The 57671-nt window shown below is 73.9% G+C and carries 54 protein-coding genes and 1 pseudogene (1 of these 55 running past the window's edge); 11 read left to right on the top strand and 44 right to left on the bottom strand.

Annotated elements, in window-relative coordinates; genetic code table 11:
• The 22 genes and pseudogenes from AB7F12_RS20620 to AB7F12_RS20515 form a co-directional block, all read right to left on the bottom strand.
• On the bottom strand, positions 1-494 hold the 5' portion of the coding sequence (locus AB7F12_RS20620; RefSeq protein ID WP_428501286.1) for a ribonuclease HII. 223 nt of this gene lie to the left of the window's left edge; the window shows 494 of its 717 coding nt (coding positions 1-494); the start codon lies at positions 492-494; its stop codon lies off the left edge, out of view.
• 79 nt (positions 495-573) lie between these two features.
• Positions 574-2229: a signal peptidase I gene (lepB, locus tag AB7F12_RS20615; protein ID WP_428501268.1), complete on the bottom strand. Its 1656-nt coding sequence runs from the start codon at positions 2227-2229 to the stop codon at positions 574-576.
• A gap of 64 nt (positions 2230-2293) precedes the next feature.
• Positions 2294-2653 (bottom strand): 50S ribosomal protein L19, encoded by a 360-nt coding sequence (rplS, locus tag AB7F12_RS20610; protein WP_147115115.1) that lies wholly within the window; start codon positions 2651-2653, stop codon positions 2294-2296.
• A gap of 151 nt (positions 2654-2804) precedes the next feature.
• A complete protein-coding gene (gene trmD / locus AB7F12_RS20605; RefSeq protein WP_428501267.1) occupies positions 2805-3578 on the bottom strand; it encodes a tRNA (guanosine(37)-N1)-methyltransferase TrmD in 774 nt (257 codons plus the stop codon).
• Between the two features lie 360 nt (positions 3579-3938).
• Entirely contained in the window at positions 3939-4124 is a 186-nt protein-coding gene (locus AB7F12_RS20600) for a Clp protease N-terminal domain-containing protein (RefSeq protein ID WP_428501285.1), read from the bottom strand.
• A gap of 255 nt (positions 4125-4379) precedes the next feature.
• Positions 4380-4508: pseudogene (locus AB7F12_RS20595) on the bottom strand (Clp protease N-terminal domain-containing protein); the annotation flags it as partial.
• A 10-nt stretch (positions 4509-4518) separates the two neighbouring features.
• Complete coding sequence (locus AB7F12_RS20590) at positions 4519-4734, bottom strand: helix-turn-helix domain-containing protein (RefSeq protein WP_147115104.1); 216 nt, start codon at positions 4732-4734, stop codon at positions 4519-4521.
• Between the two features lie 390 nt (positions 4735-5124).
• On the bottom strand, positions 5125-5694 hold the full coding sequence (gene rimM, locus AB7F12_RS20585; protein WP_428501266.1) for a ribosome maturation factor RimM: 570 nt from the start codon (positions 5692-5694) through the stop codon (positions 5125-5127).
• A complete protein-coding gene (locus AB7F12_RS20580) occupies positions 5672-5911 on the bottom strand; it encodes an RNA-binding protein (RefSeq protein WP_428501265.1) in 240 nt (79 codons plus the stop codon). Before AB7F12_RS20580 ends, rimM begins: the two co-directional genes overlap by 23 nt.
• The gene (gene rpsP / locus AB7F12_RS20575; RefSeq protein WP_428500242.1) at positions 5908-6351 is read right to left on the bottom strand and encodes a 30S ribosomal protein S16; all 444 of its coding nucleotides are present in this window, start codon (positions 6349-6351) and stop codon (positions 5908-5910) included. The genes AB7F12_RS20580 and rpsP overlap by 4 nt, the downstream gene beginning before the upstream one ends.
• Before the next feature lie 171 nt (positions 6352-6522).
• Complete coding sequence (locus AB7F12_RS20570) at positions 6523-7308, bottom strand: lysostaphin resistance A-like protein (RefSeq protein WP_428500241.1); 786 nt, start codon at positions 7306-7308, stop codon at positions 6523-6525.
• A gap of 701 nt (positions 7309-8009) precedes the next feature.
• Positions 8010-9101, bottom strand: a complete 1092-nt coding sequence (locus AB7F12_RS20565; protein WP_428500240.1) for an amidohydrolase family protein — start codon at positions 9099-9101, stop codon at positions 8010-8012.
• Positions 9098-10633 (bottom strand): signal recognition particle protein, encoded by a 1536-nt coding sequence (gene ffh / locus AB7F12_RS20560; RefSeq protein ID WP_428500239.1) that lies wholly within the window; start codon positions 10631-10633, stop codon positions 9098-9100. Before ffh ends, AB7F12_RS20565 begins: the two co-directional genes overlap by 4 nt.
• 10 nt (positions 10634-10643) lie before the next feature.
• Positions 10644-11213 (bottom strand): AAA family ATPase, encoded by a 570-nt coding sequence (locus AB7F12_RS20555; RefSeq protein WP_428500238.1) that lies wholly within the window; start codon positions 11211-11213, stop codon positions 10644-10646.
• Between the two features lie 121 nt (positions 11214-11334).
• Positions 11335-11673, bottom strand: a complete 339-nt coding sequence (locus AB7F12_RS20550) for a P-II family nitrogen regulator (protein WP_428500237.1) — start codon at positions 11671-11673, stop codon at positions 11335-11337.
• A 31-nt stretch (positions 11674-11704) separates the two neighbouring features.
• Positions 11705-14155: a [protein-PII] uridylyltransferase gene (locus AB7F12_RS20545; RefSeq protein WP_428516772.1), complete on the bottom strand. Its 2451-nt coding sequence runs from the start codon at positions 14153-14155 to the stop codon at positions 11705-11707.
• Positions 14077-14427, bottom strand: a complete 351-nt coding sequence (locus tag AB7F12_RS20540) for a P-II family nitrogen regulator (RefSeq protein WP_428500235.1) — start codon at positions 14425-14427, stop codon at positions 14077-14079. Before AB7F12_RS20540 ends, AB7F12_RS20545 begins: the two co-directional genes overlap by 79 nt.
• 68 nt (positions 14428-14495) lie before the next feature.
• The gene (locus AB7F12_RS20535) at positions 14496-14834 is read right to left on the bottom strand and encodes a P-II family nitrogen regulator (RefSeq protein WP_428500234.1); all 339 of its coding nucleotides are present in this window, start codon (positions 14832-14834) and stop codon (positions 14496-14498) included.
• A 5-nt stretch (positions 14835-14839) separates the two neighbouring features.
• Complete coding sequence (locus AB7F12_RS20530; protein WP_428500245.1) at positions 14840-16195, bottom strand: ammonium transporter; 1356 nt, start codon at positions 16193-16195, stop codon at positions 14840-14842.
• 341 nt (positions 16196-16536) lie between these two features.
• On the bottom strand, positions 16537-18297 hold the full coding sequence (ftsY, locus tag AB7F12_RS20525; RefSeq protein WP_428500233.1) for a signal recognition particle-docking protein FtsY: 1761 nt from the start codon (positions 18295-18297) through the stop codon (positions 16537-16539).
• Positions 18298-18326: 29 nt separating this feature from the next.
• Positions 18327-21887: a chromosome segregation protein SMC gene (smc, locus tag AB7F12_RS20520; protein WP_428500232.1), complete on the bottom strand. Its 3561-nt coding sequence runs from the start codon at positions 21885-21887 to the stop codon at positions 18327-18329.
• Between the two features lie 53 nt (positions 21888-21940).
• Positions 21941-22231: an acylphosphatase gene (locus AB7F12_RS20515; RefSeq protein ID WP_428500231.1), complete on the bottom strand. Its 291-nt coding sequence runs from the start codon at positions 22229-22231 to the stop codon at positions 21941-21943.
• Between the two features lie 22 nt (positions 22232-22253).
• Here AB7F12_RS20515 and AB7F12_RS20510 point away from each other — a divergent pair, with 22 nt between their 5' ends.
• On the top strand, positions 22254-22997 hold the full coding sequence (locus AB7F12_RS20510) for a CAP domain-containing protein (RefSeq protein ID WP_428500230.1): 744 nt from the start codon (positions 22254-22256) through the stop codon (positions 22995-22997).
• Positions 22998-23099: 102 nt separating this feature from the next.
• Here AB7F12_RS20510 and AB7F12_RS20505 read toward each other — a convergent pair whose 3' ends face one another.
• Positions 23100-23792, bottom strand: coding sequence for a response regulator (locus AB7F12_RS20505; protein ID WP_428500229.1), 693 nt, complete (start codon positions 23790-23792; stop codon positions 23100-23102).
• A gap of 69 nt (positions 23793-23861) precedes the next feature.
• Between AB7F12_RS20505 and corA the strand changes: the two genes are divergently transcribed.
• A complete protein-coding gene (corA, locus tag AB7F12_RS20500) occupies positions 23862-24893 on the top strand; it encodes a magnesium/cobalt transporter CorA (protein WP_428500228.1) in 1032 nt (343 codons plus the stop codon).
• On the opposite strand, the gene mutM is transcribed toward corA, so the two are convergent.
• The 8 genes from mutM to AB7F12_RS20460 form a co-directional block, all read right to left on the bottom strand.
• The gene (mutM, locus tag AB7F12_RS20495) at positions 24894-25790 is read right to left on the bottom strand and encodes a bifunctional DNA-formamidopyrimidine glycosylase/DNA-(apurinic or apyrimidinic site) lyase (protein ID WP_428500227.1); all 897 of its coding nucleotides are present in this window, start codon (positions 25788-25790) and stop codon (positions 24894-24896) included.
• A gap of 13 nt (positions 25791-25803) precedes the next feature.
• Positions 25804-26529: a ribonuclease III gene (gene rnc / locus AB7F12_RS20490; RefSeq protein WP_428500226.1), complete on the bottom strand. Its 726-nt coding sequence runs from the start codon at positions 26527-26529 to the stop codon at positions 25804-25806.
• A gap of 37 nt (positions 26530-26566) precedes the next feature.
• A complete protein-coding gene (rpmF, locus tag AB7F12_RS20485; protein ID WP_428500225.1) occupies positions 26567-26749 on the bottom strand; it encodes a 50S ribosomal protein L32 in 183 nt (60 codons plus the stop codon).
• A gap of 56 nt (positions 26750-26805) precedes the next feature.
• Positions 26806-27384, bottom strand: coding sequence for a YceD family protein (locus AB7F12_RS20480; RefSeq protein WP_428500224.1), 579 nt, complete (start codon positions 27382-27384; stop codon positions 26806-26808).
• A gap of 42 nt (positions 27385-27426) precedes the next feature.
• Entirely contained in the window at positions 27427-28185 is a 759-nt protein-coding gene (locus tag AB7F12_RS20475; RefSeq protein WP_428500223.1) for a DivIVA domain-containing protein, read from the bottom strand.
• Between the two features lie 125 nt (positions 28186-28310).
• Complete coding sequence (gene coaD / locus AB7F12_RS20470) at positions 28311-28793, bottom strand: pantetheine-phosphate adenylyltransferase (RefSeq protein WP_428500222.1); 483 nt, start codon at positions 28791-28793, stop codon at positions 28311-28313.
• 22 nt (positions 28794-28815) lie between these two features.
• Positions 28816-29379, bottom strand: coding sequence for a 16S rRNA (guanine(966)-N(2))-methyltransferase RsmD (gene rsmD, locus AB7F12_RS20465; protein ID WP_428500221.1), 564 nt, complete (start codon positions 29377-29379; stop codon positions 28816-28818).
• Positions 29380-29385: 6 nt separating this feature from the next.
• The gene (locus tag AB7F12_RS20460; protein ID WP_428500220.1) at positions 29386-32763 is read right to left on the bottom strand and encodes a pyruvate carboxylase; all 3378 of its coding nucleotides are present in this window, start codon (positions 32761-32763) and stop codon (positions 29386-29388) included.
• Positions 32764-33288: 525 nt separating this feature from the next.
• Here AB7F12_RS20460 and AB7F12_RS20455 point away from each other — a divergent pair.
• Positions 33289-34029 (top strand): DUF2786 domain-containing protein, encoded by a 741-nt coding sequence (locus AB7F12_RS20455; RefSeq protein ID WP_428500219.1) that lies wholly within the window; start codon positions 33289-33291, stop codon positions 34027-34029.
• Positions 34030-34032: 3 nt separating this feature from the next.
• On the opposite strand, the gene recG is transcribed toward AB7F12_RS20455, so the two are convergent.
• Positions 34033-36219, bottom strand: coding sequence for an ATP-dependent DNA helicase RecG (recG, locus tag AB7F12_RS20450; protein ID WP_428500243.1), 2187 nt, complete (start codon positions 36217-36219; stop codon positions 34033-34035).
• A 47-nt stretch (positions 36220-36266) separates the two neighbouring features.
• A complete protein-coding gene (locus AB7F12_RS20445) occupies positions 36267-37931 on the bottom strand; it encodes a DAK2 domain-containing protein (RefSeq protein ID WP_428516774.1) in 1665 nt (554 codons plus the stop codon).
• Between the two features lie 140 nt (positions 37932-38071).
• Here AB7F12_RS20445 and rpmB point away from each other — a divergent pair, with 140 nt between their 5' ends.
• A complete protein-coding gene (rpmB, locus tag AB7F12_RS20440; RefSeq protein ID WP_098956454.1) occupies positions 38072-38263 on the top strand; it encodes a 50S ribosomal protein L28 in 192 nt (63 codons plus the stop codon).
• 233 nt (positions 38264-38496) lie between these two features.
• On the opposite strand, the gene AB7F12_RS20435 is transcribed toward rpmB, so the two are convergent.
• The 10 genes from AB7F12_RS20435 to AB7F12_RS20390 all read right to left on the bottom strand — a co-directional run bounded on the left by AB7F12_RS20435 (position 38497) and on the right by AB7F12_RS20390 (position 48332).
• The gene (locus AB7F12_RS20435) at positions 38497-39177 is read right to left on the bottom strand and encodes a uracil-DNA glycosylase (RefSeq protein WP_428501432.1); all 681 of its coding nucleotides are present in this window, start codon (positions 39175-39177) and stop codon (positions 38497-38499) included.
• On the bottom strand, positions 39177-39701 hold the full coding sequence (locus tag AB7F12_RS20430; RefSeq protein ID WP_428501431.1) for a gamma carbonic anhydrase family protein: 525 nt from the start codon (positions 39699-39701) through the stop codon (positions 39177-39179). Before AB7F12_RS20430 ends, AB7F12_RS20435 begins: the two co-directional genes overlap by 1 nt.
• 9 nt (positions 39702-39710) lie before the next feature.
• Positions 39711-40085: a monovalent cation/H(+) antiporter subunit G gene (gene mnhG / locus AB7F12_RS20425; RefSeq protein WP_428501430.1), complete on the bottom strand. Its 375-nt coding sequence runs from the start codon at positions 40083-40085 to the stop codon at positions 39711-39713.
• Positions 40082-40348 carry a monovalent cation/H+ antiporter complex subunit F gene (locus AB7F12_RS20420; RefSeq protein WP_428501429.1) on the bottom strand — a complete coding sequence of 89 codons (267 nt, stop codon included), beginning with the start codon at positions 40346-40348 and terminating at the stop codon, positions 40082-40084. Before AB7F12_RS20420 ends, mnhG begins: the two co-directional genes overlap by 4 nt.
• Positions 40345-40896, bottom strand: a complete 552-nt coding sequence (locus AB7F12_RS20415; protein ID WP_428501428.1) for a Na+/H+ antiporter subunit E — start codon at positions 40894-40896, stop codon at positions 40345-40347. Before AB7F12_RS20415 ends, AB7F12_RS20420 begins: the two co-directional genes overlap by 4 nt.
• Positions 40893-42431 carry a Na+/H+ antiporter subunit D gene (locus tag AB7F12_RS20410; RefSeq protein WP_428501427.1) on the bottom strand — a complete coding sequence of 513 codons (1539 nt, stop codon included), beginning with the start codon at positions 42429-42431 and terminating at the stop codon, positions 40893-40895. The genes AB7F12_RS20415 and AB7F12_RS20410 overlap by 4 nt, the downstream gene beginning before the upstream one ends.
• Positions 42428-42895: a sodium:proton antiporter gene (locus AB7F12_RS20405; RefSeq protein ID WP_428501435.1), complete on the bottom strand. Its 468-nt coding sequence runs from the start codon at positions 42893-42895 to the stop codon at positions 42428-42430. The genes AB7F12_RS20410 and AB7F12_RS20405 overlap by 4 nt, the downstream gene beginning before the upstream one ends.
• A 17-nt stretch (positions 42896-42912) precedes the next feature.
• Positions 42913-43485 (bottom strand): MnhB domain-containing protein, encoded by a 573-nt coding sequence (locus AB7F12_RS20400; protein ID WP_428501426.1) that lies wholly within the window; start codon positions 43483-43485, stop codon positions 42913-42915.
• Positions 43482-45848 carry a hydrogen gas-evolving membrane-bound hydrogenase subunit E gene (gene mbhE / locus AB7F12_RS20395; protein WP_428501425.1) on the bottom strand — a complete coding sequence of 789 codons (2367 nt, stop codon included), beginning with the start codon at positions 45846-45848 and terminating at the stop codon, positions 43482-43484. The genes AB7F12_RS20400 and mbhE overlap by 4 nt, the downstream gene beginning before the upstream one ends.
• 291 nt (positions 45849-46139) lie before the next feature.
• Entirely contained in the window at positions 46140-48332 is a 2193-nt protein-coding gene (locus AB7F12_RS20390) for a malate synthase G (RefSeq protein ID WP_428501424.1), read from the bottom strand.
• A gap of 277 nt (positions 48333-48609) precedes the next feature.
• On the opposite strand from AB7F12_RS20390, the gene AB7F12_RS20385 reads away from it, so the two are divergent.
• The 7 genes from AB7F12_RS20385 (at position 48610) to AB7F12_RS20355 (ending at position 57549) form a co-directional block, all read left to right on the top strand.
• The gene (locus tag AB7F12_RS20385; RefSeq protein WP_428501423.1) at positions 48610-50064 is read left to right on the top strand and encodes an FAD-linked oxidase C-terminal domain-containing protein; all 1455 of its coding nucleotides are present in this window, start codon (positions 48610-48612) and stop codon (positions 50062-50064) included.
• 19 nt (positions 50065-50083) lie between these two features.
• Complete coding sequence (locus AB7F12_RS20380) at positions 50084-51211, top strand: FAD-binding oxidoreductase (protein WP_428501422.1); 1128 nt, start codon at positions 50084-50086, stop codon at positions 51209-51211.
• The gene (locus AB7F12_RS20375; protein WP_428501421.1) at positions 51208-52590 is read left to right on the top strand and encodes a (Fe-S)-binding protein; all 1383 of its coding nucleotides are present in this window, start codon (positions 51208-51210) and stop codon (positions 52588-52590) included. Before AB7F12_RS20380 ends, AB7F12_RS20375 begins: the two co-directional genes overlap by 4 nt.
• Positions 52591-52815: 225 nt before the next feature.
• Entirely contained in the window at positions 52816-53526 is a 711-nt protein-coding gene (locus tag AB7F12_RS20370) for a GntR family transcriptional regulator (protein ID WP_428501420.1), read from the top strand.
• A gap of 94 nt (positions 53527-53620) precedes the next feature.
• Positions 53621-55072, top strand: a complete 1452-nt coding sequence (locus AB7F12_RS20365; protein ID WP_428501419.1) for an FAD-binding oxidoreductase — start codon at positions 53621-53623, stop codon at positions 55070-55072.
• Positions 55073-55075: 3 nt separating this feature from the next.
• A complete protein-coding gene (locus tag AB7F12_RS20360) occupies positions 55076-56260 on the top strand; it encodes an FAD-binding oxidoreductase (RefSeq protein WP_428501418.1) in 1185 nt (394 codons plus the stop codon).
• Entirely contained in the window at positions 56257-57549 is a 1293-nt protein-coding gene (locus AB7F12_RS20355) for a (Fe-S)-binding protein (protein WP_428501417.1), read from the top strand. The genes AB7F12_RS20360 and AB7F12_RS20355 overlap by 4 nt, the downstream gene beginning before the upstream one ends.
• A 13-nt stretch (positions 57550-57562) precedes the next feature.
• Here the strand turns inward: AB7F12_RS20355 and AB7F12_RS20350 are convergent.
• A partial coding sequence (locus tag AB7F12_RS20350; protein ID WP_428501434.1) for an integrase core domain-containing protein occupies positions 57563-57671 on the bottom strand: 109 nt, incomplete at its 5' end.

Here is a 57671-nt window from a genome sequence, read left to right as displayed (position 1 = left end):
CTGTCGAGCTCGACCATGATCCGGTCCCTGGTCACCTTCGCGAGCACCGACGACGCCGCGACGCACGCCGCGACGAGATCGCCCTTGGGCACGGCGAGGGCGGGGACGCCGAACCCGCGGACCGCGAAGCCGTCGGTGAGGACGTAGCCGGGACGCTGCGACAGCCCGGCCACGGCCCGGCGCATCCCCTCGATGTTGGCGACGTGCACTCCCCGGCGGTCGACCTCCGCCGGCGGGATGACGACGATGCAGTGGTCGGCGGCGCGCCGGGTGATGAGTGTGAAGAACTCCTCGCGCGCCGCGGCCGTGAGCAGCTTCGAGTCGGTGAGGCCCTCGAACCGGGTGGCGTCGGCGGGGCGCAGCACGCAGGCGGCGACGACGAGCGGTCCCGCACACGCGCCGCGACCCGCTTCGTCGACACCCGCGACGGGTCCGAGGCCGTGCCGGTGCAGGGTGCTCTGCAGCGTCCAGGTGCCCGCGGAGCGCCGCACGATTGCACGCTCGGGACGCCAACCGTCGGCCGTCAGCGACTGCGGAACGTATCGGCGGCGTCGGCGGAGGGGGGCCGCCACGTCAGCGACGCCACGGCCGCGGCAGGCGGCGCGGGGTCGAGGGCAGGAAGTCGTCGGTGTCGTCCCCGCAGCGCCGGGAGCGCCGGCGGCGGTCGATCGCGAGCGGCAACGTGCCGAGCAGGCCCAGCGCCAGCGGCGCACCGTCGGGGCCGCCCATGCCGACGGGTTCGGGCGACTGCGGATCGGGGGCGTGGATGATGCCGAACCGGTCGAACGGCAGGACCTTGAGCCGCGCCTTGCCGATGACGTTCTCCACCGGGACGGGGCCGTGGCCCGCGGCGCGGGAGTCCGACGAGTTGTTGCGGCTGTCACCCATCATCCACAGCTCGCCCTGCGGGACCGTGACCGGCCCGAACGGCACCTGACGGGCGGGGCCCGCCTCGGGCAGGTAGTAGATGTAGGGCTCGTCGAGCGGCTTGCCGTTGACCATGACGCGGTTGCGGGAGTCGCAACACGCCACGGTCTGTCCGCCGACGGCGATGACCCGCTTGACGAAGTCCTTCTCGTCGGGCGGCGCGAGCCCGATCAGCGACCCGACCTGCTGCAGCCCACGGGCGAGTGCGCTGCTGGGCACGCTGACCTGTTCGGTGCCCCAGCTGTCGGGGCCGCGGAACACCACGACGTCGCCCGGGCTCGGGTCGGAGAACCGGTAGGTGATCTTGTCGACGAGGACGCGGTCGTTGTTGCAGCCGGTGCAGCCGTGGAGCGTCTGCTCCATCGAGCCGGACGGGATGACGTAGACCTTGGCCAGGAACGTCTGGATCAGGAACGTCAGCAGCAGTGCGACGACGATGAGGAGCGGCAGCTCCTTCCAGAACGACGTCTTGCGGCGCCGCCCCGACTTCTGCTTGCCGCCGCCCGGGGTGGTCCCTGCTGCGTAGGACGAGGCGGGGCGTCCCTCCGGGGACTCGCCCGCGCGTCGACGATGGCGTCCGGGGACGGCGCCGGTCTCGACGCTGTCGGAGACGCCGGGCTCGCTGTCGGCCGCCGGGTCGCGGCGCTCACGGGCCGGTCGCTGCTCACGGGCCCCTCGGGGCGGCCGGTCCGCACGGGCCGGCTCGTCGCGGCGCGGAGCGTGTGTGGGTCGTCCGAGGTCGGCGGTCTCGTCGAGGGCGGGATCGCCGGTCCCGGCCGGGCCGCCGTCGTGGCCGACGCGGTCGCGGGCGGGGGGCCGTGGGCCGGCATGCCCCTCCCCCTGACCGTTGCGGCGCGGGTCGCCGGGAGGCTGTCTGCGCGGGCCTGCGGGCGGCGGGCCAGTGGGAGGCTGCGGCATCGTGCGGCCCAGGTCGTCGCCGCCGGAGGAGTCGACGCCGGCGGGATCGCGGGGGTCGGGGCCGCCGCCGCGGCGTGCCTGGGCGCGGCCGTCGTACCCCTGGGGCGGCCGGCCCGGGGACTCCGGGCGGCCGTTGCCGTACCCGTGGTTGCGCCCGTGCCGGGGCGCGCTCTCGGGGGCCCACTCGTCGTGGGCGCGACCGTGCGCCTGCCGCGGGGCGTGGCGACCTGACCCACCCGCACCACCGGCGACGGGACCACCGTCCGGCGCCCACCGCTCGCCGGCGGGCACACGGCCCTCACCGGGAGGAGGAGGCGGCGGGTTCGCCGGTCCGTACCGACGGGGTTGGGCCCGCCGGTCGTCGGGGAGCTCGGGAAGCGCCACGCTCACGAGGCTACGTCACCGCCTGATCACCTGAGGGTGAGGTCGTGTCCACCGGCGGGTGAGCTCACGACGCGGTCGGGGTCTCCCGCTTCTCCTTGATCTTGGCGGCCTTGCCGCGAAGGTCACGGAGGTAGTAGAGCTTCGCCCGGCGGACATCCCCTCGGGTGAAGACCTCGATGCGGTCGATGTTCGGCGAGTGCACCGGGAACGTGCGCTCGACACCGACGCCGAAGGAGACCTTGCGGACGGTGAAGGTCTCGCGGGCGCCCTCGCCGTGGCGGCGGATGACAACGCCCTGGAAGAGCTGCACACGCGAGCGCGAGCCCTCGATGACCTTCACGTGAACCTTGAGCGTGTCGCCCGGCCGGAAGGCGGGGATGTCGGAACGCAGGTTCTGTGCGTCCAGTTCGTCAAGGGTGTTCATCGCGCAGGTCCGTCCTCGTCTGATTGCGGTCATGCAGGGGCGCCGCTCCACGCGACTGGGCTGACGCCGGGGCTGTCCCGACGCACCTGCCGGGAGCTGGCAACTCATCCATAGTGCCAGACGCCCTCCACGGGGGTGACACCGGTGGCCGTCAGCCGCCTTCGGGGCCGTCGGACGGCTTGGGCGCCAACGCCTCCAGCAGGGCACGGTCCGCCTTGTCGAGGGCGTCGCCGGGGAGCGCCGCGAGCAGGTCGGGGCGGCGGGCCGCGGTCCGTTCCAGCGCGCGATCGCGCCGCCAGCGCGCGATGGCGCCGTGGTTGCCGCTGCGCAGGACGTCCGGAACCGGGCGGTCGCGCCACACCTCGGGCCGCGTGTAGGACGGACCTTCGAGCAGCCCGTCGGAGAACGAGTCCTCCGCCGCCGACCGCGGGTTGCCCAGCACGCCGGGCAGCAGGCGCGCCACGGCCTCGACGACCACCAGCACCGCGACCTCGCCCCCGACCAGCACGTAGTCGCCGATGCTGACCTCGTCGACGGGCATCGACCCGGCGTAGTGGTCGACGACGCGCTGGTCGATCCCCTCGTAGCGGCCGCACGCGAACACCAGCCGCTCCTCGGCGGCATAGGCGTGTGCGTCGACCTGCGTGAAGGGTCGCCCCGCCGGGGTCGGGACGACGAGCCGCGCAGGCCGCTCGTCGGCGGCGAGGACCGCGTCGAGCGCGTCCCCCCACACCTGCGGGCGCATCACCATGCCGGGACCACCGCCGTAAGGCGAGTCGTCGACGGCCTGATGGACGTCGTGGGTCCAGTCGCGCAGGTCGTGGACGGCGAGGTCGAGCAGGCCTGCCCCGATCGCCCGACCCAGCAACGCCTCCCGCAAAGGGGCGAGGTAGCCGGGAAAGATGGTGACGACGTCGATCCGCACCGGCGGGATCCTCGCATCCGTCCCGGCGGACGAACCGAGGAGGAGCCCGGTAGGCGTTCGGGTCGCGCGGCGACCAGCGGCGAACGGTCCTCCCCCGGCGCCCTCGCGATGTGGTGCCGTCGGCGATCGGCCCGGCGCGAACGGGGCCGGCCCGCGTCCGCGCTCCGCGGCCGACAACGGTGCCCCGGGCGCGGTACCGACCGTCGGCACGGCGCACGGGCCCACCGCGCCGGAGGGCGGCGACCGACCGCGGGACGATCGCCGCCGCCCCCTCGACCGGCCCGGGACCCACGACGCGACCGCACCCGCCGCCGAGGTCGCCGGCGACGAGACGCACGACGAGCGGCCCCCGGGACCACCTCAGCCACTCGCCTCCCCGGCCCCCGCGGCCGCGACCGCCGCCCTCATGTCGTCGAGGGTGATGCCGCGGCGGGCGAGGACGTCGTGCCCCGCACCCATGCCCGGGTGCAGCAACGCGAGCAGCACGTGTTCCGTGCCGATGTGCCGGTGCTTGAGCCGCAGGGCCTCGCGCAGCGACAGCTCCATCGCCTTCTTCGCCGTGGCGTGGAACGCCATGTGCCCGCCGCGGCGCTCACGCCGTCTCCGACCGGCCCTCGTCCGCTCCAGCGCCCCCGGCCCGAAGGCCTGCTCGACCTGCCTGCGGACCTCGTCGAGGTCGATTCCCAGCGTCGCCAGCGCGTCGGCGTCCGGCTCGCTCGTCAGGTCGACACCCAGCTCGCCCACGTCGGCCAGGACCTCGGCCCGGTCGACGCCCCGCTCGGCGAGCAGTCGCAGGGCCAGCGAGTCGGGGACGGCGTAGAGGCCGAGCAGCAGGTGCTCGGTGCGGATGGCACCGGCCCGCCGGTCCCGGGCCTCCTCCTGCGCGGTGACCACGACTCGTCGCGCACCGGTGGTGAACCGTTCGAACATGGCCGTCCCCTCAGTACCCGTACCGGCGGTACTTCTTGTGCACCGCCTGCTTGCTGACCTGCAACACCTCGGCGATCTGCTGCCACGACCAGCCCTGGTCGCGCGCGTTGCGAACCTGCAGCTCCTCCAGGGAGTCCAGCAGCCCGCGCAGCGAGGCCACCGCCACCAACCCCACGGCCGGGTCCCGACTGGACGCCGCCGCCGCGACACTCGTCGCATCAGTCATTCCGTCAACTTACGTTGACGACAAGGGCGACGTCAACCAAAGTTGACGACGGATGGGGCCGCCCGCACGGCGGCCGACGGACACCGACCGCGCGCAACCCCACGGCTGCCGTGGCGCTCGACATCAGCAGTGAGGTTGCGACCGGTTCGGACCTCGGCCTGCATGGCCCGGACCCGGCCGCGACCCGACAGCGAGCGACCCGACAGGGCGACCCTCAGCACGGACCCCTCAGCACGGGACCCCTCAGCACGGGACCCCTCAGCGCAGGCCCGTCAGCACAGGACCGTCAGCACAGGACCGTCGGCACGGTCCGACACGGCGAAGGGCCCGCCGGAGTCCGGCGGGCCCTTCGTGGTGCGCGGGTCGGTCGTGCGCGGGTCTGTGTGGGGATCAGGGATCGAGCAGGCCCTCAGGTGGGTCGAGCACGACCCTGCCGGCGTCGAGGTCGACGACGGGCACGATCGCGGTGACGAACGGTACCAGCGCCTCGGGCAGGTCGGCCCGGGTGAGTACCAGCAGCTCGCCGCCGGGTCCGTGGGCGATCTCCTTGACCGTCCCGACGACCGTCCCGTCCACCAGCTCGGCCCGCAGGCCCTCGAGCTGGTGGGCGTGGAACTCGTCCGGGTCGTCGGTGGGCGGGAGGTCGGCCGCGTCGACGAGCAGCCGGATCCCCCGCAGGGTCTCGGCGGCGTCGCGGTCGGGCGCCTCGGCGAACGTCACGAGCAGGCGCCCCGAGTGGGGGCGCGAGGACACGACCGTCAGCGTCGGCGGCACCGGCGCACCGGTCGGCCGGGTCCCGGAAAGCGCGACGAGCTCGGCGCCGGGGGCGAACCGCTCCTCGGGGGAGTCGGTCCGCACCTCGACGACGAGCTCGCCACGAAGTCCGTGCGGCCGCACGACGACACCGACCAGCAGACGGGTCGGCCCCGGCGCGGTGTTACCTGTCGGTGTCGACGACATCGACCCGCACGCCCCGGCCGCCGATCCCGCCCATGACGGTGCGCAACGCGGTCGCGGTGCGTCCGCCGCGGCCGATCACCTTCCCGAGGTCCTCGGGGTGCACGCGCACCTCGAGGGTCCGGCCACGGCGGTTGGTCACCAGGTCGACTCGCACGTCTTCCGGATGGTCGACGATGCCGCGGACCAGGTGCTCGAGAGCGTCGGCCAGGACGCTCACGACTCGGTCGACTCAGCCTCGGCCGCGTCGGCCTCCTCGGCCTTCGGGCGCTTGTCGGCCTTCTTCTTCGGCGTGGTGGCCTCGGTGGTCGGCTCCTCGCCCGCGGCCGCGAGGGCGGCCTGGAAGAGGGCCAGCTTGTCGGCCTTCTCCTTCTGCGGCTTGAGGGTGCCCTCGGCACCGGGAAGGCCCTTGAACTTCTGCCAGTCGCCGGTGATCTCGAGCAGGTGCTGCACCGACTCGGTCGGCTGCGCGCCGACACCCAGCCAGTACTGCGCGCGCTCCGAGTCGATCTCGATCAGGCTCGGGTCGTTCTTGGGGTGGTACTTGCCGATCGTCTCGATCGCCCGCCCGCTGCGCCGGGTACGGGCATCGGCGACGACGACGCGGTAGTAGGGCTGACGGATCTTGCCCAGCCTCATCAGCTTGATCTTGACGGCCACGCTTCCAACTGCTCCTCGCGGATCGGTGCTGCTGCGATGAGTCGGCGCTGCTCGCGTGGGGTTGCGGGCTGCGCGTCACTCGACGTCTGCGGTCGCGGCACGGTGAGAGGGGCCGACCACGGGACCGATCGGCCATTCTGCCAGATGCGTCGCCGGGCAGGTACGCCCGGGTCAGACCGCTCCGGGCAGCGCACCCATCAGCGACAGCGCCAGGGCCAGCGCCGGGAGCAGGTTGTTGATCTGGTGGGCGACGATGCTGGCGGTCAGGTTGCCGGTCAGGGCGCGGGCCAGGCCGATCGGGATCGCCACGATCAGCAGCAGCGGCGTGCGGGTGAACTCGAAGTGGGCGAGGGCGAAGATGATCGTCGTCAACGCGAAGGCCACCCACCGGTTGGCGCCGTGCTTCTCCATCGCGCCCCACAGCAGGCCGCGGTAGACGACCTCCTCGCAGAACGGGGCGACGAGCGCGACGAGCGCGAACACGAGGAACGCCTGGGCGGGGCTCGCGGTGAGGTTCTCAAAGACGTCGCCGACGGCGGAGCTGGCGTTCTCGGCGCCGACGATCGCCATGTAGACGAGGGCGGCCGGGATGCTCAGGACCAGGCCGCCGACGCCGAACGCGATCCCGAGGCCGACGTCGCGCCAGGAGAAGCGCAGACCGAGGTCGATGCGGGGGCCGTTGCCGCGAACGACCGTCGCGACGACGGCGATCGTCGCCGCGCACAGGGTGGGGAGGCCGAGCAGGATCGCCACGGTGCCGACGCCGGGTTGCGTCCCCCGGACGAGCAGCCAGCCGAGCAGCGCGGAGACGCCGAGGAAGACGACTTCGGCCAGCAGGTAGGTGGGGAACCCCCAGCGATGTGGTGCGCGGGGTCCGGGGGTGGGCGGGCCGGTGGGCGGCGGGCCGCCCACCGGGACCGGTGGCGGCCCGATGACGCCGGGCCCGACGCGCGGCACACCGTCCGGGCCGGACGGCCAGGCCCCGGCCCCGGCCCCGGCCCCGGCCCCGGGATATGAGCCCACGGGATACGAGACCCCGGGATACGGCGACCCTGGGTACGAGCCTCCGGGATACGGCGGCCCTGGGTACGAGCCTCCGGGATACGGCGGCCCTGGGTACGAGCCTTGGGGATACGGCGGCCCTGGGTAGGACGGGCCGGGAGGAGGTGGCCCGGGATACCCCGGTCCCGGGTTCCCGGGAGACGACTGGCTCGGGTGAAGCGGTCCCGGATACGACGGCCCCGGACCGGACGGGGCCGGACCGGACGGGGCCGGACCGGACGGGGCCGCGGGCGGCGGCGCCGACGGCACCTCCCCCGGACCCACCGCAGAACCGACCCCGGCGACCGCGTCCGCGGTCGACCCGACCCCGGCATCCGCGGCCGACCCGGCCCCGGCGCCCGCATCCCCCGCCGGCCCGACCTCCGGCTCGATGGCGGGAGCCGCCCCGGCTGCCGGAGCCGCGACGGCCGGCAGGTCGTCGGCACGGGGCTGGTCGGAGCCCGCACAGGGGCCTCCCGAGGGCGGCCCGGCGAGACCGGGTACGGGCCGGGGGTCGCCGTCCGGTGATCGCACGACTCGACGCTACCTGCGTCACGACGCCCGGGGCCGCCGGGCGGGCACGATCGGGCAACCGCTCCCCCGGGCGGGGGAACGGCTCAGGCGGCGGCGTGGACGACGCGTCCGCGGAGCACGATCAGCACGGGCTCGCGCAGGGCGGTGAGGTCGGCCCGCGGGTCGTCGCGGTAGACGACCAGGTCGGCGGGTGCGCCGGGGGTGAGGCCGGGCCGGCCGAGCCACTCACGCGCGGCCCAGGAGGCGGCGCCGAGCGGGTCGGGGTGCCCGGCGGCGGCGAGGGCGGCGATCTCGTCGGCGATGCGACCGTGCCGGATACCGCCGCCGGCGTCGGTGCCCGCGAAGATCGCGACGCCGGCCTCGGCGGCCCGCCTGACGACGTCGGCCGCGGTGCGGTGCAGGTCGCGCATGTGGGCGGCGTAGGTCGGGAAGCGGGTGGCGCGGTCGGCGATCTCGGGGAAGGTGTCGACGTTGATCAGCGTCGGGACCAGCGCGGTGCCGCGGCGGGCCATCTCGTCGATGAGGTCGTCGGTGAGGCCGGTGCCGTGTTCGATGCAGTCGATGCCGGCGCCGATGAGGCCGGGCAGGGCGTCGGTGCCGAAGACGTGGGCGGTGACGCGGGCGCCGGCGTCGTGGGCGACCTGGATGGCGTCGGCGAGGACGTCGTCGGGCCAGAGGGGGGCGAGGTCGCCCTCGGCGCGGTCGATCCAGTCGCCGACGAGCTTGACCCAGCCGTCGCCCGCGGCGGCCTGTTCGGCGACGGCCTCGGGCAGGAGGGCGGGGTCGTCGAGGTCGACGGAGATGCCGGAGATGTAGCGCTTGGGGCGGGCGAGGTGGCGGGCGGCGCGGATGATCTCGGGGAGGTCGTCGCGGGCCTGCAGGGGCGTGGTGTCGACGGGTGAGCCGCAGTCGCGGATCAGCAGGGTGCCGGTGTCGCGGTCGGTGAGGGCCTGCTCGGTGGCCTCGTCGAGGCTGACGCCGCCGTCGGGGCCGAGGCCGACGTGGCAGTGGGCGTCGACGAGGCCGGGCAGGATCCAGCCGTTGTCGACGAGGGTCTCGGCGCCTGCGGTGCCCTCGGCGGCGATGCGGCCGTCGCCGTCGATGTGGATCTCGCCGGTCTCGCCGCCGGGCAGCAGGACGCCGCGCAGGCGGTATCCCGCCGCAGGGACCGTCACGGCTTCTTCTTGCCGAAGTTCAGCTTCGACGGGTCGAACCCGGGTGGCAGCTGGTCGAGTCCGCCTCCGAGGCCCGGCGGGAGCTGCTGCAGGCTCGGCGGCAGCTGGGACATGTCGGGGAACCCGGCGGGCTTGCGGGCGGGTGTCGGGCCCTTGCGGCCCTTGGCGTTCTTCTTGCCCTTGCGGGTCTTCGACACCCGGCGGGCGGCCGCGCCGCCGAAGCCGAACTGGCCGGCCATCTGCTTCATCTGCTTGCGCGCCTCGAAGAAGCGGTTCACCAGGTCGTTGACGTCGCTGACGGCGACGCCGGAGCCGTTGGCGATGCGCAGCCGCCGCGACCCGTTGATGATCTTCGGGTTGTCGCGCTCGGCGGGGGTCATGCCGCGGATGATGGCCTGCAGCTTGTCGAGCTGCTTGTCGTCGACCTGGGCGAGGGCTTCCTTCATCTGCGCGGAGTTGGCGCCGGGGAGCATGCCCAGGATGTTGCCGATCGGGCCCATCTTGCGGATGGCGAGCATCTGGTCGAGGAAGTCCTCGAGGGTCAGCTCGCCGCTGCCGATCTTGTCGGCGGTGACCTGCGCCTTCTCGGCGTCGAAGACCTGTTCGGCCTGCTCGATGAGGGTGAGCAGGTCGCCCATCCCGAGGATGCGCGAGGCCATCCGGTCGGGGTGGAAGACGTCGAAGTCCTCGAGCTTCTCGCCGTTGGAGGCGAAGAGGATCGGCTGGCCGGTGACCTCGCGGACCGACAGCGCGGCGCCACCGCGGGCGTCGCCGTCGAGCTTGGTGAGCACGACACCGGTGAAGCCGACGCCGTCGCGGAACGCCTCGGCCGTGGTGACGGCGTCCTGGCCGATCATGGCGTCGACGACGAAGAGGGTCTCGTCGGGCCGGACGGCGTCGCGGATGTCGGAGGCCTGCTGCATCAGCTCGGCGTCGACACCCAGGCGGCCCGCGGTGTCGACGATGACGACGTCGTACATCTTGTCGCGGGCGTGGGCGACGCCGCGGCGGGCGACGTCGACGGGGTCACCCACGCCGTTGCCGGGTTCGGGCGCGAAGGTGACGACGCCGGCGCGCTCGCCGACGATCTGGAGCTGGTTGACGGCGTTGGGGCGCTGGAGGTCGCAGGCGACGAGCAGCGGCGTGTGGCCCTGGCCCTTGAGCCAGCGGGCGAGCTTGCCGGCGAGCGTCGTCTTACCGGAGCCCTGCAGGCCGGCGAGCATGATGACGCTCGGCGGCTCCTTGGCCAGCGCGATGCGCCGGGTCTCGCCGCCGAGGACCGCGATGAGCTCCTCGTTGACGATCTTGACGACCTGTTGCGCCGGGTTCAGCGCCTGGGACACCTCCGCGCCCTTGGCGCGCTCCTTGATCCGGGCGATGAACGCTCGCACCACGGGCAGCGCGACGTCCGCCTCGAGCAGCGCGATGCGGATCTCGCGCGCGGTGGTGTCGATGTCGGCCTCGGAGAGCCGGCCCTTGCCGCGGAGACCGGACAGTGCCGCGCCGAGGCGATCGGAGAGGGTGTCGAACACCCCTGCGACCCTACTTGGCGGCCGCGACGGGTGTGGTGTCCACCTGCAGGCCGCCGGCCGTGTCGGCGCGGTCGACCACGCGGACCGACGTCCAGGCCCCGTTCTCGGCCCCGGTGCGCAGCCGTTCGGCCAGCCCGGCGGCGTCCCCGACGTGGCGTTCGAACGCCTCGGCGCGGACGGTGCGGCCCCGGTCGTGCTGGCCGCGCAGCGCCTCCGTGGGCTCGGCGTCGACCCAGACGAGGTGCGCGTCGCGGCCGGTCAGGCGGGCCAGGCCGCGGACGGCTCTGCGCAGGCCGGGGCGGGTGGCGGGCAGGTGGACGACGACGCATGCCGTGTCCCCGAGCGCGGCGGCGACGACGAGCGCGCGGTGGGCGAGGTGCACCAGGGGGCGGACGACGCCGTAGGGCAGCCCGGTCGCCGCGGCGGCCGAGCGGTGGCGCTGAGAGTCGAGCACGGCGACGTCGGCGGCGGGCAGGAGGCCTGCGAGCAGCGTCGACTTGCCGGCCCCGGGCAGCCCGGCGACCAGCACGAGGGTGCGGCCGGGCGCGGTGATCCGGACGGGCGCGAGCGACGCGGTCATGGCGAGCCAACGTCCGGCCTGTCCGACTCGTTCCGGGAATCCGACCCGCCACAGGAGGTTCACACTCCGGGCCGCGCGAGAGGTCGTGCGCGGTGACAGCCGTCATAGCGACCATTACCCCTCACACGGCGTCGGGCCCGCGCTCCCCCGTCCGCACCCGCACCACGGTGTCGACCCGCGTCGTCCAGATCTTGCCGTCGCCGATCCGGCCGGTCCGGGCCCCGGCGACGATCGCGTCGACGACCCGGTCGGCGTGCTCGTCGTCGACGAGGACCTCGATGCGCACCTTCGGGACGAAGTCGACGGAGTACTCCGCACCCCGGTAGACCTCGGTGTGGCCCTTCTGCCGGCCGAAGCCCTGGGCCTCGGACACGGTCATCCCGAGGACGCCGAGCCGCTCCAGCTGCGCCTGGACGTCGGCCAGCGCGAAGGGTTTGACGATCGCGGTCACGAGCATCATGTGGGCTCTCCCGGGGTGCTCGGGCCGCGGCTCAGCCCGCGGCGGTCAGTACCGCATGTTCCACCGCGGCGCGCCGGTCGGGGGCGAGGGCCCCACCCGGGCCGGGGCCCGACACCCCGAAGGAGTCGACGACGGACGCGCCGAGCGTCGACACCCGCGCCCAGCGCAGGTCCAGCCCGCACTCCTGCTCCAGTGCCGACGCGACCCGGTGCAGCAGCCCGATCCGGTCGGTCCCGCGCAGCTCGAGGACGACGCCGCCGCTGGCCTCGTCGTCGAACCAGAGGACGCGGGGCGCGGGCGCGTCGGGGTCGGGATGCGCCGGCGCGTAGTCGCGTTCCTTGCGCGCCAACGCCTCCGGCAGCGACAACGACCCCGCCACGACGCGGACGAGGTCGCCGCGGACGAGCGCCGGGTCGGGCATCGACCCGAACCGGGGCGTCACGGTGAACTCGTGGACGACGACGTCTCCGGACGGGTCCGCCGCCGCGTGGATCTCGGCGGCGTGCACCTCCAGGGAGTGCAGGGCGAGGACCCCGGCGGCCGCGGCGAGGGTGCCGGGGCCGTGCGGCATCGCGACGGCGACCGACGCCGGCCGGTCGCCGGTGATGCTGACCTGCGGTTTCCCGTCGGCCCGGACCGCGGCGGCGAGCGCGCGGGCGTCGGCGCCCAGCTCCGCCGGCCGCGGCAGCGGCTCGCCCGCCATCAGCGCCCGCGCGCGCTGCGTGAGATCGCCGATCAGCCGCTGCTTCCACGGGCTCCACACCCCGGGTCCCGTGGCGAGGGAGTCGGCCTCGGCGAGTGCGGCGAGCAGGTCGAGCAGCAGCGTCGACGACCGCCCACCCGGGCCGCCGAGGGTGTCGACGACCCGTTCGACGGTCGCGGGGTCGTCGAGGTCGCGGCGGGTCGCGGTGTGCGGCAGCAGCAGATGGTGGCGCACCAGCTCGCCGAGGATCTCGACGTCGGCGGCCGGGAAGCCGAGCCGGTGCCCGATCTGGCGGGCCAGCTCGGCGCCGACGACGGAGTGGTCGGCGCCGCGGCCCTTCCCGATGTCGTGCAGCAACGCCCCCACCAGCAGCAGGTCGGGGCGCCCGACGCGGGTCGTGAGCCGGGCCGACTGCGCGCACGCCTCCACCAGGTGCCGGTCGACCGTCCACACGTGGGCCCGGTCGCGTGGCGGCAGGTCGCGCACCACGCCCCACTCGGGCAGCAGCCGCCCCCACAGGCCGGTGCGGTCCATCGCCTCGACGACGTCGATCATGCCGCGCCCGGTGCCGAGCAACGACAACAGCTCGCCGAGGGCGTCACGCGGCCACGGCTCCTTGAGCTCGGGCGCCGTCTCCGACAGCCGGTGCAGCGTCGACGCCGCCACCGGCAGCCCGGTCCGCGCGGCGGTCGCGGCCACCCGCAGTACGAGCGCGGGGTCGCGCGCCGCGCTCGCGTCGCGGGCCAGCACGACCTCACCCATGTGCTCGACGACGCCCGAGTCCAGCGGCCGGCGCACCGGCGGGCGGCGCAACGCCGCCAAACCCTTGCGCGGCAACGCCGCCCGCGCCGAGCGCAGCCCCACCTCGGCGGCGAACGCGACCGCTCGCGCCGCCCCCGACAGGGCCCTGGCCAGCTCGAACCGGTCACCCATCTCCAGGGTCGTCGCGACCTCGTCGGCGTCCTGGGCGCGCAGCACGTCGCGGGCACGGCCGGCGAGGCGGTGCAGCTCGGTGCGGACGTCGAGCAGCAGCATCCGCGCGGCGGCGACGTCGGCGGCCGGACGGTCGAGCAGCTGGGCGGCGGCGAGCGCGTCCACGAGCTGGACGTCGCGCAGCCCGCCGTGACCGTTCTTCAGGTCCGGCTCGACCCGGTGGGCGACGTCACCGTTGCGCCGCCAGCGGTCGGAGGCACCGTCGGCGATCTCGTCGAAGCGACCGCGGATGCCCGAGCGCCACGCCGTCCGGACGGCGCTGTGGACGCGGTCGGTCAGCTCGCCGTCGCCGGCGATGTGGCGCAGCTCCAGCAGGCCGAACGCGGCCCGCAGGTCGGTGGCCGCGACCTGCACCGCCTGCCCGGGGGTGCGCACGGAGTGGTCGAGACCGATCCCGGCGTCCCACAGCGGGTACCAGATCTGCTCGGCCGTCCGGTCGACGTCGGTGCGGGCCTCGTGCAGCAGCACCAGGTCGAGGTCGGAGTGCGGCGCCAGCTCACGGCGCCCCAGCGCCCCGACCGCCGCCAGCGCGATGCCGGATCCCGTGCCGCCGATCCCGAGGGCCGCGGCCCGCCCGGCGAGCCAGAAATCGTGCAGGTCGACCAGGGCGGTCCGCAACGCCTCCGGAGCCAGCCGCCGTCTGCCGTCGACCGGTTCCAGCAGCACCCCCCGGGCCTTGACCAGGTCCTCGGCCGACGCCGGTCCCGTCACGCTCGTCCACCCCCCGCCCCGTCCTGGGGCCCGGCCGTGTCCGGCCCGTGGGCCCGGTCCAGCCGCGACACCCATACCTTGCCGTCGCCGATCCGGCCCGAGCGTGCCGCCCGGACCACCGCCTCGACGACCGTCTCGGCCATCGCGTCCTCCACGACCACGTCCACCCGGACCTTCGGCACGAAGTCCAGCCGGTAGTCCGCGCCCCGGTAGACCTCGGTGTGGCCGCGCTGGCGCCCGAACCCCGACACCTCCGCGACCGTCGTCGACTCCACGCCCAACGCTGCCAGCGCGGCCCGCACGTCGTCGAGCGCGAACGGCTTGACCACGGCCGTCACCAACTGCATCCCGCCCCCTCACCGACGAACCCGGGGCCCGTCGCGGCGGTGCGACGGGCCCCGGGTCGTTCGAACTCTCAGACGGCGTCGGTGCCGCGTTCGCCGGTGCGGACCCGGACCACCGACTCGACCGGCGTCGTCCACACCTTCCCGTCACCGATCTTGCCGGTGCGGGCCGACTCGATCACCGCGTCGACGACCTTCTCGGCCAGCGCATCGTCGGCGACGACCTCCACGCGGACCTTCGGCACGAAGTCCACCGAGTACTCCGCGCCGCGGTAGACCTCGGTGTGGCCCTTCTGCCGGCCGTAGCCCTGGACCTCGCTGACCGTCATGCCCAGCACGCCGATCTGCTCCAGCGCGCCCTTCACGTCCTCCAGCACGAACGGCTTGATGATCGCCGTGACCAGCTTCATCGCGCTCAGCCCTCCTTACCGGCACCGGCCGGCACGTGCTCGGCCGCCGCGGCGGTCGCCGCGTCGGGGCGCGGGGTGCCCAGGCCGCCGCCGCCGCGCAGGCCGGCGAAGTCGTAGCCGGTCTCCGCGTGCTCGCTCTCGTCGATGCCGTGGACCTCCGCCTCGGGGGTGACGCGCAGGCCGAAGACGGCCTTCACGATGTAGGCGATGATCATGCTGACGACGAAGCTGAACGCCAGCACCGCGAAGCCGCCGACCGCCTGGCGCCACAGCTGGTCCAGACCGCCGCCGTAGAACAGGCCGTCGACACCCGCGGGGGCCGCCGAGGTGGCGAAGAAGCCGACCAGGATGGTGCCGACGAGACCGCCGACCAGGTGGACGCCGACGACGTCGAGGGAGTCGTCGAAGCCGAGACGGTACTTCAGGCCCACGGCCAGCGCACACACCGCACCGGCGATGGCACCGAGCGCGATGGCGCCCAGCGGCGAGACCGCCGAACACGACGGCGTGATGGCGACCAGACCGGCCACCACACCCGACGCCGCACCCAGGCTCGTCGGCTTGCCGTCACGCAGCCGCTCCACCAGCAGCCAGGCCAGCATCGCCGCCGACGTCGCCACCAGGGTGTTGACGAACGTGATGCCGGACACGCCGTTGGAACCGACCGCGGAACCCGCGTTGAACCCGAACCAGCCGAACCAGAGCAGACCGGCGCCGAGCATGACCAGCGTCAGGTTGTGCGGGCGCATCGGCTCCTTCGGCCAGCCGCGCCGCTTGCCCAGGACCAGGCACAGCGCCAGCGCCGCCGCACCCGCGTTGATGTGGACCGCGGTGCCACCGGCGAAGTCGACCGCCTTGAGCGAGTTGGCGATCCAGCCGCCCGTCTCCGCGGTCCCACCGTCGAAGGAGAACACCCAGTGCGCGACGGGGAAGTACACGATCGTCGCCCACAGGCCCGCGAAGACCAGCCACGGACCGAACCGCAACCGGTCGGCGGCGGCACCCGAGATCAGCGCGACCGTGATGATCGCGAACATGGCCTGGAACGCGACGAACACCGTCGCGGGGATCGTGCCGACCAGCGGGATGTCGACCGGCGGTCCGCCGTCGGTGGCGAGGTAGGTCCCGCCGAAGAGGCCCTTGAGGCCTGCGTACTGCGCCGGGTTGCCGAGCAGGCCGCCGCCGACGTCGTTGCCGAACGCCACGGAGTACCCGTAGAGCACCCAGAGCACGCCGACGAGGCCGAGCGAGGAGATGCTCATCATCATCATGTTCAGGACGCTCTTGCTGCGGACCATTCCGCCGTAGAAGAACGCCAGCCCTGGTGTCATGAGCAGCACCAGCGCGGAGCTGGCGAGCATCCATGCGGTATCGCCGGTGTCAGGCACGGAACTCCCTCCCGTCTACGCCGCTCGTGGTGCGGCAGGTGACGGAATCCTGGGAGTGCCGTGTTTCGGCGGGCGCCGCCGGAGGTTTCGCGACGGTGAACGGACCGCCCGCCCGCGTTACAAGCGGATTACCGCGTGGCGGGGCTCACTGCATCACCCGATCGAGCGACAGAATGGTCACGCGCAGGTCACGACACCGGCGCTGCAGTACCCGGGCCCCGGGGCAGCTGTGAGGTTGCGCCCGACAGCCCGCGCGCAACCTCACCGCTGTCGCGCCGCCCCGGGGCAGCTGTGAGGTTGCGCGCAGTGGGTGGTCAGGCCAGCAGGGCGTCGACGAACGCGCCGGGCTCGAACGGGGCGAGGTCGTCGGGGCCCTCGCCGAGGCCCACCAGCTTCACCGGCACACCCAGCTCGCGCTGCACCCGGAAGACGATGCCGCCCTTCGCGGTGCCGTCGAGCTTGGTGAGGACGATCCCCGTCACCTTCACGACGTCGCCGAACACCCGGGCCTGCGTCAGCCCGTTCTGCCCGGTCGTGGCGTCGAGGACGAGCAGCACCTCGTCGACCTCGGCCTGCTTCTCCACGACGCGCTTGACCTTGCCCAGCTCGTCCATCAGGCCGGTCTTGGTGTGCAGCCGGCCGGCGGTGTCGAGCAGCACCGCGTCGGCGCCGTCGGCGGTGCCCCGCTTGACGGCGTCGAACGCGACACTCGCGGGGTCGCCGCCCTCGGGGCCCCGGACGACGGCTGCACCGGCGCGCTCGCCCCACGTCGTGAGCTGTTCGGCGGCGGCAGCACGGAAGGTGTCCGCGGCGCCCAGGACGACGTGCCGTCCGTCGGCGACCAGGACCCGTGCCAGCTTCCCGGTGGTCGTGGTCTTGCCGGTGCCGTTGACGCCGACGATGAGCAGGACCGCGGGCCGCCCGTCGTGCGGGAGGGCGGCGACGGAGCGGTCGACGGCCGGGTCGAGCGCCGTGGTCAGGACGTCCCGCAGCAGCGCGCGGGCCTGGTCGGGGGTGCGGACGCCGCGGGTGGCGATCTCGGTGCGCAGCGTCTCGACGAGCTCGGCGGTCATCTCGGGGCCGAGGTCGGCCTGCAGGAGCGTCGCCTCGACGTCCTCCCAGGAGTCCTCGTCGAGCTCACCGGCACCGAGCAGGCCCAGCAGGCTCTGCCCGAACGCCGAGCGTGATCGGGACAACTGGCCGCGGAGGCGTTCGAGGCGGCCGGCCGTCGGCGCGATCTCGTCGGCAGGTGCGGTCGGCGCGGCCGGGGCCGGGGCCTCGACCGGCGGCGCGGGCGGCGCGGTCGCGACGGGTTCGGCCGGCGGCTTCTCGTCGGCCGGTGCCTCGCCCGGTGCCTCGCCGGGTGCCTCGCCGGGGGGCTTCTCCTCGGCCGGCGCGGCGGTGCCCGCAGCGGCGGCGGCGGCGCCCGCAGCGGCGGCCGGCGCACGGTCCCCGGCATCCGGCGCGGTCGCCGTTTCCGGCCCGGCCGCCGTCTCCGGCGCTGTCGCCGAATCCGGCTCGGCCGTCGCGGGCGTGGCCGGGGGCCGGGCGACCGCGGGGGTGCCGCGTGGCGGGGTCGGGACCTCGTTCGGGGCGCCGCGCGGGACCGCGGGGAACCCGTCCGGGGGCGTGCGGGCCTCGGTGGCCGTCCCGGCGGCAGGGATGCCACCGGGTGGGGTCCGGACGTCGTCGGCGGTGTCGGCGACGGGGGGCTCGGCGGTCCTGGGCGACTCACCCGCAGGCGAGTCGGCAGCAGGCTTGTCGGCGGCAGGCTTGTCGACCGCAGGCGCGCCGGCGGCAGGCGCGTCGGCGGCCGGGGCATCGGCGGCCGGGGCATCGGCGGCGGCCGGGGGCTTGGGTGCCGTCGCGGTACCCGATGAGAAGCTGAACCCGCCGCTGGCCTGGTAGGAACCGCCCTTCGGCGGGGCCTTCACCTCCGTCGTCGAGCCGCCCTCGACCTGCTCGGCGTCGCGCAGGCTGATGCGCCTGCGCTTCCCGACCACCAGCCCGAGGACGAGCGCGATCAGCAGCACTGCCGCGACAACGGCCACGACGATCCAGAGGGTTGTCGTCACCGGCTCAGCCTGTCATGCCTCCCGCACCGTCACGATGCGGGGCGCAGCCGCTGCGAGATGACCGTCGTGATGCCGTCGCCGCGCATCGAGACGCCGTAGAGGGCGTCGGCGACCTCCATCGTCGGCTTCTGGTGGGTGATGACGATGAGCTGGCTCGTGGCCCGCAGCTCCTCCATCAGGGAGATGAGCCGGCGGAGGTTGACGTCGTCGAGGGCGGCCTCGATCTCGTCGAGCACGTAGAACGGCGACGGGCGGGCGCGGAAGATCGCGACGAGCAGCGCCATCGCCGTCAGCGACCGCTCCCCGCCGGACAGCAGCGAGAGCCGCTTGACCTTCTTGCCGGGCGGGCGGGCCTCGACCTCGATACCCGTCGTCAGCAGGTCGTCGGGGTCGGTGAGGACGAGGCGGCCGTCGCCGCCGGGGAACAGCGTCGCGAAGACGGTCTCGAACTCGCGGGCGACGTCGTGGTAGGCCGCGGCGAAGACCTCGAGGATCTTGTCGTCGACCTCCTGGACGACGGTGAGCAGGTCGCGGCGGGTGTTCTTGAGGTCCTCGAGCTGGGTGGACAGGAAGCGGTAGCGCTCCTCCAGCGCGGCGAACTCCTCCAGCGCGAGCGGGTTGACCTTGCCCAGCAGCGACAGGTCCTTCTCGGCCCGCTTGAGCCGGCGCTCCTGGGTGGCCCGGTCGAAGGGCATGGCCGGGGGCGCGACGACGTCCTCGCCGCGGTCGCGGGCCGCCTCGTACTCGGCGGTCTCGGCGGCCGACGGCGGCACGGGCACGTCGGGGCCGTACTCGTTCACGAGATCGGCGACGCCGAGGCCGTGGTCGGCGAGCACCTTCTCGGTGAGCTGCTCCAGGCGCAGCCGCGACTGGGCGCGCAGCACCTCGTCGCGGTGCACGGTGTCGGTCAGCTTCTCCAGCAGCCCGGTGAGGCGCATGCTCGTGGACCGGGCCTCGGCCAGGGCTGCCTCGCGACCGGCGCGCGCGGCGGCGATCTCGTCGCGCTCGGCGGCGGCCAGGGCGAGGGACGCGTCGATGCGTTCGAGAGCGCCCTGACCTGCGTCGATGACGATCCCTGCGACGACGGCGCCGCGTTCCCGGTCGGCGCGGGCGGCCTCGGCGCGGGCGCGTGCCTGCCGTTCGGACGACGCCTGCCGCCGCAGCGACTCGGCACGTCCGGCGATGGCGCGGGCACGTTCCTCGGCGGTGCGCAGGGAGAGGCGGGCCTCGACCTCCTCGGAGCGGGCGTGGGCGAGCGCGTCGGCGGCGGCGTCGCGGACCTCGGTGTCGGGCTCGTCGTCGACCGGTTCGTCCTCGGCGATGGAGAGCTGGTGCTCGGCGGCCTCCAGCGCGAGCAGGGCGTCGGAGCGGCGGGCCTCGACGGCGTCGCGACGTTCCCGGGTCCGCCGCGCCTCCGCCTCCGCGGACGCGACGACCTGTTCCAGCCGCGACAGCTGGGCCGTCGCCGCGGTGCGTCCGGCCTCGGCCTCGCGCAGCGCGCCGCGCAGCACGTCGACCTCCGACGACCGCGACGCCTCCTCCGACCGGGCGCCCTCGACGGCCGGGCGCAGCCGCGCGAGCTCCTGCTCGACGGCCTCCCGGGACTCGACGGCGGCGTCGATCGCGGCCTGCACGTCGAGCGCGGACGACGCCGCGCCGGAGCCGCCGTGGGCCCGGGTCGCGGACAGCACGTCACCGTCGACGGTCACCGCGGTCAGCGACGGCCGGGTGTCGACGACGGCGCGGGCGGCGTCGAGGTCGTCGACCACGACGACGTCGGCGAGCAGCGCGGCGATGGTCCCGGCGAGCGGGCCGGAGGCGGTGACCAGCGACGACGCCCACTGGCCGGCAGGCGGCTCCCCCGCCTTCTCAGGAGCGGATGCCCCGCCCACCAGCATCGATGCGCTCCCCGAGTCGGACGCGCGCAAGGACCGGAGCGACGCCACCGCGTCTGTGGGCGAGGCGACGGCCACCCCGTCGGCAAGCGAGCCGAGGACCGCGGCGATCGCCGTCCGCGCCGACGGGTCGACCGTCAGCAGCCCCGAGACGGCGCCGAGGACACCGTCGGTGCCGATCAGCGCGCCCGTGCCGTCCTTGCGCGCCAGGCCCACCGACAGTGCGTCGACCCGCGCCCGCCAGTGCGCCCGCTGCTGCTCGACCTCACGCTCGCGCGCCACCAGCTCCGCGACGCGGGCGGCCGCGCTCTCCCGGGCCGCCTCCGCCTCGGCGAGCCGCTCGCCCAGGCCGGTGTCGCCGTCGTCGAGGACCCCGGTGCTCTCCCGCGCGGCCTCCAGCTCGCCGGCGGCCTCCTCGGTCCGGGCCTGCGCCTCGGCCAGGGCCTCGGACAGCCGTTCGATCTCGTCGGCGGTCGCGGCGGCACCCGTGCGCAGGGCCTCGGCCTTGCCGGCGAGCGTCGCGATCCCGGCGCGGCGGTCGGCGAGCGCCCTGACCGCGGCGAGGTGCGCACGCTCGGCGGCCTGCAGGGTGCGCTCGTGCTCGGTGCGCTCCTCCAGGATCTCGGCCAGCCGCGTACGGGCCTCGGAGACCCCCTCGGTGAGCAGTTCCTCCTCGGCGGCGATCTCGTCGGCCTCGGCGTCGAGCAGGTCGGGGTCGCGGCCGGGGGCGCGCTCGGCGGCCGCGGTGTCGGCGAGGTGGCGGGCCCGTTCCTGGGCGAGCCGGACGGTGCCGCGCAGCCGCTCGGCGAGCGCCGACAGCCGATACCAGACGTCCTGCGCCGCAGCCAGTCTCGGCGCGTCGGCGGCGAGGGCCTCCTCCAGCTCGGCCTGCGTCTCCCGGGCGACGCGCAGCTCCTCCTCGACCTCCGCGCGCCGGGCCCTGGCCGCGTTCTCGTCGGCCTCCTCTCGGGCCAGCGCGTCGCGCAGGGCGACGAGGTCGTCGGCGGCGATCCGCAGCCGGGCATCGCGCAGCTCCGACTGCACCGCCTGTGCGCGCCGGGCGATCTCGGCCTGCCGGCCCAGCGGCTTGAGCTGGCGGCGCAGCTCCGCGGTGAGGTCGGTGAGGCGGGTCAGGTTGGCCTGCATCGCGTCGAGCTTGCGGAGCGCCTTCTCCTTGCGCTTGCGGTGCTTGAGGACGCCCGCGGCCTCCTCGATGTAGGCGCGGCGGTCCTCGGGCTTGGACTGCAGCACCCCGTCGAGCTGGCCCTGCCCGACGATGACGTGCATCTCCCGGCCGATGCCCGAGTCGCTCAGCAGCTCCTGGACGTCGAGCAGGCGGGCGCGGGCGCCGTTGATCTCGTACTCGCCCGCGCCGTCGCGGAACATTCGCCGCGTGATCGACACCTCGGAGTACTCGATGGGCAGGGCGCCGTCGGAGTTGTCGATCGTCAGCGTCACCTCGGCGCGGCCCAGCGGCGCGCGGCCGGACGTGCCGGCGAAGATGACGTCCTCCATCTTCCCGCCGCGCAACGCCTTCGCGCCCTGCTCGCCGAGCACCCAGCTGATGGCGTCGACGACGTTGGACTTGCCCGAGCCGTTGGGCCCGACGACGCACGTGATGCCCGGTTCGAGACGCAACGTCGTGGCCGAGGCGAAGGACTTGAAGCCCTTCAGCGTCAGGCTCTTGAGGTGCACGGGCGCGGCTCCAGGAAGGCAGGGGGGTCGGGGAAGGTTACCGGGGCGCCCCGTCAGGCCTCGCGGAATCCGCCCCAGCTGCCGCGCGCGGCGCCCCACTGGGTCACGACGTCGTCGACCCGGCCCGGTGTCGTCCCTCCGCGCAGCAGTCCGAGCAGTCGCTCGCACGACTCCTGATCACCCTCAGCGACGACGGCGACCCGCCCGTCCGGGAGGTTCCGGGCCTCGCCCACGAGGCCGATCTCCAGCGCACGCGACCGCGTCCACCAGCGGAAACCAACACCCTGTACCGCCCCGTGCACCCACGCCGTGAGCCGAACGGCGGACCCCTCGTTGATACTCACAGTGCTGGTACGTTACCCGGTCGTGACTCGACTGACGGGAAGGCGCGGCGGTCCGCTGCTGATCGCCCTGACCGTCGGTGCGTTGCTCGCAGGTCTCGGGACGCTGGTCGGCGCCACCGCGATGCCCGCCGGGCTCGCGTCGGTGCTGGGCATGTCCGACGACGCCCCGCTCCCCGCGTACATCCCACCGACGACCGATGCTGTGCCGTCGTCACTGCCGGACCTCTCCCCACCGGCCGTGACGGCGACCGAGAGCCCACCGGCTCTCAGTCCCCGGACCGACGCTCCGCCGGGCAGTTCCACGGTGACCGTCGCTCCCCGCACCACCAGCAAACCCGCTCCCCCGACGACCACGTCCGCTCCCCGCAGACCTTCCGCCGACGCTCCCCCCGTTTCCGGCGGACCCGCAGCACAGGTCGTGGCCCTCACCAACCAGCAACGTGCCGCGAACGGCTGCGGCGCGCTCACGGTCGACCCGCGGCTCACGGCGGCGGCGCAGAAGCACAGCGCCGACATGTCGGCCAACGACTACTTCGACCACGACAGCCGCGACGGCCGCACCTTCGACCAGCGCATCAGGGCCGAGGGCTACTCGTCACCGGGGGCGGAGAACATCGCCCAGGGTCAGCGGTCGGCCCAGGAGGTCATGGACGACTGGATGAGCTCCCCCGGTCACCGCCGCAACATCCTGGACTGCTCGCTCACGACGATCGGCGTGGGCCTGGCAGGCTCGGCCAACTACTGGACCCAGGACTTCGGCCGGTAGCCGCCGATCCGGTGCGTGGAGCGACGTGTCCGTCGCTTCTCGCACCGGATCGCGGGTGTGATCGTTTCTGGCCTGGTCGCCGTCCGACAGGCCGCGGCCGGATCAGGGTTGGAGGCGGTAGCCCATTCCCGGTTCCGTCAGCAGGTGGCGGGGGTGGCTGGGGTCCGGTTCCAGTTTGCGACGCAGCTGCGCCAGGTAGACGCGCAGGTAGTTGGTCTCCGTCGCGTAGCCGGGCCCCCAGACCTCGCGCAGGATGTCGCGCTGCGCGACCAGCCGCCCGGGGTGGCGGGCCAGCATCTCCAGGATTCCCCACTCCGTGGGCGTCAGGTGGACGGGTGCCCCGTGGCGCAGCACCTGTCTGGCGACGAGATCGACCCGGAACGAGCCGGTGTCGACGATCGCCTCCCCGACCCCGCCGGCCGGGACCGCGGCCCGGCGCACCGCCGCCCGCAACCGCGCCAGCAGCTCGGCCATGCCGAAGGGCTTGGTGACGTAGTCGTCGGCGCCGGCGTCGAGCGCGCGGACCTTGTCGCCCGCGTCGGTCCGGGCCGACAGCACCACGATCGGCACGGTGCTCCACCCCCGCAGCCCCTCGACGACCTCGGTGCCGTCGAGGTCGGGCAGCCCGAGGTCGAGGACGACGACGTCGGGGGGCGCGTCGGCGGCGGCACGCAGCGCCGCGGCACCCCTGTCGGCGAGGGCGACGTCGTAGCCGTGGGCGGTGAGGTTGATCCGCAGGGCGCGCAGGATCTGAGGGTCGTCGTCGACGACGAGGACACGGACCCCTGGGTTCACCGCGCCATTCTGCGCCAGGCCCGCTCGGGGGTTGCTGCGTACGCTGCACACCATGGGAAGGAGCCGGGGGTGACGGTCGTCGACAACGCCGTCTACGTCGACGGGAAGCGGGAGGCCGAGCCGAGCTCGCTCGACCACACCTACGCCGCGCTGCGCCGCTGCCCCGACGGGCGCAGCTTCGGCTGGATCGGGCTGCTGCGCCCGACGGAGGACGAGATCAGCTCCGTCGCGAAGGAGTTCGGGCTGCACGACCTCGCCGTCGAGGACACGGTGCACGCCCATCAGCGGCCCAAGCTCGAACGCTACGACGACACCGTGTTCGTCGTGCTGCGCCCGGCCCGCTACGTCGACCCGGTGGAGGTCGTCGAGCTCGGGGAGATCCACCTGTTCCTGGGCGCGGACTTCGTGGTGACGGTCCGCCACGCCGACGAGCCCGACCTCGCCGAGGTGCGGCACCGGCTGGAGGCGGACCCGGAGCTGCTGGCGCACGGCCCGTTCGCCGTGCTGTACGCGGTGCTGGACAAGGTCGTCGACGACTACGGCCCCGTCCTCGACGGGCTCCAGGACGACATCGACCAGATCGAGGTCCAGGTCTTCGACGGCGACCCGACGGCGTCGCGGCGCATCTACCAGCTCACCCGCGAGGTGATCGCGTTCCAGCGGGCGGTGGAGCCGCTGCGTGAGCTGTTCGGCGAGCTGCGGTTCAGGTTCTCCAAGACCGGCACCGACACCGACCCGGAGCTGCGCCGGGCGCTGCGCGACGTCGCCGACCACGCGCTGCGTGTCCTGGAGCGCACCGACGGGTTCCGCCAGCTGCTGGCCAACATCCTGACGGTCAACTCGACGCTGGTGGCGCAGCGGCAGAACGACGAGATGACGCGGCTGACCGAGGCCGGGTACGTGCAGAACGAGCAGATGAAGCGGGTGTCGTCGTGGGCGGCGATCCTGTTCGCGCCGACGCTCGTCGCCGGTGTCTACGGGATGAACTTCTCCCACATGCCCGAGCTCGACTGGCGCTTCGGCTACCCGATGGCCATCGGCCTGATGCTCGTACTGGGCCTGGTCCTGTACCTGATCTTCAAGCGCCGCGGCTGGCTCTGATCAGCCGTGCGCGTTGCGCGGGCGGGGCTGGCAGCGCGGACACGAGAACGACGACCGGTTCATGAACGGGTCACGCCGGATGGGGGTGCCGCAGCGGCGGCACGGCCGGTCGGCCTGCCCGTAGGCGTCGAGGGAACGGTCGAAGTAGCCGGAGGCGCCGTTGACGTCGACGTAGAGCGCGTCGAACGAGGTGCCGCCCTGCGCGAGTGCGGCGTCCATCACCTCGGAGGCGGCGGTGAGCACGGCCCGGCCCTGCGCCCGGGTGAGCGACTCCGTCGGCCGGGCCCAGTGCAGCTTCGCCCGCCACAGCGCCTCGTCGGCATAGATGTTGCCGATCCCGGACACGACGGTCTGGTCGAGCAGCGCCCGTTTGAGGCCGGTGCGGCGGCGCCGGATGCCGGCCACGGCGTCGTCGAGGGCGAACTCCGGGTCCATCGGGTCGCGCGCGATGTGCGCGACCGGTTCGGGCAGCAGCCCGCCACCGGCGGCGGGCGCGAGCAGGTGCGCCGAGAGCCCGCCGAAGGTCCTCTGGTCGACGAACCGCAGCTCGGGGCCGTCGTCGTCGAACGTGACGCGGACCCGCAGATGCTTCTCGTCGGGGCTGTCGTGGCTCTCGACGAGCATCTGCCCGCTCATGCCGAGGTGGGCGAGGACGGCGTCGTCACCCTTCTGCGCGGGCGTGCCCGGATCGTCGACCAGTTCCAGCCACAGGTACTTGCCGCGGCGGCGGGCCGCGCCGACCACGCGGCCGGCGAGGCGGCCGGTGAAGTCGGCGGCACCGGCGGCGTGGCGGCGGATCGAGCGCGGGTGCGCGACGGTGACGGCCGCGATCCGCCTGCCGACGACGTGGTCGTGCAGGCCTCGACGGACGACCTCGACCTCGGGGAGCTCGGGCACGCGCGACCCGCGGTCAGACGGCCGAGCCGACGGACCCGTCGGCGGCGGCGTCCTCGGCCGACAGTGTCCGCCACGCGAGCGCGGCGGCCTTCTGCTCGGCCTCCTTCTTCGTGCGCCCGTCGCCCGAACCCAGCTCCCGCCCGCCGACGACGGCCGTGGCCGTGAACGTCTTCAGGTGGTCGGGCCCGTCCTCGGTGATCCGGTACTCGGGGACGCCCAGCTCCGCGGCGGCGGTGAGCTCCTGCAGTGACGTCTTCCAGTCGAGGCCCGCGCCCAGCAGGGGCGCGTTGCGCAGCAGCTCGTCGAAGAGCCGGTGGATGACGTCGCGCGAGGGCTCGAGGCCGTGCTGCAGGTAGACGGCACCGATGATCGCCTCGGTGGCGTCGGCCAGGATGCTGGCCTTCGAGCGGCCGCCGGTGAGCTCCTCACCGCGACCGAGGAACAGGTGCGCGCCCAGCCCGCCGGGCACCAACCCGGCCGCGACCCCGGCCAGGGCGTTCATGTTGACGACGCTCGCCCGCAGTTTCGCGAGCTGACCCTCGGGAAGGTCCGGGTGGTCGAGGTAGAGCCGTTCGGTGACGACGATGCTCAGCACCGAGTCGCCCAGGAACTCCAGGCGCTCGTTGGTGGGCAGTCCGCCGTTCTCGTAGGCGTACGACCGATGGGTGAGGGCGAGCGTCAGCAGATCGGGTTCGAGTCCGACGCCCAGCGCGCGAAGCAGGGGGCCGTGGTCCTCCACGGCCCCCTGGACTCCCTTGCCCGCCAACGCGGTGCGATCAGGCCGGGGTGACGACCTGGCGGCCGTCGTAGGTCCCGCAGGTGGGGCAGGCCAGGTGCGGAGGCTTGAGCTCCTTGCAGGCCCGGTTCGAGCAGGCGACGAGGGTCGGCGCGGTGGCCTTCCACTGCGCCCGGCGAGAGCGCGTGTTGGACCGCGACATCCGGCGCTTGGGTACGGCCACGGCAGATCTCCTCAGTACTGGTGCTTCAGGGGGTGCGTCGGGCGGGGCCCGCGCTGTCAGTCCGACGTACTCCGCTCACGCAGCGCCGACCAACGAGGGTCAAGTGTCTCATGCCCGTGGTCCGGTCCCAGATCCGCCTTCCGTCCGCCGCACTCGGCGCACAGCCCGGGGCAGTCCTCCCTGCAGAGCGGCGCGAGCGGGAGCTCCAGGACGACGGCGTCGCGCACGGCCTGCTCGACGTCGACGAAGTCGTCCACCAGCCGCGGAATCTCGTCGGCGTCGGTGGTCTCCTCGGTGATGCTGTCCGGGTAGGCGAACAGCTCACCGATGCGCACGGTCTTCGTGTCGGTCAGCTCGTCGAGGCAGCGCGAGCACTCCCCGGCCAGCTCCACCGACACCGTCCCGGCCACGTACACGCCCTCGCTGACCGACTCCAGGGACAGGTCGAGGACGACGGGCCTGCCCTCGGGCACCGCGAAGACGCCCTCGAGCCCGATGACACCCGGGTCGCCCGGGGCGGGGATCTCGCGCGAGACCGTGCGCATGGTGCCGGCACGGCGACGGAGCTCGCGCGTGCTGAACGCCCACGGGCTCTGAGGGTCGTGTTTGGCGGGCTTGATGTCGGTGTTCTTCATGACCGGACCCAGGATACGCACGACCTGCGCCACCGCGACGAGCTAGTCGATCAGGTCCATCCCGGTGCCGCTCATGCCCGAGCCGTTACGACCGATCGACGGCGCGGGCGTGCCGTTGGGCGAGCCGCTGCGCCAGATCTGGGTGCGGCCCCGGCTGACGGTCCGCAGCGCCTTCGTGAGGCTGTCCTCGAACTCCGCGAGCTTGGCGTCGACGTAGCCGTCGCACTCGCGACGCAGCCGGTCGGCCTCCCCGTCGGCGCTGTCGACGATCCGCGCCGCCTCCGCCCGCGCCGCCTGCACGACCTCGGACTGCGAGACGAGCCGGGCCTGCTCGGCCTGGCCGTCGGCGAGGTAGCGGTCGTGCGCGGCACGACCGGCCTCGGCGAGGCGCTCGGCCTCGGCGCGGGCCCGGTCGGTGGTCTCGGCGTGGATGCGCCTGCCCTCCGACACGGTGCGCTCGGCCTCGTGACGGGCGTGCGCGACGGTCTGCTCGGCCTCCTCGCGGGCGGCCGAGACGAGCCGTTCGGCCTCCTCCCGGGCGTCCGCGAGCAGCCGCTCGGCCTCCTCGGTCGCCGAGCTGCGCGTCTCGTCGGCCTCCTGCTGGGCCTCGGAGACGATCTCGTCGCGACGGTCCAGGACGTCCTGGGCGTCGTCGAGCTCGCCCGGGATCGCCTCCCGGACGTCGTCGAGCAGTTCGAGGACGTCACCCCGCGGCACCACGCAGTTGGCCGTCATGGGGAGGCTGCGCGCCTCTTCGACGACCGTCACCAACGCGTCGAGCGACTCGAAGACCCGGTACACGCCCCGCATCCTCGCATCACGGCACCGCCGGACGCCGTATTGCCGCCGCCCCGCGTGTCAAGTTCCGACCGGGTGAAGTGTGGTTGCGCGCCAACGCGATCGGGTACGGATGCGGGTCGCGCCGCTCAGGCCCGTTCGGCGAGCCTGTCGAGCAGCTGCCGGTGCACGGTCGGCGGGAGCAGGTGCGCCACGTCGCCGCCGTAGGTCGCGACCTCCTTGACCAGCGAGCTGGACAGGAAGCTGAACTCCGGCGTCGTCGACATGAAGAGGGTGTCGATGCCCGAGAGACGCTGGTTCATCTGCGCCATCTGCAGCTCGTAGTCGAAGTCCGTGACCGCGCGCAGGCCCTTGACGATCGCGCGGATGTCGTGGGCCGTGCAGTAGTCCACGAGCAGGCCGTGGAACGCGTCGACGCGGATGTTGGGCAGGTCGGCCGTCGTCTCGCGCAGCATCTCCATGCGCTCCTCGACGGTGAACAGGCCCTGCTTGCGCTTGTTGACCAGCACCGCGACCACGATCTCGTCGAACAGGCCCGAGGCCCGCCCCACGACGTCGAGATGGCCCAGCGTGACCGGGTCGAACGAACCGGGACAGACGGCGCGCCTCATCGCACGACCAGCGTCGGGGAGATCACGAGGCCGGACCGTACCGGACCCCGACGTGGAGCACGGTGTCCCCGTAACGCCTCTCACGCACGCTCTCGAAGCCCTCCGGCCACCCGAACGCCCCCGACCGGGCGGCACGCTCGACGACGACGATCGCCTCCTCCGCGAGCCAGCCCCCACGCGCGGCCGCGCAGAGCCAGGCCGCGATCTCCTCGTCCGGGACCACGTAGGGCGGGTCGACCAGCACGACGTCGAACCGCCCACGCGCGGCGCCGGCCAGCGCCGTCGCGGCGGGGGCGACGACGACCTCGCCCCCCAGGCCGAGATCGGAGACGTTGCGCCGCAACACAAAAGCGGCCTTCTTGTCCGACTCGACGAACACCGCGTGCGCCGCGCCGCGCGAGAGCGCCTCCAGACCCAGCGCGCCCGACCCCGCGCACAGGTCCAGCACCCGGGCGCCGTCGAGACCGGGGTCGGCGTCCAACGCGCTGAACAGCGCCTCCCGCACCCGGTCCGACGTCGGCCGGGTGCCGCGGGGCGGCACGACGAGGCGCCGCCCCCCGGCGCGGCCGGCGATGATCCGTGTCACGTGCGTCTACGACAGCTCGATCAGCAGGTCGCCGCCCTCGACCTGCTGCACCCTGCCGATGGCCAGCCTGCCGACGGTGCCCGCCTTCTGCGCCGTGATCGACGCCTCCATCTTCATGGCCTCGATCGTCGCGACGGTCTGGCCCGCGGCGACCGTGTCCCCCTCGCCGACCTGCAGCGTCACCACACCGGCGAACGGTGCCGCGACGTGCCGGTCGTTGCCGCGCTCGGCCTTCTCCGCGGCCTTCACGTCGGTGGCCACCGCCCGGTCACGCACCGACACCGGCCGCAGCTGGCCGTTGAGGGTGGTCAGGACGGTCCGGATGCCGCGCTCGTCGGGCTCGGAGATCGCCTCCAGCTCGATGATCAGGTCGACGCCACGGTCGATCGCCGCCGAGTGCTCGACCTCCGGCTCCAGGCCGTAGAAGTAGTCCTTCGACGACAGCACGGACGTGTCGCCGAAGTCGGCGCGGTGGGTCTCGAACTCCTTCGTCGGCCCGGGGAACAGCAGCCGGTTCAGCGTCCGGCGGCGCTCCTCGCGCAGACCGCGCCGGTCGTCGATCGACAGCTCGGCCGGCTCGTGCTCGGGCTTGCGCCCCTCCAGCGCCCGGGTGCGGAACGGCTCCGGCCAGCCACCGGGCGGGTCGCCCAGCTCGCCGCGCAGGAAGCCGATCACCGAGTCCGGCACGTCGAACTTGGCCGGGTCGGACTCGAAGTCCGCCGGGTCGACACCCGCGCCGACCAGGTGCAGCGCCAGGTCGCCCACGACCTTCGACGACGGCGTGACCTTGACCAGCCGGCCCAGCATCCGGTCGGCCGCGGCGTAGCAGTCCTCGATCAGCTCGAACCGGTCGCCCAGGCCCAGCGCGATCGCCTGCTGGCGCAGGTTCGACAGCTGCCCACCGGGGATCTCGTGGTGGTAGACCCGGCCCGTCGGGCTGGCGAGCCCCGACTCGAACGGCGCGTAGACCTTGCGGACCGCCTCCCAGTACGGCTCCAGGTCACCGACGGCCTGCAGCGACAGCCCCGTCTCACGGTCGGTGTGGTCGGTGGCCGCGACGAGAGCGCTCAGGGAAGGCTGCGACGTCGTGCCCGCCATGCTCGCGACGGCCGCGTCGACGGCGTCGACACCCGCGTCGATCGCCGCCATCAACGTGGCCAGCTGACCGCCCGCGGTGTCGTGGGTGTGCAGGTGCACCGGCAGGTCGAACCGCTCACGCAGAGCCGTGACGAGCGTCCGCGCCGCCGGGGGCCGCAGCAGCCCCGCCATGTCCTTGATCGCCAGCACGTGCGCGCCGGCGTCGACGATCTGCTCGGCCAGCCGCAGGTAGTAGTCGAGGGTGTAGAGCGTCTCGCCCGGGTCGGACAGGTCCGCGGTGTAGCAGAGCGCGACCTCGGCGACGCTCGTCCCGGTCGCGCCGACCGCGGCGATCGCCGGGCGCATCTGCTCGACGTCGTTGAGCGCGTCGAAGATCCGGAAGATGTCCATCCCCGTCTCGGCGGCCTCGGCGACGAACGCGTCGGTCACCTCCGTCGGGTACGGCGTGTAGCCGACGGTGTTGCGCCCACGCAGCAGCATCTGCGTGCACAGGTTGGGCACCGCCTCCCGCAGCGCCGCCAGCCGCTCCCACGGGTCCTCCGCCAGGAACCGCAGCGCGACGTCGTAGGTCGCCCCGCCCCAGCACTCCAGCGACAGCAGCTGGGGCGCCGTCCGCGCCACGTACGGCGCGACGGCGAGCAGGTCCTTCGTCCGCACCCGCGTCGCGAGCAGCGACTGGTGCGCGTCACGGAACGTCGTGTCCGTGACCGCCACCGCCGTCTGCGCGCGCAGCCGCGCCGCGAAACCCTCCGGGCCCAGTTCCGCCAGCACCTGCCGCGAACCGGCGGGAGCAGCCGTCCGGAGGTCCGCCCTCGGCAGCTTGTCCGCGGGCTCGACCACCTTCGGACGCGGCCCGTTCGGCCTGTTGACCGTGACGTCGGCCAGGTAGTTCAGCAGCCGCGTACCGCGGTCGGCCGACGGCCGCGCGTTCAGCAGGTGCGGACGGTCCTCGATGAAGCTCGTCGTGACCCTGCCCTGCTGGAAGTCCTCGTCGTTGAGCACCGCCGCCAGGAACGGCAGGTTCGACGACACCCCGCGGATGCGGAACTCCGCGATCGCCCGCCGCGCCCGGCGCACCGCGTTGGAGAAGTCGTGCCCCTGACAGGTGAGCTTCACCAGCATCGAGTCGAAGTGCGCGCTGACCTCGGCACCGGTGTGCGTCGTGCCGCCGTCGAGACGCACACCCGGGCCGCCCGGCGAGCGGTAGGCGCTGATCGTGCCCGTGTCGGGGCGGAACCCGTTCGCCGGGTCCTCGGTGGTGACCCGGCACTGCAGGGCCGCGCCCCGCAGCTGCACCTGGTCCTGGGTCAGCCGCAGCGACGGCAGCGTCGCCCCCGACGCGATCCGCAGCTGCGCGATCACCAGGTCCCGGTCGGTGACCTGCTCGGTCACCGTGTGCTCCACCTGGATGCGCGGGTTCATCTCGATGAAGACGTGGTTGCCGCGCTCGTCGAGCAGGAACTCGACCGTGCCCGCGTTGACGTAGCCGATGGCCTTCGCGAACGCGACCGCGTCGGCGCAGATGCGGTCGCGCAGCGCCGGGTCCAGGTTCGGCGCCGGCGCGATCTCGATGACCTTCTGGTGGCGCCGCTGCACCGAGCAGTCACGCTCGTAGAGATGCACGACGTTGCCCTCGGCGTCGGCGAGGATCTGCACCTCGATGTGGCGCGGGTTGACGACGGCCTGCTCCAGGAACACCGTGGCGTCGCCGAAGGCCGACTCGGCCTCGCGCATCGCGGCCTCGATCGCGTCCCGCAGGTCCGCGGGCTCCGCGACCCGGCGCATGCCGCGCCCTCCACCACCCGCGACGGCCTTCACGAACACCGGGAAACCGATCTCGTCGGCCGCCGCCACCAGGGCGTCCACGTCCGTGCCCGGCTCGCTGGAGTTCAGCACCGCCACGCCGGCCTCGCGGGCCGCCGCGACCGCTCGGGCCTTGTTGCCGGTCAGGTGCAGCACGTCCGCGGGCGGACCCACGAACGTGATCCCCGCCGCCTCGCACGCCTCGGCGAGCTCGGGGTTCTCCGACAGGAAGCCGTAGCCGGGGTAGATCGCGTCGGCACCCGCGCGGCGCGCCGCCGCCACCACCTCGTCGACGGACAGGTACGCCCGCACCGGGTGACCGCGCTCGCCGATCTGGTACGACTCGTCGGCCTTCGCGCGGTGCAGCGAGTTCCGGTCCTCGTACGGATAGACGGCCACCGTGGCGACGCCGAGCTCGTACGCGGCCCGGAACGCCCGGATCGCGATCTCGCCACGGTTGGCGACCAACACCTTGCCGAACATCAGACTCCCTGGGGTGGGGGGGACCACGACACGTCCGGCGCGGTGACGCCCGGGACGCGGACGAGATCGTCTCACGCGACCCCTGGTCGGGCCGTCGCCGCCGGTCGCTGACGGGGCCGCCGCGCCAGGGCGAGCCGCCCGGCCCGGCCCCGAGGAACCGCGCGCAACCTCACTGCTGTCCGCGGGCCGGAAACGAGCAGTGCGGTTGCGCGCGGGTGGGGTCGGGGCGCGGGGGCCCCGCGTGCGCGCTGAGAGGCTGCTGAAGGGGCGGCGGCCGACCGGGCGAACCTCGCGATCTGCCGCGATACCCGCTCGGAGCAGCGGATCGGACGTCGAATCCCCGGCACGACGATGCGCGGACGCCACCGGTTCGGGTACCAAGGAGACATGGGACGGTCTCGCGCGCGGGCAGGGTGGGCGGCCGGGTCCGTCCCGCCACCGGGACGACGGTACCGAGGCCACGGCGGCCCGCACGGAGGTCGTTTCCGCGGCCGCCCCGGTGTCGGCCCCCTGCAGGGCCCCCCGATGTACGCCCCCGCCGGGCGCGGCCGCGTGCCGCCGCCGGTCCTCCTGCTGCTCCCGTTCGTGTTGATCATGGCTGCGCCACCGCTGCTGTTCATGGGCTGGGTGACGGGCGGGATGATCTTCCCGGCCCTGATCCTCGTGAGCGTCATCGCCACGACGCACCGCAACCGGCAACGCCAGCTCGCCGCGCACGCCGCCCGCGCCGTCCCGCACCACCTGCGACCCGCCGCCCCGCCCCCGCGACGACCCGAGCCGCCGCCCTGGCAGGCCGCGAAGACCCGGTTCGACGCCCTGCGCGAGCACTACGCGGCGTTCGAGTGCGACCCGATGGCCGTCCTGCGGCTGCCCGCGCTGTGCGACGTGAGCGTCCCCAGCACGGCACGGTTCGTCGACGCCTTCGCCGAGGCCCAGGCCCTGGAGACCGACAACCGCCCGCCCGAGTCGCACGCGACGCAGTTCGTCGCCGCGGTCGAGCGGGCCGACCGCGCCTGGCGCGCCGCGATCGACGCCGCCGAGCGCATCCGCCTGTCCAACCTCACCCCGGAGGAGCGCGGCAGCGTCGAACGGATCATCAAGCTGCTGACGACGGCGCGTGACTCCGACAACGAGGCCGAACGGCTCGCCGCCTACGCCAAGGCCCGTTCCGAGTTGGGCCGTCTCGACCGGGCCGGCGTCATCCACCTGCCGAAGACGGCCGTCGCCGCGCTGGAGTCCGAGGCCCGCGGCCAGCTGCCCGCCTGAGGTTCAGACCTTCGACAGGTACTCGGCCTGCTCGTCGTCGCCGACGACCTGCCGGGCCAACGTGCGCAGCCCCGGATGCTCCGACAGGTCCGGGTCTCGGGCCACGATGTCGCGGGCGTAGCCGCGGGCCCGCTCGATCACCTTCTCGTGGCGCAGCAACGACAGCAGCTTCAACGTCGACCGGTTGCCCGACTGCATGGCGCCCAGCACGTCGCCCTCGCGGCGCAGCTCCAGGTCGAGGCGGGCCAGCTCGAAACCGTCGGTCGTCGACGCGATCGCGTCCAGCCGCTCGCGGGCCGTGGTGCCGGCCGGCATGTCGGTGACCAGCAGGCACACTCCCGGCGCCTGGCCACGGCCGACGCGCCCGCGCAGCTGGTGCAGCTGGGAGAGCCCGAACCGGTCGGCGTCGAGAATGATCATCCCCGTCGAGTTGGGGACGTCGACACCCACCTCGATCACCGTGGTGGCCACCAGCACGTCGAGCTCGCCCGCCTCGAAGGACCGCATGGTGGCGTCCTTCTCGTCGGCGGGGAGCTTGCCGTGCAGGATGCCCATCCGCAGCCCCGCCAGCGGCCCCTCGGCCAGCTGCGGGGCGACCTCCAGCACCGCGAGCGGCGGCCGGCGCGCGCCGTCGTCGGCGTCGGCACCGATGTCGGGGTCGTCGAGGTCGACCAGGTCGGCGTCCTCGAGCCCGCTGCCCTTGCCGGTGTCGCCGCCGACCCGCGGGCACACCACGTAGCACTGGTGCCCGCCCGCGACCTCCTCACGGATGCGCTGCCACACCCGATCCAGCCAGGCCGGCTTCTCCCCCGCCGGGACGACGGTCGTACTGATCGGCGACCGCCCCCGCGGCAGCTCGGTGAGCGCGGAGACCTCCAGGTCGCCGTAGACGGTCATGGCGACCGTCCGCGGGATCGGCGTCGCCGTCATGACCAGCATGTGCGGGGTGCGCTCGCCGCGACCGCGCAGCGCGTCGCGCTGCTCGACACCGAACCGGTGCTGCTCGTCGACCACCACCAGGCCCAGGTCGGCGAAGCCCACCTTGTCCTGGATCAACGCATGCGTCCCGACGACGATCCCGGCGGCCCCCGACTGCACGTCGAGCATCGCCTGCCGCCGCGCCGCCGTGCCCAGCGACCCGGTGAGCAGGGTGACCCTCGTGGCGTCGTCGGCGCCGTCGAGCTCGCCCGCACGCCCCAGCGGGCCGAGCATGCCGCGCAGCGACCTGGCGTGCTGCGCGGCCAGGACCTCGGTGGGGGCCAGCAGCGCGGCCTGCCGCCCACCGTCGACGACCTGCAACATCGCCCGCAGCGCCACGATCGTCTTGCCGGCGCCGACATCGCCCTGCACGAGCCTGTTCATGGGGGCCTCACGGGCCAGATCGGCGGCGATCTCCCCGCCCACCGCCCGTTGCCCCGCAGTCAGCTCGAACGGCAGGTTCGCGTCGAACGCGTCGAGGATGCCGCCCGGGCGCGGCGGGCTCGCCGCCGCCGGACGCTCGGCGGCGTGCACCCGCCGCACCGCCAGCGCGAGCTGCACCCCCAGCGCCTCGTCCCACACCAGCCGGGCCCGGGCCGCATGGTGGTCGGCCTCCGACTCCGGCAGGTGGATGCGCCGCAACGCCCGGCCCAGCTCGGGCAGCTTCTCGGCGCGGCGGATCTCCTCAGGCAGCGGATCGGTCGGGTCGTCGAGCAGATCGAGCACCTGACGCACACACCGCGCGATGTCCCAGGAGTTCAGCTTGTCGACCGCCGGATAGACCGACACGAACGGCCGGATGTCCTCGCCCTCCTCCAGCGGCTCGAACTCGGGATGGGTGAGCTGCAGCTGGCTCTGGAAGACCCCGACCTTGCCGGAGAACAGCGCCCGCACCCCGGGCGTGAGCACGTGGGAGACCTTGTAGCCGTTGAAGAACGTGCAGGAGAGCCGGCCGCCCTTGTCGTCGCGGATCACGACGTTGAGCAGTTTCCCGCGGCGGCTGCGCATCTCCCGCAGCGTGGCCTTCTCGACCTTCGCGACGACGGTGACGTGCTCCCCCATCTCCAGGCCGGAGATGTCGGTGAGCTTGCCGCGGTCGACGTAGCGGCGCGGGTAGTGCCGCACCAGGTCGCCCACCGTGTGCAGGTCGAGCCGTGCGGCCAGCGCCTCGGCCGCCTTCTTGCCCAGCGGCCCGTCGAGCGGGGTGTCCATGTCGACCCCGCCGTCGGCCCCGCTCGCGGGCGTCGCGATCCGCAGTGTCACTCGACCCCCAGGACCAGCGGGTAGTCCGTCTGACCGCCCCGGTACACCACCACGTCGACCTCCGGGTGGGTGCGGCGCAGGTCCTCGGCCAGGTGCTCGCCCAGCTCCGCGTCCGCCTCCGCCCCCAGCAGCGCCGTCACGAGCTCACCCCCCGCCGTCAGCATGCGGTGAGCCAACCACAGCGCACCGACGGAAAGGTCCGGGGCGATCAGGACGACCTCCCCGTCGCTGATCCCGAGCACGTCACCCGGCGAGCACCGGCCCACCCACGTCAACGCCTCCGCCTCCGCGACGAGCAGCCCCGCGGTCCGGGTGCCCGCCGCTGCCTCGGCCATCGCGACGACGTCGTCGCCCGGCCGCCGCGCCGCGTCGTGCACCGCCAGCGCCGAGAGCCCCTGCAGCACCGACGACGTCGGGATCACGACGACCTCCTGCCCCGACCGCCGCGCCGCCGACGCCGCCCGCTCCGCGTCCCCGGTCAGGTCCGGGTCGCCGGGCAGCAGGACGACGTGCCGGGCGCGCGTCCCGGCCAGCGCCGCGGCGAGGTCGTCGGCGTCCGGGACGACGTCGACCGTCTCCACGACGTCGGCACCCGACTCCCGCGCCAGCTCCGCGACCTCCGCCGCCGCCACCACCATCAGCACCGCGCGGTCGCGCGTGAACCTGGCGTCCCCGGCCGCCGCCCCGACCTGGTCGGCGAACCGCATCACCGTCACCCGGTGCGGCCGGCCCGCCTCGATGCCCGCCTCGACCGCCGCGCCCACGTCGTTGCAGTGCACGTGGACGTTCCACAGCCCCGTCCCGCCCGGGGTGCCGTCGCCCACGACCGCGACCGAGTCGCCGACCGCGCCCAGCTCCATGCGCAACGCCGCCACCCGCGCGTCGTCGGTGCCGTCGAGCAGGAACATCACCTCGTAGGAGAACCGGTCCGAGCCGCTCTCCCGGTTCGTCGTCAACGCCTCCGCACCGCGGGCCGTGCGCGTCCGCGGCGGCGGAGGCGGCGACGGAGCCTCACCCGCCGGCCGGCCCAACGCCGTCGCGAGCGCGTCCAGCACGACCAGCAACCCGTACCCCCCGGCGTCGACCACCCCCGCGCGCGCCAGCTCCGGCAGCTGCGAGGTGGTGGCGCGCAACGCCTCCGCGGCCGCCGACGCCGCCGACGCCGCGACGTCCACGACCGTCGTCGCGGTGGTGTCGACGGCCGCCTGCGCCGCCGCGGCCAGCACGCTCAGCACCGTGCCCTCACGCGGCCGGGCCACCGCCGCCCGCGCCAGCCGGTGCGCCCGCCCCAGCGCCGCCCGCAGCACCGCCACGTCGGCCGAGCCCTTCGACTCCCCGATCGCCTCGGCGAACCCGCGCAGCACCTGCGACAGGATCACCCCCGAGTTGCCCCGCGCCCCGACCAGCGCACCCCGCGCCAGCGCCGCCGCCGCCTCCGCGCATCCCGGACTGCCCGGCGCCAGCGGCCCGCCGTCCTCCCGGTAGCGACGCCGCAGCTCGTCGCCGGCCGCGCGCATCGTCAGCAACATGTTGGTGCCGGTGTCGCCGTCGGCCACGGGGAAGACGTTGATGTCGTCGATCTCCGCGCAGCGCCGTTCGAGGCCGGCCGCCGACTCCGCGGTCCACCGGCTGAGCAGGGCCGCGTCGATCACCGAGGGCACATCCGCGAGGGTAGCGACCGGGCGGTGTGCGGTGCGTCGGGCGGGCTGGGTACTCTGGTCGAACCTGCGGGGTACTGCCGTGTTTCATCTCGGCAGCCTCCGTGACCAGAACATCTCGTCTACTGCCAGGAGTGATCGACGTGGCTGCCGTCTGCGACGTCTGTGGCAAGGGTCCGGGCTTCGGCATGTCCGTCTCGCACTCGCACCGCCGCACCCACCGCCGCTGGAACCCCAACATCCAGACCGTGCGCACCCGCGACGACGGCGGCAACCGCCGCCGCCAGAACGTGTGCACGTCGTGCCTGAAGGCCGGCAAGGTGGCGCGCGGCTGACGCCACGACGCATCCGCGAAAGGGCGGTCCCACCACGGTGGGCCGCCCTTTCGCATGCCTGGGACCGGACTCGATGCGGGCCCGGTCCGGTGAGCCGGTGATCGTGCCGACCACGCGCGCAGCTTTCGCCGTCGCGCCCCCGCATGCATGCCGTGCAGGGACCCGGCTGCACGCGTGCTGACGGCAGAACCCGCGTGACGACGAGAAACCAGGGGCTGACGAGAAACCAGGGGCTACGGGAGCTTCCAGTCGACGGGGTCGCCGCCGATCTCCTCCAGCAGGTCGTTGGCGCGGCTGAAGGGGCGGGAGCCGAAGAAGCCGCGGTCGGCCGACATCGGGCTGGGGTGCGCCGACTCGATGCAGGGCACGTCCTCGAGCAGCGGGACGAGGTTGCGGGCGTCGCGGCCCCACAGGATGGCGACGAGGGGCTCGGCGTCGCGGGCGACGAGGGCGCGGATCGCCTGCTCGGTGACCGCTTCCCAGCCCTTGCCGCGGTGGGAGCCGGGGGTGCCGGGCTCGACGGTCAGCACCCTGTTGAGCAGCAGCACACCCTGCTCCGCCCACGGTGTGAGGTCCCCGGTGGCAGGGGTGGGGTGGCCGAGGTCGTCGCTGTACTCGCGGAAGATGTTGGCCAGGGACCGCGGCACGGGGCGGGTCTCGGGCGCGACGGAGAACGAGAGGCCGACGGCGTGGCCGGGTGTCGGGTAGGGGTCCTGGCCGACGATGAGGACGCGCACGTCGTCGAAGGGGTGGGTGAAGGCGCGCAGGATGTTCGCGCCCGACGGGAGGTAGCGGCGGCCGGCGGCCATCTCTGCACGGAGGAACTCGCCCATGTCGGCGACGACGGGGGCGACGGGTTCGAGGGCCCGGGCCCAGCCCGCCTCGACGACCTCGTGCAGCGGCTTGCCGGCCATCAGCCGTCGAGCTTCCGCAGTCCGGCGCGGAAGCGTCTGCCGCGCTCGACGTAGGAGTGGACGGCGTACTCCCAGCGGTCGGCGGGGACCTCGTAGCCGTCGCGGACGCGGGCGGGGATGCCGAGCGCCATGGACCGGGGCGGGATCACGGCTTTCGGCGAGACGACGGCGCCGGCGGCGACGACGGCGCCCTCGCCGACGACGGAGCCGTTGAGCACGACCGAGCCGGACGAGATGAGGGCCCGGTTGCCGATGTCGGCGGCCTCGATGTGGACGTTGTGTCCGACGGTGACCTCGTCGCCGATGAGGGTGGGGACGTCATGGGTGGTGTGGATGATCGTGCCGTCCTGGATGCTGGTCCGGGCTCCGACGACGATGTATCCGTCGTCGCCGCGCAGCACGGCCGTGGGCCACACGGTGGCCTCGGCGCCGAGGCGCACGTCGCCGATCACCACGGCGTCGGGGTGCACGTAGGCGTCGGGGTGGATGTCGGGTTCCAGGTCGCCGAGCGCATAGATGGGCACGCGGGGAGCTTAGGACGGCCGTTCGTCGCGGCCGGGACCGGGCGGGGCGTCGGAGCGGGCCATGGGGTCGGCCAGCTCGTCGACGATGAGGTCGTCGCGGCGCAGGGTTCCCGCACGGTAGGCGGAGCGCCCGACGATCTGGGAGATGACGGGGGCGGTGACGAGCTGGAACAGCACGATGAGCAGCAGGGTCGCGGCGCTCTCGAACTCGAGCCGGATCGCGGTCCCGACGAGGATCAGGATCAGGCCGAGGGTCTGGGGTTTGGTGGCGGCCTGCAGGCGGGAGGGGACGTCGGGGAACCGGACGAGCCCGAGTGCCCCGAGCAGGCAGGACAGCCCTCCCGTCAGCACGAGTACGGCGGTGATGACGTCGATGGTCGTCATCGGTGCCGCTCCCCACGCTCGACGAGCCGAGCCGCGGTGGCGGAGCCGACGAACCCGATGAGTGCGACGGCGGCGACGAGCGGGATGTTGGAGCTGTCGCGGTTGACCGCGGCGTAGAGAGCGCCGCCGCAGACGATCAGTACGACGAGTACGTCGAGTGCGGTGATCCGGTCGAGGGTGGTGGGTCCGCGCAGCAGCCGCAGCAGGGTGAGCAGCCCGGCGGCGGCGAGCAGGGCGAGTGTCACGGTGAACACGACGATCATCGGGTTCTCCCCGTCCTTTCCGCGGCGGCGAGGCCCCGGTCGCAGGCAGCCAGTTCGGCGGGGGTGCCGACGGCGGCGATCACGTTGCGCTGCGTCACAAGCATCGCGCGCCGGATGCGTTCGACGTCGCTCTCGCTGCGGATTCCGAGGGTGTAGACCCAGAAGGTCCCGTGCACCCGGTCGATCTGCAGCACGTAGCTGCCGGGGGTGAGCGCGACGGAGCCCGCGAGGAGGGCGACGGCGTGTGCGGAGTCGGACACCAGCGGGGCGGCGACGATCCCGGCGCGGGCGCGGGGGCCGTGGCGCACGGTCTGCCAGGCGATGTCGCCCGCGGAGCGCAGCAGGTCGGCGGCCAGGAAGCCGGCGAGGGCGAGGAGGCGCAGCGGCCGGAACGGGACCGGGTCGGGCATGAGCGGCATCGGGAACAGCCAGGTGACGAGGGCTGCGACGACGATCCCGCCGACGATGGTCGCCGGGCTGAAGGTCCCCCACAGCAGTACCCAGACGACGGTGAGCCAGAACAGCTGCGGTAGCCGGCGGCGGATCATGGTGTTCCTCCGTCGCCGAGGACGGCGCTGCGGTAGGGGGTCCGGTCGACGAGGTCGTGGCCGGCGCGGGAGGTGACGCCGGACAGGGGCCCGGCGGCCAGGGCGATGGCGACACTGACCGCGACGAGCGCGGCCGACGCGGCGTACATCGGGATCGAGCTGCGGGCGGTGCCGACGACGAGGTCGTCGGTGGGGTCGTTGTCGGGCAGCGGTTCCTTGGACTCGCCCCAGAAGACGCGGACCCAGACGCGGACGACGGCGTAGAGGGTGAGCAGGCTGGCGAGGATCACGATGCCTGCGACGATCGCCGTGCCGGGGCCGTTGTCGGCGCCGGACTGGAGCAGCGCGAGCTTGGCGACGAACCCGGACGTCGGTGGGACCCCGGCGAGGGTGAGGGCCGGGATCGCGAAGAGCACCGCCAGCAGCGGGGCCCGTCTGGCGAGGCCGCCCATGGCGTCGATGGAGACCGTCCCGGTCCGGCGCGTGATGAGCCCGGAGACGAGGAACAGGCTGGCCTGCACCGTGATGTGGTGCACGACGTAGAGCGCGGTGCCGGCGACGCCCTGGGCGTCGGAGACGGCGAGCCCGAAGATCATGAACCCGATGTGGCTGACGAGCAGGAACGACAGCAGCCGGTTGAGGTCGTTCTGCGCGAGCGCGCCGAGCGCGCCGACGATCATGGTGACGGCGGCGAGGACGAGCAGGACCGTCGACGGGTGGTCCTCGGGGAAGATCAGGGTGCGGGTCCGCAGCAGCGCGTAGATGCCGACCTTGGTGAGCAGGCCCGCGAACAGCGCGGTGACGGGGGCGGGCGCGTTGGGATAGCTGTCGGGCAGCCAGAAGTGCAGCGGCACGATGGCCGACTTGATCCCGAAGGTGACGAGGACGAGCAGCGCGAGGACGGTCTTCAGGCCGGTGGGCAGTTCGGCGACCCGGGTGGCGAGGTCGGCGAGGTTGACGGTCCCGGTGGCGGCGTAGACGAGCGCGACCGTCGTCAGGAACAGCAATGACGACGCGAGGCTGATGATCACGTACGTCATGCCGGACCGGATGCGCGTCGCGTCGGTGCGGCGGGTGATCAGCACGTAGGAGGCGGCGAGCATGATCTCGAACGCCACGAACAGGCTGAACAGGTCGCCGGTGAGGTAGGCCAGCGACACCCCGGCCGACAGCACCAGGAAGATCGGGTGGAAGGTCGTGGAGGCGGTGCGCCTGCCGTAGTCGACGATCCGTTGGTCGATGGCGTAGACGAGCACCGCGAGGGTGACGACGGCCGAGATCAGCAGCAGCAGCGCGGAGAGCCGGTCGGCGACCAGCACGATGCCGACGGGCGCGGGCCAGCCGCCGATCTCGGCGACGATGGGCCCGTTGCGGTCGGCCTGGACGAGCAGGACGGCGGCGACCGCGGCCACGGAGGCGAGCACGGTCAGGCCGATGGCGCGTTGCGCGAACGCGGAGCGGCCGGCGACGACCGTCGCCGCGGCGCCGAGCAGCGGCAGCAGGACGGGCAGGGCGGGCAGCAGTGAGGTGTTCACCGGATACCGCCTGCAGGGGTGACCGGGTCGTCGGAGGCCGCGGCGGAGCCGGGGTCGATGCCGGGCTCGTCTCCGGTCTCCTCGACCTCCTCGCCCATCGACGCCTTGACGGTGCGGCGGCGCGCGATGCGGCGGTCCTCGAGGTCGTCCTGCACCTCGTCATGGCCGACGAGCACCCACGAGCGGTAGCCGAGGGCCAGCAGGTAGGTCGTCATCGCGAAGGTGATGACGACCGCGGTGAGCGCCAGGGCCTGCGGCAGCGGGTCGGCCAGGGCGGCGGCGTCGGGGGTGGCGCCCGGGGCGTCACTCAGGATGGGGGGCGGTGCGGGCGGGCCGCCCGCGAGCTGGAGCAGCAGGTTGGCGCCGTGGCCGAGGACGACGACGCCGAGCAGCACGCGCATCAGGGATCGCTGCAGCATCAGGTAGAACCCGACGGAGTACAGGACGGCGACGACGACGGCCATCGCGAGGTTGATGGTGGTCACGAGGGCCCCGCAGCGGTCTCGGCGGCCTCGTCGGCCTCGTCGGCGTCGCGTTCGATGCCGCTGCCGAGCGAGCGGAGCAGGTCGAGGACGACGCCGACGATCAGCAGGTAGACACCGATGTCGAGGGCCAGGCTCGACACGACCTCGAGGTGCCCGAGCAGGGGCACGTCGAACGAGGCTTTCGCCGACGAGAGCACCGGTTCGCCGAACGCGGCGGGCACGAGGGCGGTGACGACGGCGACACCCAGCCCGATGCCGACGAGGACGGGGGGCCGCACCTTCACGCGGGCGCCGATCTCGGGACCGTCGCTGCGCCCGCCCGCGATGTGGCGCAACACGAACGCGAGCCCGGCGACGAGGCCGCCCGCGAACCCACCGCCCGGCCCGTAGTGGCCGACGAGCAGCAGGTACAGCGAGAACACGAGGATGGTCGGGAACAGGACCCGGGTGGCGAGCTCGAGGAGCAGGGTGCGCCCGGACGTGACGGGGCACTCGCCGGAGAGCATCCACTCCTCGGCGGGCGCGTCCCAGCGATCCCACGGGACGCGGGCGTCGGGGGTGGCGGTCATCCGAGTACCTCCTCCTCGTGTTCGGGGGTGCCGGAGCCGCTGCGGGCGACGCTGCCCTTGCGCCTGCGGTCGTAGCGGGTGGCCAGCACGAGGCTGGCGGTGCCCGCGGCGGCGACGAGGAGCACGGTGATCTCGCCGACGGTGTCGAGGGCACGGAAGTCGACGAGGATCGCGCTGATGACGTTGGTCGCCCCGGCTTCGGGGGCGAGCCGGATGAACTCGTCGCTGGCGGTGGTGGGTGCGGTGCGGGCGCCGGACAGGACGACGCCGAGTACGGCGACGGTGATGCCTGCGACGCTCGCCAGCACGCCTTTGCGGATCTGGACGCCACGGCGGGGGCGGCGGCGTTCGGTGAAGTGCGCGGGCAGCCGGCGCAGCACGAACACGAACGCGACGAGGGCGAGCGTCTCCACCAGCAGTTGGGCCAGGGCGAGGTCGGGTGCGCCGTCGACGATGAACAGCCCGCCGATCCCGTAGCCGACCGCGCCGACGAGCAGCACGGCGGTGAAGCGGCGGTGCGCGCGCACGAGCGCCAGTGCCGCCGCGACGACCACGATGCCGAGGGGGATCTGCATCCACTGGTGGACGACGGGGGTGTCGGCGGGCCAGGCCCAGCCGGCGACGAGGCCGACGCCGGGCAGGGCGATGACCATGAGCAGTACCGCGGCGAGGTAGAACGGGAGCGAACCGGCCTGCAGCCGGCCGGTGACGAGCACCGCGACGCGTTCGATACCGGCGACGACGTGTTCGTAGCCGCGTTGGGCGGACACGCGGTGGTGCAGTGCGTCGGTGAGGGCGTCGACGCGGGCGCGGCCGGCGTGCAGCGCCGCACCGCCGAGCAGCGCGACCCCGGAGAGGGCGAGCGCGAGGTTCCAGCCGTGCCACAGCGCGAGGTGGTAGGCGGCCTCGGCGGCGTCGCGGGCGGGCAGGGTGTCGCCGTAGCCCTCGACGAGGGGGGCGACGAGCGGGGAGAGCAGGCCGAGGACGAGTCCGGCGAGCGCGGTGATCCACAGCGGCAGGGTGAGGCCGGGTGAGGCCGGCTTGGGAACGGTGACCTCGACGCCCGGTTTGGTCGCGAACGCCCCCCACAGGAACCGGGCGCTGTAGGCGACGGTGAAGATCGAGCCGATGACGAGCCCTGCGAGCACGATCCAGCCGCGGGCGTCGTCCTCGTACAGGAACGCCTCGAAGGCCGCCTCCTTGGCGACGAACCCGAGCAGCGGCGGGATCCCGGCCATGGACGCCGCGGCGAGCACGGACGCGGCGGCGAGCCCCGGCATCGCGCGTCCCAGCCCGGACAGTGAGCCGGTCTCGCGCGTGCCGGTGACCTTGTCGACGGTGCCGACGACGAGGAACAGCGTCGCCTTGAACAGGCCGTGCGCCAGCAGCAGCGCGGCTCCGGCGACGGCCGCGAGCCGCCCGCCGACGGCGAAGAGCACCATGAGGAAGCCCAGCTGGCTGACGGTGCCGAAGGCCAGCAGCCGTTTGAGGTCGGTGGCGCCGAGGGCGCGCCAGCCGCCGATGAGCATCGTCGTCAGCCCGAGGACCACCAGCGGCAGCCACCATTCCGCGTTCGTCGCGAATGCCGGTGAGAGCCGACCGACGAGGAACACCCCGGCTTTGACCATGGATGCCGCGTGCAGGTAGCCGCTGACGGGGGTGGGGGCCGCCATCGCCGCGGGCAGCCACGGGTGGAACGGCGCCTGCGCGGACTTGGTGAGCGCGCCCAGCAGGATCAGCACGATGCCCGCGGTGACGGCTCCGCCGGTCGGCGGCGCCGCGACGATCTCGGAGATCCGGTAGGTGCCCGCCGACTCACCGACGAACACGAACCCGAGCAGCATCGACAGCCCGCCGAACACCGTGACGAGCAGGGCCTGGACGGCGGCGCGCCGGTTGGCGCGGTGCAGGCCGCTCTGCCCGACGAGCAGGAACGACGCGATCGACGTGAGCTCCCAGAACACGTACAGCGTCAGCAGGTCGTCGGCGACGACGAGGCCCAGCATCGCGCCGGCGAAGAACACCAGGAGTGCCGACGTGCGGCTCGCGTCGGCGCTGCGCCGTCCGAAGTAGAACGCGCTGTAGACGAGGATCACCGCGCCCAGCCCGGAGACGAGCACGATCATGACCAGGGCGAGCGCGTCGAGGCGCACGTCGAAGGTCAGGTGGAGCGCGGGCGCCCACGCGATCGACTGCGTCACCCCGCGGCCTCCGAGGACCTGCGGCGTCATGGCCAGCGCCCACCCGAGGGTGACGGCGGGCGGGACGGCGGCAAAGCCGAAGGCGGCGCGCGTGCTGCGGGCCGCCACGGCGGGCAGGACGCAGGCGAGCGCGAGGTGCGCAACGACGAGCGCGAGCAGCAAGGGCACCTCCTTGCGGCGTCACGACACGCGGGCAGGACCGCCTCCCGCCGCGGGGGGCGGGCGGCACCGTGCGTTCACGCGGACTGCTCGGACGGACGGTCCGCGAGGGGGCGCGGGCCGCCCGGCCGGCCCGGCTGTCGGATCACCGTCGGGTCGGCTGTTCGGATGGACTGCCGATCGCAAACGGGGACCTTCGCGTCGGACCGGCTCGGCCCACCCTACCTGCCACGGCAACGCCGCGGTCACGGCGCCGCACCGCAGACGCCGCGACCCCCGGCGCGAACCTGCTCGTCAGCGACCTCGTCCGGCCGCCTTCTTCGCTGTGCGGCGCCACCTGGTGAGCACCGGCTCGGTATAACCGTTCGGCTCCTCACGGCCGGTGAGGACCAGCTCCAAGGCCGCCTGGAACGACGCGCTGCCCTCGAGGTCGTCGCTCATCGGCCGGTACCCGGCCTCGGCTGCGTTCTGTTCGTCGACGAATGCGGCGAGGCGGGCGAACGTCTCACGGACCGTGGCCTCGTCGACGATGCCGTGGGCGAGCCAGTTGGCGATCAGCTGGCAGGAGATCCGCAGGGTGGCGCGGTCCTCCATGAGGCCGACGCCGTCGAGGTCGGGCACGGTCGAGCAGCCGACGCCGAGCCCGACCCAGCGCACGACGTAGCCGAGGATCGACTGGGCGTTGGTCTCCAGCTCGCGGGTGACGGTCTCGGCCGGCGGCCGCTCGTCGCCGAGCAGCGGCGGCGCGAGCAGCAGCGACCGGTCGGTCAGGGGGCGGGAGGCGAGCTCGGCCTGCCGGGCGTCGACGTCGACACGCAGGTAGTGCAGTGCGTGCAGGGTCGCGGCGGTGGGCGAGGGCACCCAGGCGCAGTCGGCACCCGCGCGGGGGTGCTCGATCTTCGCCTCGACCATTTCGCGCATGGCGGCGGGTTTGGCCCACATGCCCTTGCCGATCTGGGCGGTGCCGCCGAAACCGGCACGCAGCGCGACGTCGACGTTGCGGTCCTCGTAGGCCCCGAACCAGGTCTGCGCCCGCATGTCGCCCTTGGGCACGACCGGGCCACCGGCGAAGCAGGTGTGAATCTCGTCGCCGGTGCGGTCGAGGAAGCCGGTGTTGACGAAGATGATCCGGTCGGCCGCGGCGGCGACGCACGCCGACAGGTTGACCGAGGTGCGCTTCTCCTCGTCCATCACCCCGATCTTGACGGTGCGCTCGGGCAGGCCCAGCGCCTGCTCGACGGCGGCGAGCATCTCGACGGTCAGCGCGACCTCGTCGGGCCCGTGCTGCTTGGGCTTGACGACGTAGACGCTGCCGGTGCGGCTGTTGCGGTGCGGGCCGAGGCCGCGCAGGTCGTGCATCGCGGCGGTCACGGCGACGAGCAGGTCGAGCAGGCCCTCGCCGACGGCGGCTCCGTCGGCGGTGCGGACGGCGTCGGTGTCCATGTGGTGGCCGACGACGCGCACGAGCAGCGTCGAGCGGCCGGGCAGGGTCGCGGTGGACCCGTCGGGCGCGGTGTGCTCGCGGTCGGGTTCGGCGCGGCGGGTGACCGTCGTGCCGCCCTTCTCGAAGCTGGCGACGAGGTTGCCGTTCATCAGGCCGAGCCACGTGCGGTAGGCGGCGGCCTTGTCCTCGCCGTCGACGGTCGAGACGGAGTCCTCGAGGTCGACGATCGTGGTGACGGCGGACTCGAGGACCACGTCGGCGACCCCGGCGTGGTGGCTGCGGCCGACGCGGTGGTCCCGGTCGACGGTCAGCTCGACGTGCAACCCGTTGCGGCGCAGCAGGACGGCGGTCGGGGAGCCGGCGTCGCCACGGTGCCCGGCGAAGCGGGCCGGGTCGGCGAGCGCGGGGACGAGGGCGCCGTCGGCGACGGTGTAGGCCTTGACGTCGGCGTGCGAGCCGTCGGCGAGCGGGAACAGCTCGTCGAGCAGCCGGTCGGCCTCGGCGATGACCTGGGCGCCCCGGGCCTCGTCGTAGCCCTTCGCGAGCTCGTGGTCCAGCGCCAGCACGTCGGTGCCGTAGAGGGCGTCGAACAGCGAGCCCCAGCGGGCGTTGGCGGCGTTGAGGGCGTAGCGCGGGACGGTCGCGGGCACCACGAGCTGCGGCCCGGCGAGGGTGGCGATCTCGGCGTCGACACCGGTGACGGTCAGCCGCGGCCGGGCCTCGGGGGCGAGGTAGCCGATGTCGGTCAGGAAGCTCGCGTACTCCGCGCGGCCGGCGTCGTCGAGCGGGCCGGGGTGTGCGCGGTGCCAGTCGTCGATCTGGTGTTGCAGCTCGTCGCGGCGCGCGAGGAGGTCCTTCGTCCGGGGGTGGAAGGTGCGGTGCAGCTCGGCGAAGGCCGCCCAGAACGCGGCGGGGTCGAGGTCGTCGAGGCCCACCAGCAGCTCGTCGCGGACGAACGTCTCCAGCGCGGGATCGACCAGCAGGCCCGCATCCTGCGCACCGGCCGACCCGCCGGCGCCTCGAACGGTCGGTGTTGCGGCCATGGGGTCCGCCCTTTCGTCGCCGCGTCCACTCGTCGTCACAGGTCTAACAACGGATACCGACTTCCGCAACGCGGAACTTGGTGATCTCGTTCCCCTGTGACACCGCATACCCGGGGGATGCGCCCGCGACCCCTGCTGCGGTAAGACCGCGCCCCGGCGATCTCGCCGCTCCCGCGGCCCCGCCGTCCGGGCGTTAACGTTGACCAGCGGACGGGACACACGGCCGCCCGCCACACCCAGCAGCACACGCCACACGCACGGACGCGGAGGTGCCGCCATGGCGCTCGACGACGCGGCGACCGCCGCACTGGCCCGCGCGGTCGGCCACGAGAACGTCGTCGACGACCCCGTCGGACGCCGCGCCTACGAGTGCGACGGCCTCACCGGGTTCCGGGTGGTGCCCGACCTCGTCGTCCTGCCCCGCGACGCCGACGCCGTCGCCGCCGCCGTCCGCGCCTGCGCCGCCCACCGCGTGCCCTTCGTCGCCCGCGGCGCCGGCACCGGCCTGTCCGGCGGCGCACTGCCCGTCGCCGACGGCGTCGTCATCTCCCTCGCCCGGCTCAAGGCCGTCCTCGACGTCGACCCCGTCGACCGCCGCGCCACCGTCGAGCCCGGCGTCACCAACCTCGAGATCACCGCCGCGGCCGCACCCCACGGGCTCTACTACGCCCCCGACCCGTCCAGCCAGCAGGTCTGCACCATCGGCGGCAACGTCGCCGAGAACTCCGGCGGCGCCCACTGCCTCAAGTACGGCTTCACCAGCAACCACGTCCTGTCCATGGAGGTCGTGCTGCCCGACGGCTCCGTCGTCACCCTCGGCGGCGACTCGGGCGAACAGTCCGGCCCCGACCTGCGCGGGGTCTTCCTCGGCTCCGAGGGCACCCTCGGCATCGCCACCTCGATCACCGTGCGGCTGCTGCGCGTACCCGAGACGGTGCGCACCCTGCTCGCCGACTTCCCCTCCGTCGAGGCCGCGAGCGACGTCGTCAGCGACATCGTCGCCGCCGGGATCGTGCCCGCCGCCGTCGAGATGATGGACACACTCGCCATCGAGGCCGCCGAGGAGGCCGTCCACGCCGGCTACACCGTCGGTGTGCCCGCCGCACTCGTCGTCGAGCTCGACGGCCCCATCGAGGAGTGCGACGTCCAGTTCGCGCAGGTCGAGGAGATCTGCAACCGGCACGGCTGCACCCGCCTGCACATCGCCGGATCCGTCGACGAACGCGCCGCGATCTGGCGGGGCCGCAAGGCCGCGTTCGCCGCCGTCGGCCGCATCTCCCCCGACTACTTCGTCCAGGACGGCGTCGTCCCCCGGACCCGCCTCGCCGAGACCCTCACCCGGATCCGCGCGATGGGTGAGGAGGCCGGGCTGCGCGTCGCCAACGTCTTCCACGCCGGCGACGGCAACCTGCACCCCCTCGTGCTCTACAGCGCCGCCGCGGGCGAGACCGAACGCGCCGAGCGACTCTCGTCCGGGATCGCGGAGCTGTGCGTCGAGATGGGCGGGGCGCTGTCGGGTGAGCACGGCATCGGCACCGACAAGGCCTGCTCGATGCCGACGATGTTCGGCGAGGTCGACCTCGCGACCATGGACCGCGTCCGCGGCGCCTTCGACCCCGACGGCATCTGCAACCCGGGCAAGGTCCTGCCCACCCCGCGGTTGTGCGGCGAACGTCCCGGCAAGTACCGCCCCCACCCGCTGGAGGAGTCCGGCCTGATCGAGCGGCTCTGACCCTGCTCTGGAGAACCTCATGACGCGCGCGACCCCCACCACGGTCCGCCCCGACGGTCTCGCCGCGCTCCGCGACGCCGTCCTCGACTCCGCGGGCACCCTCGGCGTCGCCGGGGCGGGCACCGCATCCTCGTGGGGCGGCCCGCTCGCCCCCGTCGACACGGTGATCGACGTCGGCGGCCTGTCCGGGATCCTCACCCACAACCCCGGCGACATGACCGTCTCCGTCCACGCCGGCACCCCGCTGCGCGACCTGCAGGACGAGCTCGCGGGCCACGGCCAGCACGTCTCGTTCGACGCCGCCCGGGTCGCCCGGGGCGCCACCGTCGGGGGGCTCGTCGCGACCGCCGACGGCGGGCCCGCGGCACTGGTCCACGGCACCCTGCGCGACCTCGTCATCGGCATGACGATCGTGCTCGCCGACGGCACCGTCGCGCGCACCGGCGGGCACGTCATCAAGAACGTCACCGGCTACGACCTGGCCAAACTGATGCACGGCTCCTACGGCACGCTCGGGATCGTCGCCGAGGTCGTGCTGCGGCTGCACCCCGTGCCCAAGGCGTCGGCCACCCTCGCGCTCGACTGCACCCTCGCCGACGCCGCCGCGCACGCCGCCCGCGTCTTCGCCCGTCCCCTCGACCCCGCCGCCGTGGAGTGGTACTCGACCGGCTCGGCGTCGGGGACCCTGCTCGTCCGCATGGAGGGCACCCTCGACGCACTGCCGCGCCGGGTCGACCGGCTGCGCGACGTCCTCGGCGCGTCCTGCTCGGACGCCGGCGACTGGGACGCCCATTCCGCCGCGGTCCGCGGCACCCCCGGGCGGGCGGTGCTGCGTATCGGGGTCCGCCCCTCGCGACTCGCCACGATCATCGACTCGCTCCCGTCCGACGGGGCCGCGGCCGGCCTGGGCACCGGCGTCGCCACCGTCTCACTGCCTGCCGACGCCGTCGCCGACGCCCACGCCGCCGTCCACGCCGCGGGCGGCACCTCCGTCCTGCGCGACCGTCCCGACGGGTTCAGCGGCCCCGCCTGGGGACCACCACCCTCGGCGGTCGCCCTGCTCAGGTCGGTGACACGCACCCTCGACCCCGACGGCCGGCTCGGACCCGGCCGGCTCGCCCCGTGGCTGCAGGAGGACCCCCGATGAGCTCGACCCCCGCCGGCTCGGCCGACACCAACCTCCCCCGGTCCGGGCCCAGCGCGTTCGACGCCCACCGTCCACCCGAGCGGGACCTGCTCGACGACTGCGTCCACTGCGGCTTCTGCCTGCCCACCTGCCCCACCTACCAGCTGTGGGGCGAGGAGATGGACTCCCCGCGCGGGCGGATCTACCTCATGGACCTCGCCGAGAAGGGCGACATCGCCCTCGAGGGTTCCTTCGCGACGCACATCGACCGCTGCCTCGGCTGCATGGCCTGCGTGACCGCCTGCCCGTCCGGGGTGCAGTACGACCGGCTGCTGGAGTCGGTGCGTCCGCAGGTGGAACGCAACGTCGAGCGCGACCGCGAGGACAAGCTCTTCCGCGACGCGATCTTCGCGCTCTTCCCGTACAAGCGACGGCTGCGTGTCGCTGCTCTGCCGGGTGCGGTGTATCAGAGGCTGGCCCGCATCCCGGCCGTCCGGAAGTTCGTCGACGGCGGCACCGAGCGCCTGCGCGGCACCAGGTTTGCCCGTCTCGCGGCCCTGGAGTCGCTCCTGCCGCCCGTGACGGTGAAGGAGGCGTTCGCGACCCTGCCCGCGGTCACGCCGGCGGTCGGCGAGCGGCGGGCGCGGGTCGCCCTGCTGTCGGGATGCGTGCAGGACGTGTTCTTCCACCGCGTCAACGAGGCCACGGTCCGCGTCCTCGCCGCCGAGGGCGCCGACGTCATCGTCCCCCGCGACCAGCAGTGCTGCGGCGCCCTCGAACTGCACGCCGGCCGCGAACCGTCCGCCCTGGCCCGCGCTCGCCGGACGATCGAGACCTTCGAGAAGCTCCTCGCCTCGGGTGTCGACCACGTCGTCACCAACGTCGCCGGCTGCGGGTCGTCGATGAAGGAGTACGGGCACCTGCTCGCCGACGACCCCGGGTTCGCCGACCGCGCCGCCGCCTTCTCCGCATCGGTGCGCGACGTCCACGAGGTCCTCGCCGACCTGCTCGCCGACGGCGGCCCCCGCGCACCGCGCAACCCCGTCCCGGCCCGCGTGGCCTACCACGACGCCTGCCATCTCGGGCACGCCCAGGGGGTCCGTGCCCAGCCGCGTGACGTGCTGCGCAGCATCCCCGGCGTCGAGGTCGTCGACATCCCCGAGGCGGCGCTGTGCTGCGGCTCCGCGGGCATCTACAACATGGTCATGCCCGACGCGGCCGACGAGCTCGGTGCCCGGAAGGCGGCGAACGTGCGGGCGGTGACCCCCGACGTCGTGGTCACCGCCAACCCGGGCTGCCTGCTGCAGATGGGCAAGCACCTCGACGCCGAACTGCCCCTGCTCCATCCCGTCCAGCTCCTCGACGCCAGCATCCGCGGCGTTCCCCTCCCCCGCAGCTGACCGTCGGGGCCTCGCGGCAGGTGGGCGGGCCACGACCCGCGCGCAACCCCCCGGTCGCGGATCCGCCCGGGAGCAGCCGTGGGGTTGCGCCCGGCGGGGTGTCCCGCCGGTGCCGGCCGTCGCCCACCACCCGGGACCGCGCTGCTGCGTGAGCTGTGCCGGTCGCGACGTACGGGCGCCCGGGCCGGCCGCGGTAGGGTCCGCGGCACCTCTGAGCGCGGGAGCGTGGTGTGCGTGGCGGTCGGCGCCGCAGCAAAGGATCCGGCGCCGCGGCGTGGCGGCGCGAAGGCACGTGCGTTGGAGCACGTGAAGGAGCGCATCCTGACCGGTGGTTTCCGGGGTGGCGACCTGATCAGCGAGGGTGAGGTCGCGGCGGCACTGGGGATGTCGCGCACGCCGGTGCGGGAGGCGTTCCTGCGGCTGGAGGCCGAGGGGCTGCTGCGGCTGTACCCGCAGCGCGGCGCGCTGGTGGTGCCGGTGTCGCCGGAGGAGGTCCGGGCCGTGATGGAGGCGCGGCTGGTGATCGAGCAGTTCGCGGCCCGGTCGGTGTGCCGCGCCCCCGCTCCGGCGCGCGCGGTGATCGCCGACGCGCTCGACGTGCAGTGGGACCGGCAGCGCGCGGCGGGCGGCGACCTGCGCGGTGTCCTCGACGCGGATCGCGCGTTCCACACGGTGCTGGTGGAGGCGGCGGGCAACCCGATCCTGGCCGATGTGTACTCGTCGTTGCGGGACAGGCAGTTGCGGATGATCGGCGAGTCCGCGGTGCGCGACCCGCGGCGGACGGCGACGATCGTCGACGAGCACAGCCGCATCGCGGTCGCGGTCCGCGAGGGCGACACGGACGCGCTGCTCGACGCGGTGCGGGCGCATCTGACGGGGACGGTGCGGGCACTGGGACTGGCCGTCGACGCCCTCGGGTCGCTCGCCGCGGACTGATCCCCCGCGGCCTCACCTTGTTCGCGTCACCATGGCGGGTTACCGTCGGCCACAACTTGTATCTCAGTTGTGTACGAGCGGCCGGGAGGTCCCGATGGAGCACGCCGTCCTGCGTGCGGAGCTGGTCAGGGCGCTCGGGCCCGAGGGGGTGCTCGACGACCCGGTGTCGCTGCGCTCCTACGAGTGCGACGGCCTCACCGGGTTCCGGGTCGTGCCCGCACTCGTCCTGCTGCCCACCGACACCGCGCAGGTCGCGGCCGCCGTCACGATCTGCGCGCGGCACACCGTGCCGTTCGTCGCCCGGGGCGCAGGGACGTGCCTGTCCGGCGGGTCGCTGCCGGTCGCCGACGGCGTGGTCATCTCCCTGCAGAAGCTGCGCTCGGTCCTGGAGATCGACGTCGAGAACCGGCGGGCCGTCGTCCAGCCGGGCGTGACCAACCTCGACGTCAGCAAGGCCGTCGCCGGGCACGGGCTCTACTTCGCCCCCGACCCGTCGAGCCAGCAGGTGTGCACGATCGGCGGGAACGTCGCCGAGAACTCCGGCGGGGCGCACTGCCTCAAGTACGGGTTCACCGTCCACCACATCCACGAGATCGAGGTCGTCCTGCCCGACGGCTCCGTCACGACCCTCGGGGCGCCGTCGCCCCACCAGCCGGGCTACGACCTGCTGGGCGCGTTCGTCGGGTCCGAGGGCACGCTCGGGATCGTCACCCGGATCGTGGTGAAGCTGCTGCCCAGGCCGACGGCGGTGCGCACCCTCGTCGCGGACTTCCCCTCGGTCGAGCAGGCCGGCGACACCGTGACCGGCCTCATCGCGGCGGGCATCGTCCCCGCGGCCGTCGAGATGATGGACGCGCTGGCGCTGGAGGCCGTCGAGGCCGCGGTGCAGGCGGGCTACTCACTCGACACCGCCGCCGCGCTGCTCGTGGAGCTCGACGGCCCGCCCGCCGAGGTCGAGGCCCAGTTCGCCGAGATCGAGCAGCTGTGCACCGACAACGGCACCACGAAGCTCGTCATCGCGCCGACCCCGGAGTCGCGCGCAGCGATGTGGAAGGGGCGCAAGGCGGCGTTCGCGGCGGTCGGGCGGATCAGCCCGAACTACTTCGTGCAGGACGGCGTCGTCCCCCGCACCCGGCTCGCCGAGGCGCTCGGGCGCATCTCGGCCATGGCCGACGAGGCCGGACTGCGGGTGGCCAACGTCTTCCACGCCGGCGACGGCAACCTGCATCCGCTGGTCCTCTACAGCGAGGCGGCGGGCGAGCACGACCGTGCCGAGCACCTGTCGACGGCGATCGCGGAGCTGTGCGTCGACCTCGGCGGCTCGCTGTCGGGCGAGCACGGCATCGGCACCGACAAGGCGTGTTCGATGCCGCGCCAGTACAACGAGGTCGATCTGGCGACGATGACGTTGCTCCGCAAGGCGTTCGACCCCGACGGGATCTGCAACCCGGGCAAGCTGCTGCCGACGCCCCGGCTCTGCGGCGACCGTCCCGGCCCCCACCGCGCCCACCCGCTGGAGGCGGCGGGCCTCATCGAGCGGATCTGAGCCATGCCCTCCACCACGTCCTTCTCCCCGGCGACCGTCGCCGAGCTGCGCGACGCGGTCGCCGGCTCCGCGACCTCGCACCCGCGGCTGCTCGTCGCCGCCGCCGGCACCGCCGCGACCACCGGTGGACGGCCCGACCCCGCCGACGCGGTCGTCGACACCACGGCGCTGTCGGGTGTCCTGGACTACACCCCCGCCGACATGACCGTCGCCGTCCGGGCCGGCACCCCGCTCGCCGACGTGCAGGCCGAGCTGGGCGGACACGGCCAGCACGTAGCGTTCGACGCCGCCCGGGTCCGCCGCGGCGCCACCGTCGGCGGGCTGCTCGCCAGCGGCGACGGCGGCCCGCTGCGCCACATGTACGGCACCCTGCGCGACCTCGTCATCGGTGTGACCGTCGTACTCGGCGACGGCAGCGTCGCGAAGGCCGGCGGGCACGTCATCAAGAACGTCGCGGGTTACGACCTCGCCAAGCTGTTCCACGGCTCGCTCGGCACCCTCGGCATCGTCGCGGAGGTGGTGCTGCGGCTGCACCCGTTGCCGCGCACCGCCGCCACCGTCGCCCTGCCCGCCGACGCGGCCACCGCCACCCGTCTCGGGGTCGAGCTGGTCGCGTCGGGCACCGAACCGGTCGCGCTGGAGTGGACGCCCGGCACCGGGCTGCTGGTCCGGGTCGAGGGCACGCCGGCCGGGGTGCACGAACGTGCCGACGCCGTCGCCGCCAGGCACGGCGGCGCCCGCGTCCTCACCGGTGCCGACGAGGCCGCGGCCTGGGCCGCGGTCGCCGCGGTCGCCGACCCCGCCGCCGCGGGGGCGACGGTGCTGCGTGCCGGGACGCTCCCGTCGGACGGTCCCGCGTTCCTCGCCGCGCTCGGTGCGGCCGCCGACGCCGCGGGGGTCACCCTCGCGTGCGGCAGCTCCGTCGGCGCCGGGGTGCACACCGTCGCCCTGACCGGCGGGGCGCACGAGCCGGTCCTGGCCGCCGCACACGCCGCGGCCGGCTCGTCTGTGTCGGTGCTGCACGACGGCGGCCTGGCCTGCGACACCCCGCGCTGGGGCCCGCCGCCGCCCGCGGTCGCGCTGATGCGCGCGGTCAAGACGCGATTCGACCCGGCCGGCCGCTTCGGCGCCGGCCGCTTCTCCCCCTGGCTCGCCCCCACCCGCGCAGACGAAGGAGCCCTGGCGTGAGCACGTCCTACGACGCCCACCACCCGCCGCGGCGCGACGTCCTCGACGACTGCGTCCACTGCGGGTTCTGCCTGCCCACCTGCCCGACCTACGCCGTCACCGGGCTGGAGACCGAGTCCCCGCGCGGCCGGATCTACATGATGGACCTGGCCGCCCGCGGCGAGATCTCCGTCGACGAGGCGTTCGGCGAGCACATCGACTCCTGCCTCGGCTGCCTCGCCTGCGTGACGGCCTGCCCGTCCGGGGTCCAGTACGACAAGCTGATCGAGTCGGTGCGCCCGCAGGTCGAGCGCAACGTGCCCCGCACCCGCGCCGACAGGCTGTTCCGCGCCCTGGTGTTCGCGTTGTTCCCGTACCCGAACCGGCTCCGCGGCGCGGCCCTGGGCGGCATCGTCTACCAGCGCACTGGCCTGCGCGCGCTCGTGCACCGCCTCGGACTGATCGAGAGGCTGCCCGCGCGGCTGCGCGCGCTGGAGTCGCTGCTGCCGCCCGTCACCGTGCGCGCGCTGTTCGCCCGCACCCCGGAACGCACCCGGCCCGCAGGTCCCGCCCGGCTGCGCGTCGGGCTGCTCGCCGGGTGCGCGCAGCGGGTGTTCTTCGGCGACGTCAACGCCGCCACCGTCCGTGTCCTCGCCTCCGAGGGCTGCGACGTGCTCGTCCCCCGCAACCGGCAGTGCTGCGGCGCGCTGTCGGTGCACGCGGGCCGCGAGGAGGAGGGCCTGGTCCGGGCACGGGCGACGATCGCGATGTTCGAGCGCCACCGGCTCGACGTCGTCGTCGCCAACGTCGCGGGCTGCGGGTCGACGCTCAAGGAGTACGGCGACCTGCTGGCCGACGACCCGGTGTGGGCGGAACGGGCGAAGGCGTTCAGCGCCAAGGTCCGCGACGTCTGCGAGCTGCTGGCCGAGCTGCCCCCGCGCGCGCCGCGGCACCCGGTCGCGACCCGCGTCGCCTACCACGACGCCTGCCACCTCTCCAACGCCCAGAAGATCCGCTCGCAGCCCCGCCAGGTCCTGCGGTCGATCCCCGACCTGCAGCTGCACGACATCTCCGAGGCCGAGCTGTGCTGCGGCTCGGCGGGCATCTACAACCTCGTCGAGCCGGAGACGGCCGAGGAGCTGGGGCAGCGCAAGGCGAAGAACCTGGAGGCGGTCTCCCCTGACGTCGTCGTCACGGCCAACGCGGGCTGCCTGCTGCAGATCCGCCGCTTCCTCGACGCCGGCATCCCCGTCCTGCACCCCGTCCAGCTCGTCGACTCGTCGATCCGGGGCGTCGACCCGCTGCACTAGCTGTACTCGGCCGTCAGGTTGGTGACAGGCGACTGATCGGGGGGAGCCCGCCGAGAGCGCTGTGGCGGCGTTGAGTGTTGTAGTACTCGATCCACGGGGCAAGCGCGGCGGCGCGTTCGTCG

Source organism: Pseudonocardia sp. (assembly GCF_050250275.1).
Classification (GTDB): Bacteria; Actinomycetota; Actinomycetes; order Mycobacteriales; family Pseudonocardiaceae; genus Pseudonocardia.
Note: the sequence above shows the minus strand (reverse complement) of the source record. Positions and strands in the feature narration are given on the sequence as shown.

What these genes read in the sequence shown, in the direction of transcription:
- mnhG (WP_428501430.1), bottom strand. Translation starts at nt 40,085, where the DNA reads ATGACGACCATCGACGTCATCACCGCCGTACTCGTGCTGACGGGAGGG.
- AB7F12_RS20545 (WP_428516772.1), bottom strand. Translation starts at nt 14,155, where the DNA reads ATGGGTGTCGCGGCTGGACCGGGCCCACGGGCCGGACACGGCCGGGCC.
- recG (WP_428500243.1), bottom strand. Translation starts at nt 36,219, where the DNA reads ATGGACACCCCGCTCGACGGGCCGCTGGGCAAGAAGGCGGCCGAGGCG.
- AB7F12_RS20590 (WP_147115104.1), bottom strand. Translation starts at nt 4,734, where the DNA reads ATGACTGATGCGACGAGTGTCGCGGCGGCGGCGTCCAGTCGGGACCCG.
- AB7F12_RS20365 (WP_428501419.1), top strand. Translation starts at nt 53,621, where the DNA reads ATGGAGCACGCCGTCCTGCGTGCGGAGCTGGTCAGGGCGCTCGGGCCC.
- AB7F12_RS20390 (WP_428501424.1), bottom strand. Translation starts at nt 48,332, where the DNA reads ATGGCCGCAACACCGACCGTTCGAGGCGCCGGCGGGTCGGCCGGTGCG.
- AB7F12_RS20455 (WP_428500219.1), top strand. Translation starts at nt 33,289, where the DNA reads ATGTACGCCCCCGCCGGGCGCGGCCGCGTGCCGCCGCCGGTCCTCCTG.
- AB7F12_RS20435 (WP_428501432.1), bottom strand. Translation starts at nt 39,177, where the DNA reads ATGGCCGGCAAGCCGCTGCACGAGGTCGTCGAGGCGGGCTGGGCCCGG.
- AB7F12_RS20375 (WP_428501421.1), top strand. Translation starts at nt 51,208, where the DNA reads ATGAGCTCGACCCCCGCCGGCTCGGCCGACACCAACCTCCCCCGGTCC.
- AB7F12_RS20550 (WP_428500237.1), bottom strand. Translation starts at nt 11,673, where the DNA reads ATGATGCTCGTGACCGCGATCGTCAAACCCTTCGCGCTGGCCGACGTC.
- AB7F12_RS20360 (WP_428501418.1), top strand. Translation starts at nt 55,076, where the DNA reads ATGCCCTCCACCACGTCCTTCTCCCCGGCGACCGTCGCCGAGCTGCGC.
- AB7F12_RS20540 (WP_428500235.1), bottom strand. Translation starts at nt 14,427, where the DNA reads ATGCAGTTGGTGACGGCCGTGGTCAAGCCGTTCGCGCTCGACGACGTG.
- AB7F12_RS20555 (WP_428500238.1), bottom strand. Translation starts at nt 11,213, where the DNA reads ATGACCGCGTCGCTCGCGCCCGTCCGGATCACCGCGCCCGGCCGCACC.
- rimM (WP_428501266.1), bottom strand. Translation starts at nt 5,694, where the DNA reads ATGTCGTCGACACCGACAGGTAACACCGCGCCGGGGCCGACCCGTCTG.
- AB7F12_RS20530 (WP_428500245.1), bottom strand. Translation starts at nt 16,195, where the DNA reads ATGCTCGCCAGCTCCGCGCTGGTGCTGCTCATGACACCAGGGCTGGCG.
- AB7F12_RS20385 (WP_428501423.1), top strand. Translation starts at nt 48,610, where the DNA reads ATGGCGCTCGACGACGCGGCGACCGCCGCACTGGCCCGCGCGGTCGGC.
- AB7F12_RS20480 (WP_428500224.1), bottom strand. Translation starts at nt 27,384, where the DNA reads ATGAAGAACACCGACATCAAGCCCGCCAAACACGACCCTCAGAGCCCG.
- coaD (WP_428500222.1), bottom strand. Translation starts at nt 28,793, where the DNA reads ATGAGGCGCGCCGTCTGTCCCGGTTCGTTCGACCCGGTCACGCTGGGC.
- AB7F12_RS20380 (WP_428501422.1), top strand. Translation starts at nt 50,084, where the DNA reads ATGACGCGCGCGACCCCCACCACGGTCCGCCCCGACGGTCTCGCCGCG.
- AB7F12_RS20420 (WP_428501429.1), bottom strand. Translation starts at nt 40,348, where the DNA reads ATGATCGTCGTGTTCACCGTGACACTCGCCCTGCTCGCCGCCGCCGGG.
- AB7F12_RS20600 (WP_428501285.1), bottom strand. Translation starts at nt 4,124, where the DNA reads ATGGAGCTGTCGCTGCGCGAGGCCCTGCGGCTCAAGCACCGGCACATC.
- AB7F12_RS20405 (WP_428501435.1), bottom strand. Translation starts at nt 42,895, where the DNA reads ATGGCCGTCGTCGTCGCCGTCCTGTACTCCGTCGGGTTCTACCTGATG.
- AB7F12_RS20415 (WP_428501428.1), bottom strand. Translation starts at nt 40,896, where the DNA reads ATGATCCGCCGCCGGCTACCGCAGCTGTTCTGGCTCACCGTCGTCTGG.
- AB7F12_RS20400 (WP_428501426.1), bottom strand. Translation starts at nt 43,485, where the DNA reads ATGACCGCCACCCCCGACGCCCGCGTCCCGTGGGATCGCTGGGACGCG.
- rplS (WP_147115115.1), bottom strand. Translation starts at nt 2,653, where the DNA reads ATGAACACCCTTGACGAACTGGACGCACAGAACCTGCGTTCCGACATC.
- AB7F12_RS20535 (WP_428500234.1), bottom strand. Translation starts at nt 14,834, where the DNA reads ATGAAGCTGGTCACGGCGATCATCAAGCCGTTCGTGCTGGAGGACGTG.
- AB7F12_RS20460 (WP_428500220.1), bottom strand. Translation starts at nt 32,763, where the DNA reads ATGTTCGGCAAGGTGTTGGTCGCCAACCGTGGCGAGATCGCGATCCGG.